Here is a 57,671-nt window from a genome sequence, read left to right as displayed (position 1 = left end):
GCCGTTTCCCGGCTTTTTCGTCGCGGGTGACGACGTTCGCAAAGGACGAAAGCATGTGGAACGGCTTGGCGTAGGGGATCCACGCGATGAAGAAAAACGCAACCAGCGAGTGGGTCCACCACGCGAGCCAGTGGAGGTTCTCGACGTTGAGTCCGGCTCTGTTGAACCCGGCCTGGGCGGGGCCGAGCGTCGCCAGCCCGAGCGCGTCGAAGCCAAGCGCCATCCCGTAGGCGACGAAGCTGACGACCTCGTGGTCGGGAATCCCGGCGCTGTAGACGCGCAGTCCCTCGAGCAGGAAGCCACCGATGCCGAGAGCGAACAGCGTCCAGATGAACAGATCGTCCTCGGCGGAGGTGTGACGATCCCAGAGGCGGTGGTTGCGGACCCAGTAGCGCCGGTAGAGGGCCATGCCGATGCCGACGACGAACAGCAGCCCCATCGCGTCGACCATGAACTGGTAGGCGAGATAGAAGTCTCCATTCCAGAAGGAGATATGGAGCAGCTTCTTCGCGGCGTACTCTTCGACCATCAGGATGGAGGTTGCGATAAACAGCGTCAGGAACCCCCAGAGAATAAACGAGTGCATCAACCCGCCGTAGAGGTCCCTGTTGAACTGCTTCTCGTTCGAGAGGACGATCTTGGCCGCGCTTACGATGCGACGCTGGAGATTATCGACTCGAGGGAACGACTCGTCGTCTCCCTGGGCGTAGCGGACGAATCGATGGAAGACACCGTAAGTGAAGACAGCAACCGTGACGAACGCAAGGAAGTAAAACACCGCATACTCGACGCTGGTGATTCCCCAGTACGTTTCCCTTGCGACATCGGTCTGTGCTATGAGGTTCATGTGACGAATACAGAAATGATTATTTCTTACAGCTAGTCTTACTCCGTTGGACGAAAGACGATCGTTCGTTCGTCTGCCGTCTCGTTTGATTCGACGGTCGCGGTGACGCAGTCTCCGATTTCGACGTCGTTCTGATTGATGTCCCGCATGATCCCCGTGAGCCGCACGCCGCCGAAGTCGGCGACGGCGGTAACGTAGGGTGCGTCGTCCTCGAACTGCGGCGTCGGCACGAACACGGTCGTGTGCGTGACGATCTCACCAGATTCTGGCAGGTCTCGCACCGCTAAGTCGCGGTCGCCACAGTGGGGGCAGGCACGCCGTGGGGGCAGCAGTCCGTGCTCGTTCTCGCAGGTGAGGTAGTAGCCCTCGCCGTCCGCGAGCGCGTTGAGGAACGCGTCGTACTTGCCGTTGGTCACGTCAGTCATTACTCCATCACCTCCAGGACGTGAACGGTCGCACTGGCGACCGTGCCACCGGCGTTCTGGGCGACACCGACCGTTGCGTTGTTGGGAACAGCGTCAGCGCGCGGGTGAGTACCATCGAGCAGCGTCGCGATGGCCGCCACCTGGGCGGCTCCGGTCGCACCCACTGGATGCCCCTTCGCTTTCAGGCCGCCGGAGAGGTTCACCGGCAACTCACCGTCGCGGCGCGTCTCGCCGCGGCGGGCCGCCCCAATTGCCTCGCCGTAGCTGTAGAGTCCGAGCGCCTCGAGGGCAAGAACCTCGGCGATCGTAAAGCAGTCGTGGACCTCCACGAGAGAGATGTCGCTGGGCCCGATATCGGCGTCGTCATAAGCTTCTTCTGCGGCCTCGCGAGTCGCGGGCGTCTTCGAGAGCGACTGGCGATCGTGCAGCGCCATCGTATCGCCGCCGTGGCCGGCCCCCGTGATTGCCACATTGGTGTTAAGGCCGTGTTCGTCGGCGTAATCCGGCGAGGTCAAGACGAGCGCGGACGCACCGTCGCTGATTGGACAAGAGTCATAGAGGGTAAAGGGAGACGCTATTTCGGGCGCGCCGAGTGCGTCCTCGACCGTGATCTCTTGCTGAAGGTGTGCGTGGTCGTTGACGAGCGCGTTGTCGTGGTTTTTGACTGCGATGTGAGCCAGATCCTCGTGAGTCCCACCGTACTCGTCGAAGTAGGCCCGCGCCATCAGCGCGTACGCACCGGGGAAGGTGACGCCCGACCGGACTTCATAGAGATCGTCGGCCGCGCCGGCCAGTCCCTTCGTCGCGCCAGCCGTGCCCATGTTCGTCATCCGCTCCATGCCACCGGCGACGACGACGTCTGCCTCGCCGCTTCTGATCGCACGGACGGCGTCATGGACCGCAAGCCCGCTCGAGGCACACGCGCTTTCGATCCGCCGCGAGGGAGCGGTCGTCCCGAGCGTTTCTGCCATGAGCGGTCCCTGATGGCCTTGCCCTTCCGAAAGGGTGCCGACGAAATTGCCGTAAAAGAGTTCGTCAACGTCCGCAGCAGGGACACCCGCGTCCTCGAGGGCGGCGAGGCCGGCCTCTGCGAACATGTCCCTTCCCGTCCGGTCGGGATGCGATCCAAACGACGTCATACCTGTTCCCGTAAGAGCTACATCCGACATTAGCTACCACTGTTAAGACTTTGACCGCTACATATAACAGTGTCGGATAATGGGTCGGTAATCAAAGACGCTGGACACACTAGGGTGGAGGAGTATTGTTACTCTGCTGAATTTCGATTCCAAACCGGGCGGCGTTCACCGTGTAACATCATCGATTTCGGTGGCTGAGAAAGCAATGAATAACGGTGTTACTCCCAAAACGGGAGTTTCGTTAGCGTCGGGACTCTTACTCCGGGGTGACGAAGTAATAGACCATGCGAACGAGTTTCAATATTCCAAATGAACTTCTCGAAGAGTTCGATCAGGTCTGGCAGGATGAAGGGATCGACAATCGGTCACGGGCAGTCCGAGAAGCGATGCAGGAGTACATCGAGTCGCATTCGCGGCTTGAAGAGTTGACCGGCGACGTTATTGCACTCGTCGCTTTCGATTACCGGCATCATGAAGTCATAGAGGTCCTTCACAGTGTTCAACACGAGTATCAAGACGTGATTCTCAATACGAGCCATACCCATCAGGGGGAGTGGTGTCTCGAGTCACTGTTCTGTCGGGGCACTGTTGTGCGGATTCGAGAGTTGAGTTACGAGCTTCGAGACTTCGATGGAGTGCATCGGGTGAAACTCATGGTTCTTCGGGACAGCCACTAGGTAAATCGCCTCGGGGTCAAGTGGTTCGAGAGACCTTCGGTCTCTCGTCATCACGAGACGGCTTTGCCGTCTTGGGCGACCCCGAGGCTTTCGCGTGGACTCCCGTTCTATGCCTCGGTAGAGCCAGGGGGTGCGTGCTTCCCGCTCACGTTCAGGTCCCGCGATTCAAGCGCACATTTTGTGTCATCGGTTGTCGGCTTCCTCCCCGACCTCAAGGGTCGGGGCATCCGCCTTGTATCGCCTGTGAATTCTCCCTCGAGTTCGAGCCAGATACCGGAGACACCTGCCATCGGCCACATCACATCACGTCGGATTCCGTTGTGCTGTGGTCACTTCGAATCGTGCGCCTCCCTCCTCGCTTTCGGTCACATCGACCGTCCAGCCATGGGCTTCGACGATACCTTTGACGATTGCAAGGCCAAAGCCTGTCCCGTCACTCGTCGTCGAGTAGCCCTGATCGAATATTGCCTCGCGTATCGCACGTGGGATCCCGGGTCCGTCATCGGCGACGTAAAATCCGTCACCGCTCTCGAGCCGACCGATACGGATCGTCACGTCGTCGCCGCCATGGACTAGCGCGTTCGAGAGGAGATTTTCGACTAACTGCCGCAGTCGACCCTCGTCGGCATCGACACAATAGTCCGCAAGCGCGATGTCGATGGTCGCACGGTCGCTCGGAATCGTCTCACAGACCGACTCGAGCAGCGTCCGCAAGACGACCGGCTGCGTCTCGTCGACCTGCTGGCCGTTCCGTGCAAGCGTCAGCAGATCGTCGATGAGCGCGTTCATCCGTTTGTGAGCAGCCTCGGCGCGATCGAAGTCTTCCGCTGCGCCGCTCTCACGAGCGAGTTCGAGAGCAACCTGTGCGACTGTCAGCGGGTTCCGAAGGTCGTGACTGACGACGGAAGCGAACTCCTCGAGGCGAGCGTTAGTCCGCTGGAGTTCACGCTCACGCTCTTTTCGCTCGGTAATGTCCTGAAACGCGCCGCGCGCACCGATGAGGGTGCCATCGTCGTCGTACCACGGTGCTCCGAGCGTTCGAACCCAGCGCTGCTCATCGGTGGCCGTGATGATCCGCAACTCCAGATCGTAGCCCTCCCCTGTCGTCTGCAGTCGTTCGAACGCGTCCACAATCGTCGCTCTATCACCTGGGTGGTAGAAGTCGATACCGTCTTCGATCGCCGGCTCGTACTCGGCTGGCAGTCCGTGGATACGGTGGACTTCATCGGTCCAACGCATCGTCTCCGTTCGGAAATCGACTTCCCAGCCGCCGATATCCGCGACAGTCTGGATCTGTCTGAGAAACTCCCGTTTTTGCTCGAGTTCCCGGGCACGCCGTTTGTGTTCCGTGATGTTTCGCCCCTCCGTGACGAGCAGGACGACCTCGTCCCGTTCGTCCGTGATCGGCCGAATCGAGAAGTCGATGATGGCAGTTTCATCGGCTCCTCGTACTTCGACGTCGTATCGGACGAACTCGCCAGTTGCAGCCGATCTGACGGCGTCTTTCAGCTGCGTCTGAGTGTGCTCGTCGAGCTGCCACCAGTACGTGTCCCATATCGGCTGGCCGATGACCGCCTCACGCTCGAGACCGCCGAACTCGAGTGCGGATTCGTTGGCCTCGAGCAGTGTCCCGTCGGTGTCGATCAACCCGATATACTGGTACGTCTGGTTGAAGATAGCATCGTACCGACGCTCCCGATCCTTTTGGGCGGTGATATTGCGCGTCGCGCCGACGAGTTTCTCGACGGTTCCATCGACGATAACGGGGGCGATCCGCGTCTCCCAGTAAGGACCTTCGTTAGGGACGGAGACGAGTTCTTCGTATTCGATCGGTTCACGCCGGGCAACACACTCTCGATACTTCTCGAGGATGGAATTACCCTCTTCGAGACCGAAGACGTCTCGTAACCCCCGTCCACGGAGTTCGTCGCTGGTAAGGCCCGTGTGGCGTTCGTAGGCAGGATTGACGCGTTCTAACCGGAACTCGTCTTCGTCCTCGTCGAGATCGATGAGAAAGAGCGCATCCTGTGTGTTCTCGAACAACGTTTCGGCGAGTCCGACTCGTTCCTGATGTACCTTGCGCTCGGTGATTTCACGGGCAAGTATCGTGAGCCCGTCCCCGGTGGCGTACAGAGTCACTTCGATCCACACGTCGACCGGCTCGCGGAGTCGCGTTTCGAACGAGTATGTTCCTTGTGTTTCGATGGCGTCCCGGCAGTGTGACTCGAATGCTGACCCGCGAAACGCCGGGATAGCGTCCCACACGACCGCACCGTCGATGTCAGCGGCCGAGATTCCAGTCCACGCAGCCATCCGGTCGTTCCAGTACGTGACGCGTCCCTCGGTATCCACTGCACAGCATGCATCCGAGACCCGCTCGATCAGTTGCTCGTCTGTTGATCGGTCATTAGTCATCTACATAATGTCGTACAGCGGCGGTTTCGGGGCATCGTGGTAGGACTGCGTTCCGGTCGGTTCCGGGCAAGCGGTAGAAAACAGTCGTGCCCCGTGTGGCAACTCCAGCGGTCTGCTCGTCGCTTTTCGTTCGCACAAACGCTTCGAAACGGACATCATCGATCGCACAGCGGTCAGACACTGCGCGTTTGCGAGAGGGCACTGACACACTCCTTCGAGACACGTTTTCGGCGTACATTCGTGACAGAAATATAGCTTTATTGATGTATTGGGGGCCGCCCGCGATCTAGTCGACGCGCTCGTCTCGAGCATAGACGGCGTTAGTCGGCAGCGACTGCCTTGCGGATCCGTGCTGCCAGCTCGTCGTACCGCTCGGTATCCGGTCCTTTCTGGACGTAGTCAGTAACGCCAGTTTCGATCGCCTGGCTCGCAACTGTTTCACTTCCTTTCGCGGTGAAAACAATGAACGGAATGGTCGCGTCCTCTTCGCGAACGGCTTTTAAAAAGTCGAGACCGCTAATCGCCGGCATCTGATAATCACTCACAATACAGTGGAACGACACTTCCTCGAGTCTCGTCACCGCTTCGAGGGGGCTCGTCGCAGTAGTGATGGTCATATCGTCGTTCTCGCGCTCGATGTAGGCACCGATCGTTTCGGGGAGTCCTGGTTCGTCGTCGACGAGCAACACCCGAACCTCCTCGCGCTCGTCGGGCTGACTGTGCGTTTCGCGCACGCTCTCGATTCGGATCTGATGGCGAACTGCAAGGTCAAGCCACTCGCCGATTTCGCCGTGAAGATTCGTGGACTCGGCTATCTGTTGCTCCGGATCGTACGTCACAAGCCCGGCGTCAACGAGCTTGGGGAATTGACTGTGATGTAACGACGTGCGTAGGTGTTCGTGCTCGATCTCCTGGGGTTCGTCCCCACTGATCTCTGCGATCACGTCAGTGAGTTCGTCGACCGTCGCAACTCTGTGCTGGCGAAGGTGAAACAGCACGGTTCGCCGACTCGCGTCGGAGAGTACGTGAAACAATTCATCGCCCGAGAGATCAGCGTGATCACGGCTGCCCGGAGTATCATCGTCTCCCATATCTGGTAGAGATGACCACACAATCATAAGCATTATTTACAATTTGAAGATATTACAAAAATGGCCGATAGTCCAGCTATGCGGACATCTCTTCGCGACATCGGATTCTTGTGGCTAGTGAATACGCGACCCGATCAGTCTTACCGAATTTCCAGCTTGGATTCAATCCGTTGCTATCGTAGAATATTTTCGGTTCGGTTCTGGGGTGCCGAAATAGCCCAAAGCGCACCATCCTTCAGGAAGACTCGTTTCTATCGAGTGACTGCCCTCGATATAGCTCGGCGATGTCCTGATCAAACTCGTCGATCGAGACGACATCGCCGTCGGCGAGATCGTCGTACTGCTCGACGTACGCCGTCGCCGTCACGACCCTTATCGATCTCTCAGGACTGCGTCGTCCTCTCCCTACTGAACGTGATCGCACACGTTACTGCTCCAGTCACCGCTGTTCTGGGACGTGTCTCAAGCGGGAGGATACGCTTTAGGGAGCTGACGTGAACGTGCATCCATGTGCACTACTCGTCTTCGAAAACGCGTCACCGGAAGCTGCATCGCGCTCCTCGTCATCGTTCTCGCCACCGTCGGCTGGCGTCGGCGTAAGACGGCCCAGGATGTGGCCGAACTTCGACAGGTAGCGACCACGAGACGCGAAGGGACGTTCTCGGAAGAGGACCTCGAAGGGCTCCCGACTCCAGTCTACGCGTATCTTGACACCGTTCTTCAGGAGGGACAACCATACATCGACTCGGTCTATCTCGAACAGACCGGCAAGCTACGTCCCGGTGACGCAGCATCACCGTGGAAACCGTTTGCAGCGACACAGTACGTCACAGTCGATCCGCCAGGGTTCGTCTGGGACGCGTCAGTCTCCCTCGCACCGTTCGTCTCGGTCCGCGTCCGTGACCAGTTTCACGACTGGGCGGGAACTGCGAACGTTTCGCTGTTCGGTGTCGTCCCACTCGAGGGCGATGACTCGAGTTCGGAGTTAGACGAAGCGGCACTGATGCGGTACCTCGCCGAGGCGGTCTGGTATCCGACCGCGCTCCTTCCCACAGCGGGCGTCGAGTGGGAGTCGATCGACAAGCGGACGGCGAAAGCGACCATCGAAAACGGGGACGTATCCGCTTCAGTCACGTTTTCGTTTACCGAAAACAACGAGGTGGCGCACGTCTCCGCCGATCGGTATCGACACGTTGACGGGGGGTACGAGGTGACGCCCTGGTCCGGCTACTGGCGAAACTACGAGACTCGAAACGGTGTTCGCGTTCCGACGGCGGGCGATGTCGTCTGGCACCTTCGGGACGGAGACATGCATGCGTGGACGGGGCACGTTACGAAACTTCGGTACAACGAGCTGTGACCGCCCTGACTTCCCTCACCGCCCGCCGTTCTATAGTAACAACTGAAACGATTTGCACACCGACGGCAGGGGCCGCAGTTCTCGCTCACCCCATCGCTCCGACCCGCGCTCCCATCGTGCGATCGGGTGTGCAGTGACTGCCAGTGGCTACTATGGCTCACTCACTGCGACGGTTCGATAGATTCAACAACAACCACGATATATGATAGCATGGCTGCCAGGGCAGCCAGCGATGACAGTCGTTTGCCGCACTTCGAGGGCGATGATAGCGTCCGCTTGACGCTACTCGCCCTCTCCTGTGACTTACGCCGCATTCAAGCCCCAGCTCTATGCTGGATATCGGTCACGAACAGCCGATGCGTTGCTGCGACGTGTCCGAGAGTATTCACGGCCCGACGACCACGCGCACCCATCTGACAGATCGAGTCCATCACGAATTATTATACTCAATTTGTTTCGAAATTCGGGGAATTGAGTTAGTTTTAAACCACCACCAGCACTCGATCGAATATGGATCGACCACTGCTCGTACCGCAGTTTTTAGACCGCGCCCGAACGTATTTTGGCGAGGAAGAGGCTATCATCGCTGCGAACGGCGATCGATTCACCTACGACGAGTTCGGCGAGCGGGCCGACCGACTCTCGGCAGCACTGCAGGACCGCGGCGTCGAAAAAGGTGACCGCGTCGCCGTGCTCGCGCCTAACACCCACTACCACCTCGAGTCCGTCTACGGGATCACACAGATCGGTGCCGTCCACACGCCGCTGAACTACCGGCTCGTCCCGTCGGATTTCGAGTACATGCTCAACGACTGTGATGTGACCGCGATCATCGCAGACCACGAGTACGCCGATCAGGTCGAGGCCGTCCGTGACGAGGTTCCGGTCGAGACGTTCATCGCGTCCAACGCCGACGCGGTCGACGGTGACTGGGAGGACTTCGACGAGGTTCTGGCGGGCACCGAGCCGACGTACGACCGGCCCGAAATGGACGAAGAGGACATCATCACGATCAATTACACCTCAGGGACGACGGGCGACCCGAAAGGCGTGATGCGAAACCACCGCGGCGAGACCATCCACGCCTACTGTTCGTCGGTTCACCGCGAGATCAGCGACGACGACGTCTATCTGTGGACGCTGCCGATGTTCCACGTCAACGGCTGGGGCCACGTCTTCTCGATTACCGGCATCGGTGGCACGCACGTCTGTACGCGCGGCGTCGACGCAGGCGACGTGTTCGAGGCGATTCAAGAGGAAGACGTCTCGTACTTCTGTGCCGCTCCGACCGTGCTCAACATGCTGCTCGACTACTACGACGAAAACGATCCGGTGACGACAGGCGACAACGACGTTCGCGTCGCCACCGCCGGCAGCGCCCCGCCGGAAGCGACGATCCGAACCGTCGAAGACGAGTTCGGCTGGGAGTTGGCACACGTCTACGGCGCGACCGAGACCGGCCCCCTCATCGCCACCTCCGAAGTCAACCGCCTCCTCGAGGACGATCAGGCCCGCTACGACATCAAGAAGCGACAGGGAATCCCGATGCTCGGCACGGAGATCCGCGTCGTCGACGACGACGGCGACGAGGTCCCGTGGGACGACGCGACGATCGGCGAGATCGTCGTCCGTGGCAACCAGATCATGGAAGGCTACTGGGAGAACCCCGAGGAGACCGAGCGGGCGTTCAACGACCGCCTCGAGGGCTGGTTCCACATGGGCGATCTCGCCACCGTCGACGAGAACGGCATGATCGCGATTCAGGACCGCAAGAAGGACATCATCATCTCCGGGGGCGAGAACATCTCGAGTATCGAACTCGAGGACGCGCTCTACGAACACCCCGAGGTCGCCGAAGTCGCCGTGATTCCGTCGCCGAGCGATCAGTGGGGCGAGACGCCGAAGGCGTTCATCGTGCCGGCCAACGGTGACCCGACGGATCCCGGTGTGACCGCCGAGGAGATTATCGACTTTACCCGCGAGAACCTCGCGAGCTACAAGGTCGTCCGCCGGGTCGAATTCGTCAAGCAACTGCCGACGACGGCGACCGGAAAGGTCGAAAAGTACGAACTGCGCGAGCAGGAGTGGGACGAAGAGGACTCGCTGGTCGGCCAGGGATAACAGGAGCCGACAGTACGTGCTCACACGGGACGTCCCCGTCTCGACCGTTGTCACCGAATCGAGGTCGCTGGCATCAGTCTCGTGGACGTATCGCCTATTCTGATCGTCACCAGTAGGTGAATTTCACAACCATTTTGGTTGAAATAGCAAATACGACAAAGATATAATTGCGCCCTCGTGATGAAGCGTATGGTTCAGTACGCGGCCTCGCGGTGTTCTACCTGCGGTGGCAAACAAAAACGACGGGCGGACGACTCTGCTTGGTGTCCGAACTGCGCCCAGTTCGATCCCGCTGCGTCGAAGTCGTAAGCCGTCGGGTCGAACAGTCCTCGAGGCGAGTGACCGCGACATCTGTTCGTCTCCGTCGAGACGAGCGGTTTCGATCCGATACTGACAGCAGGAGCTCCTGTCTCCGACAGCCCTGACAGGGAACCGTTTCAGCCGACTACTTTTTCGGGAATTTTGCGACGAATTCGTTCTCACCTCGATGGTCGACAGTGTAGCCATCAGCGTCGAATGCGTCGACTTCGGCCTGTAGTTCGTAAAACAGTGGTTTCGGCTCGTGGTCGTTGATGAGCGTCAGGGTATCGCCACTCTCGAGGGCAGTAAACGTCTCGTGGATCTTCGAATGGCGCTTCGCCGGTGGAACCTCACGAACGTCGAGGGTTGTCTCTGCCATACAACTTCTGCTCGGGGCTCTCACGATGAGGGACTTGTTCCGAATATGTTCAGGTGCCGGTGGCCGGCTCCATGTACTGGGTGGAGACCCGTTCTGCCGATACTGTTCGCAGCTAGTTGCCGTGTCAGATTTCATCGGCGAGATACTCGAACTGTGCCGTGAGTTCCCGCCGTCGCTGTCGCTTGATAACGGTCGCATCCAGGATCAATCCCACGAGCGCAACGTCGACTTCGAAGTCCGTCGTCGCGGTGAGTTCCGTGTGGTCACCGCGGCCAGTCAATTCGTATCGCGTCGTCATCTCCTTGAAAACGCCATCGCGGTGCTCGTAGGCGAGCGCTGCATCCGGGTCGTCAACGAGTTCGACCTCGAGTTCGATCGTCGCGAGTCCGACGCTGTTCTCGAGTGTCAGCGTCGTACCCGCTCTGTCGACGGTATCGAAGTCGGCACCATACATGAACGGTTCGACATCCGTTATGAGTGCGCGGAGTGTCTCCGGATCGGTGTCGAACCGCCGCGATAGCGAGACCGTTTCCATGGCTGGACAGCGACGACGTGGCGACTTACTGCTGCCGGTCCTGCGCGGAATCGTTCGCTGTTCCCCCTCTCCGCTCGACTGGCCGTCCGACTCGAACATGTTCGAACACACTGATACACGGCGGGACTCTATATCGGCATCCATGCCCACTGCTGAGATCACGATAACGATTCCGGACCGGATCTGGATCGGCGAACTCTCGCGGGACTATCCGGACGCAGTTTTCGAGATACTCACCGCGTTCCCCAAAGCGATGGGCGGTGTCGCACTCACCGAGATCTCGCATTCGGATGTCGGTGCTGTCGTTCGAGCGATGGACAGCTACGACGATGTCACGAATATCGATGTGCTCCAACGAACGGACGACAGTGTCCTCATCCAGTTCGAGACATCGTCACCGATCCTGTTGTTCCCGGTTCGAGAAGCCGGTACACCGCTCGAGTTACCGTTTACCGTCAGTGACAGCACAGTCGACTGGGAGATTACTGCGGCCAGAGAACGACTCTCCCTGCTCGCAGAGCAGTTGCGCGAGTTCGACATCTCGTTTACCGTAAAGTCCGTCACCCATCGCATCGAAACGACACAGTTGTTGAGCAAAAAGCAGACTGAACTCGTGCAACGAGCGATCGAACTGGGGTACTACGACACACCACGCGAGGTCACGCTGACAGAACTCGCTGCTGATGTCGACATCGCGAAATCGACCTGTAGCGAGACGCTCCACCGAGCTGAAGAGAAGATTATCAAGCAGTTTGCGACGAGTGCTACCGACATCGAGATCGATCCGTCAGCATCGTAACGCCGGGTACGAGCAGGGCCTCTCGAACGATCACAGCGCCGAGAAACGATTCACTGAGTGAAACCCGATCCGCGCTCGAATTGGGACTTCGTGATACGATCCCGTGTTCGCTCGTAGACCCACGTTCGGGACGCCGCCGACTCGTGCTCGCCCATATCGGATATTTTATCCGGTATCTAGGTTTGGCCGAAGCTGTCCGAACCCGATGCCGTCGTGCCGTTTTCCGCGAGAACGGCGTCGCCACGTCGGTAAGGTTTGCACGGGACGATAGACGAAGGGAGACAGTGAGCCAACTCCACGTATGTCGATCGCCCTGCGAACGCTCGACGACGGCGCATGGATCAGCGTCAACGACAGTCGCCAAGTGAGCGTCAGCGATGTCTGGACCCTTACGACTGGCACGTTCTGTGACTGTACCCCGGCGTACGTCCTACTCGAGGCGTTCGTCGACGTCGACGTCGACGGCTCGACCGTCGTCGCCCACGCAGTCGGACAGTGTCTCGAGTGTGGCACGCGCGATTCGATCGAGGCGCTTCCCGTCGGCCGCATCGTAAACGACGACTTCCGCCCGTACGATCCCGAGGGCGTCCAATGGCTCGTCGAACCCGACGGCGAGCGCACGTAAGCCAATAGTGGCAAAGACGACCGGAACCACTGAGACGCGGGGAGAACTGACGACAGACGACGTGTCTTATGTGTACCCTCCATATGCGGTCGTAATGGCTACTGACGTCGAACAATGGAAGGACGAACTCTACGGCACGGAGATTCGTGCCGAGATCGAGCGGTTCGCCGAGGAGGGCTGGGAGTCGATTCCCGAGGACGAACGAGACGCCTGGTTCGAGCGGTTCAAGTGGTACGGTCTGTACCACCAGCGGGCCGGACAGGAATCCTATTTCATGCTGCGGATCGGCCCAGCCGGTGGCGTCCTCGAGCCGGGCCAGTTCCGGCGTATCGTCGAGCTCGCCGACGAGTTCTCCCGCGGCCCCGCCGAAAACCCCGAGTTCGGTAACGGCTGGCTCGACGTGACCACCCGACAGGCGATCCAACTGCACTGGATCCGACTCGAGGACATCCCCGAAATCTTCGAGCGGCTCGAAGAGATCGGCCTCTCTACAGTCCAGGCGTGTGGTGACTCCTGGCGGAACATCGTCGGCTGTCCGGTCGCCGGCAAGGACAAACACGAGCACGTCGATGCGAGTGCCCTTGCCACCGAACTCAACAAGACCTTCAAGCAGAACGAAGCACACTCGAACCTCCCGCGGAAGTGGAAGGTCTCGGTGACGGGCTGTGACGAAGGCTGTGGCCAGGGCGATATCAACGACCTCGCCTTCGAACCCGCCGAGAAGGAGATCGACGGGGAGACAGTCACCGGCTACAACGTCCGCGTCGGTGGTGGCCTCTCGCGCAACGAGCCGCGATTCGCTCGTGACATCGATGTCTTCGCCACCCCAGCGCAGGCCGTCGACGTGGCGGGTGGGCTCTCCGCGCTCTTCCGCGACCACGGCGACCGCGAAGACCGCTACAACGCTCGCATGAAGTTCCTCGTCGACGAGTGGGGCCCGGAGAAGGTCCGTGAGACGCTGCAGGAAGACTACGTCGACTTCGAACTCGAGACGGCTGGCGACGACCTCCGCGAGGCGTACTCGTACAACGCGGGCGACGCCGACGGCAAACACGACCACGTCGGCGTCCACGAGCAGGTCGACGGGAAGTACTACGTTGGATTGAACGTCCTCGTCGGCAGGATCGGCGTCGACGACGCCTACGAGATCGCCGACGCGGCCGAGACGTACGCCTCCGGCGAAGTGCGGCTGACGCAGCGCCAAAACATCATCCTCACCGACGTTCCTGACGAGAATCTCGACGCGCTGCTCGCAGAACCCGTGTTCGAGGAATATAGCCCCGACCCGCATCCGTTCCAGCGCGGCTCGATCGCCTGTACGGGGACCGAGTTCTGCTCGCTCTCGATCGTCGAGACGAAAAACCGGCAGGTTCGCTACGCCCGCTGGCTCAAGGAAAACGTCGATCTGCCAGACGGCGTCGAGGACTTTCACATCCACCTGTCGGGCTGTACGGCCTCGTGTGCCCAGCCCCAGATCGCCGACGTCTCCCTGCGAGGGATGAAGACGCGCAAGGACGGCGAGCCAGTCGAAGCCCTCGACCTCGGGCTCGGCGGCGGACTCGGCGAGAACCCACAGTTCGCGTCCTGGGTCGCCGAACGCATCCCCGCGGACGAAGTCCCCGGCGCGATCGCGAACTTACTCGAGAACTTCGCGGCTGCCCGCGACGGCTCCGAGAGCTTCCGGGAGTTCGTCCTCGAGCGAGACGACGACGAACTCGCCGACCTCGTCGAGCCAGCGGAGACGGACTACGACGATCCGTACATGCACAACACGAAGCGCACCTGGTACCCCTACGCCGAAGACGATGACCTCGAGGCGAGCCCAGCGCCCGCACGCGCCGACGGCACACCGATTCCATCCGACGACTAACATGGCTGATCGATTGATGAAAGTCAACGCGTACACGACCCTCGATCTCGTCGACGCCGTCGTGACAGGCCACGACTTCGAGACGGAATCGCTGGCCGTCGTGAACGCAACGGCTGAGAGGGACGATCCCGACTGCGTTCGGTTGCAGTTCGAACTGGACAACATGACCGAGGACCATCTGCCCGCGCATATGGAGGAACTCGAGTTGACGCCCGCGCAGGCTCGGACGATCGCAGCGGACCTCGAGAACCATGCAGCACGCGTCGAGGAGGCACACGACACGCAGTCGGCTGCAGACCGTTCCGACACCGATCGTAGTCACTGACAATCGCTGCACATCCGATCGCACGACGGGAGCGCGGTTCAGAGAGCACCGTGAGCGAGAACCGTGGACGATGCGATCGGTGTGGAACTCATTTCAATTGTTACGATAACCGTCACTCAAGCGACACTCGCTCGTGGACGGACGGGCACTCGATCACGATGGGCGAAACGTATAACTGTGTGACATCTGATTTTATAAATAAATGGGGACCAACAGTGACCATGAGGGAGACCGGACGCGGGGCCCGACGCTGTATCTCGAGTCAGGTACGCTCGAGTCCGACGAGGCGTTTTGTACCGAGGTGTTCGACGACGCGGTCGAAGGCGAGTACCGCGTCGTCCAGTTGACGTCCTCACAGTCGTTCGAATCGCTTCGCGATGCGCTCGACGTTCAGTTAGAGCGAATCAACGATCCCTCGGAGGCGGCCGTCATCATCACGACACCGCAGTCCGATGGGGGTTCGACGAGGACAGTCGTCGGTGAACAGACGCCGCTGTACGGATTTCAGGTGGATCCGCAGGATTTGACCGGGATCTCGATCGTGTTCTCCCGTCTCATCGAACGGTGGGACGAAATCGAGGGGTCAGTGAAGATCTGCCTCCGCGACATCGAGTCGCTCTTACCGTATCACGATACGGACCTGATCTACCGCTTTCTGAATACTATCCTCGCGACCCTGCAGGGCGCGGGGGCCGACGTCCACGTCCACTTCCATCCAGCGGCAGCCGACGAACAGACACGCCGTCTGTTCGAATCGTTGTTCGATCGCGTCGTCGAACCACAGGATTCACCGCTCGAGTCCGTCGCGGACGCCGAGTCACCGACGGAGACCGGGCAGACGGCAGCGACGACCGCCAACGAGCTCGAAGAAGGAGGCGACGAGTCCGACGGGAGCGCAGAGACGGTCACTCCCACGACGATGTCGGACGACGAGATCGATACCTTCCTCGGATCGGAGGGCTACGGCGTGCTCGCCTTCGATGGGGAGTCACCGTACGCGATTCCGATGTCGTACGGATACGACGCCGACGAACGGGTATTATACATGCATCTGGCAGCGTTCGATGGCAGCGAAAAACAGGCCCGACTGGAACGCTCGGCCGCGGCTTCGTTCGTCGTCTCGCGGTATGCGCGGCCGGACCAGTGGCGCAGCGTCATCGTCGATGGCTCGCTGTCCCCACTCTCCCGCGACGAGGTTCGACAGCGAGATGTGCTCGAGGTGTTCGCCGAAAGCGACCTCGCATCGGTCGACGTCTTCAGTCGAGACACCGCGTCGATTTCGTTCGACTGGTACGTCCTCGAGCCGGCGACGATCAGCGGTCGTCAAAGCGCGCGGTCGTTGTGAACGCCAGCCGTGATCGAGAGCAATCGCTCACGAGGTCGCATGCAGCGTGAGCTCGATTGTGTTTCCGCGCGGGCTGTTTGACCTGGCCTGAATGTCGCCGTTGGAGTGTTCGATAATCCAGTAGACCAGCCACAAACCCAGTCCGCTCCCGTGAGAGAGCGGGTCGAGCTGTTCTTCACCAGTCAGGATACGGGCATCTTCCGCGGGGATGCGTGGTCCGGTATCCGAGATGCAGACCGAGACGGTTCCATCGTCGTTACGTGTGACTTCGATACTGATCTTGGACGGTGACCGATCGTTGTGAACGAGCGCGTTCTCTAGCAGTTCCTCGATCGCTCGCTCGATGTTCATCGTTGCCTCGACGAAAACGGGGGCCGATGCACGAACCTCGATCCGTCCGTTCGAATACTGGGATCGGAGTCGGTCGGCACACTCTCTGATCGTTTCGACGAGTTCAATCTCGGTGCGGTGAGGCCGGCTCGAAACAATCTGAACGATTTCCCGTTCCTTTGAGACCGTCTCGAGCAGGCGATCACAGCTCGCGACGATTTCGCGAGCGTACGTGGCTTCGTCTCCGGGAGTGGCGTCCGTGATCGTCTCAGCATAGCCACGAATGACTGCCATTTCGTTGTGGAGGTTGTGTCTGAGCACGCGATCAAGGACCCGAAGCTGTCGAATTCGGTGCTTGCGGTGCGTGATATCGCGAACGAAGGCGACGAACCGGTCGCGTGGGTCATCGGTCGCGATTCGACTGACCCAGACTTCGACCGGGTAGGTCGAGCCGTCCGCCCGCCGGTGTCGGCCGTCGACCTCGACTTTATCCACTGCTCCGGGATCCATCGATCTCCATTTGTTTCGCAGTGTCGCTTCATCGATACCGCATTCGATCTCGGCGATGTTCATGGAGAGCAACTCGTCTCTGGTGTAGCCGAGCATCTCGACGAGCGCCTCGTTGACGTCGAGTACGGCACCATCCACGTCGTGGACGACGATGCCGTCCGGTGCTTGATCGAAGAGCACACGAAGCCGTGATTGACTCCGCTCAAGATCGTGTTCGCGCTGTTTCCGCTCGGTGATATCACGCTGGATAGCGACGAACCCCTCGATCTCGCCCGTCCCGTCGGCGATGGGTGCGATCGTCTGTTCGGCATGATAGCGCTCGCCGGCTTTCGTCTCGTTGACGATCGATTCGTCCCACGTCTTCCCGTCGAGGACCGTCGCCCACAGCCGCTCGTAATAGTCGTCGTCGGTGTCATCGGACCGGAGAATGTTCGGCTTCCGACCGATGGCTTCCGCAGACATATACCCGGTGATCGTCTCGAATGCGGGATTGACGTACTCGATGGTTCCGTCGACGTCAGTAACGAAGATGGCGTCGGCAGCCTGTTCGATGGCGCGTTGGCGGCGGCGCAACTCTTCGCGCATTTGCACGTCGTCGAGGGCGTATGCGATCGTCTCTCCGAGTTCGGCGAGCAGTTCCCGCTCGTTCGGTTTGAACGCACCCACCCGGTCCGCGTAGACGTTCAAGACGCCATAGAGCGCGCCGTCGTAGACGAGCGGAACCGAGACACTCGAGCGGTAGCCGCGGTCGAGCGCCTGCTCGCGCCAGGGTTCGTAGGCCGGATCGTCAGGCACGTTTTGCATGACCTGTATTTCACGGGTACGGACAGCTTTGCCGGTTGGACCCTGTGCGGTCGGTTCCTCATCCGTCGTGATACTGATCTGCTCGAGGTAGCCCGCTTCGACACCGGCTGCGGCCCGTCCCGTCACTGTGTTCGATTCGGGATCGTGCTCACCGATCCAGGCGAACAGGTAGGACTCGGACTGGCTGATGATCTCGCAGACGCGCCGATCGATCTCGGACTGCGTCGATGCGTGAACGAGTGCCTGATTGAGATCACGGATGACGGTGTTGATCTGCTCGAGTTTCGCTGCCCGCTCCGTCGCCAGCTCCTGGGAGACTGCATCGAGAATCTGTGTCGCCAAGAGCGGATACGCGTCTTGGTCGGGTTCGCACGGCAAGTACTCCGTCACGCCGGCGTCGACTGCCTTGCGGACGCACTCGCTCGAGTGGTCGGAGGGACACAAAAAGATCGGAACCGACGGATCGGAGTTGCGAACCGTTTTAATCACGTCAATCCCTGAACCATCCGAAAGTCGGCGTTCCGTCACGATGCAGTCGAACGCACCAGCGGCGAACCGTTCAAGACCGTCGCACATCCGCGAAACTGTCTCGACGGTAAAGACCGCAGTCTCGTGGCCGTCGGCTGGTGCAGCCACCGCCTCGAGAGAAAGGTGATCACCGACGTGCAAGACAGACACCGACGTAGTCATACCCGTTCTTTTTAGCTGATGACCAAAATGATTGTGTAGCGACGCAAGCACAATCACGGCACGGAACGGTCAGACAGCCCAGCCGAGTGTTCACAGTATAGGCACTCTTATTGATGAAACAGGCCGTGAATGTGTATGGCCGATCAGAATCGACCGGACCGTCGTGTGGCTGGATCTGACGAGAGCGACCGCGCGTTGTCGGCGAGCCAATCGCAGCCAGCCTCGGTAACCGAAGCTATTTTCACCGCCGTCGAAGACGCGATTGCCGTTTTCACGGTCGAGCGCGACGGTTTGGAACCGACCTTCCGGTTCCAGCGAAACAACCACTCCCACGAAGAACAGACCGGAATCACAGCGACCGCGTGCCGTGGCCGATCACTCCGTGACCTTCTCGGCGAATCGGACGGCACTGTGGCAGCCAGCCGGTTTCACGAGTGCGTTTCTCGACGTGACCCCATCGAATACGAGGAAACGCTCGAGTTCCCTGCCGGAACTGTCGAGTGGCAGACGACACTCACGCCGATCGTCGAGGACGGCACACTCACCACGATCGTCAGCGTGTCGCAGGCAGTCTCCGAGGAAACGAGTCGCGACCGCACACTCCAGTCACTTCAGCGTGCGTACGAAACACTCTTCGAGCACGTTCAGGACGCCCTGTTCTTACTCGATGTCGGCGAAGACGGAACGATCCGGTTTCAGCGGTTCAACGAGCGCGAAACCGAGTTTACAGGCAAGTCAACTGCCGATGTCCGTGGGAAGACACCGGTCGAAGCCTTCGGAGACGACCTCGGGGCCGAACTCGAGGCGAAGTATCGCGAGTGTCTCGAGTGCCAAGAGCCAATCGTCTACGAGGAGGAACTCCAGTTGAACGGCGAGACGACGGTCTGGCAGACCAAACTGACGCCGATCGTTGTCGACGGACGTGTCGAGCAGATCGTCGGTTCAGGACAAGAGATGACGGCGCTCAAAGACCGCGAGCAGGCGCTCGAGGAGAGCAGGAATCGCTTGCGAGCGTTGTTCGACAAGTCGCCGGACGCGATCGCCGTCCACGATGCGGCTGGAGAGATCATCGACACGAACGAGCAAAACACCGAGAACCTCGGCTACTCACACGCAGAACTCACTTCGATGAACGTCACAGATTACGAGGTCGGACTCGACTCGGAGGACGCACGCGAGCTCTGGGCGGCAATGGACGTCGACGAGACGGTAAAGGTCGAGGGAAAACACGAGCGAAAGGACGGGTCGACATATCCGGCTGAAGTCTGGATTACCAAACTCGAGATCGGTGACGAGCCGCAGTATCTCGCAGTCGGTCGCGACATCACCGAACGTACCGAGCGTGAACGAGAACTCGCGGCCGAACGTGATTTCCTCGACACGGTTATCGAGAGCCTCCCATATCCGTTCTACGTGCTCAACGCCGAGGAATACACGATCGAATACGCGAACTCGCATGCAGCCGTCGAAACGGGCGATACCTGTTACGAACTCACCCACGGCCGGGACCAGCCCTGTGATGAGGGCGAGGATCCGGTCCCGTGTCCGATAGCCGAAATCGAGAGAACGGACGAACCGGTAACGGTCGAGCACGTCCATCTCGACGAAGAGGGAACCGAACGGACCTTTCAGGTGCACGCGAACCCGATCTATGACGACGACGGGACCCTCGTTCGGCTTGCAGAGAGCAACATCGACATCACGACCCGCGTCAAGTACGAGCGACAGCTCGAGACCCAGCGGGACAACCTCGAGGTGCTCAATCAGGTCGTGCGCCACGACATCCGTAACGACCTCCAGCTCGTCCTCGCATACGCGGATACGCTCGCGGAGTACGTCGATGCGGATGGCAAAGCGTACGTCGAACAGGTGCTCACGGCGGCTCGCGACGCCGTCGAGATCACGGAGACAGCGAGAGACGTGACGCAAGTGATGCTCCAGTCGGATGCCGACCGCTATCCCGTCAACCTCCAGCAGATCCTCGAAGCGGAAGTCGACAACGTGCGCTCGAGCCACGAACGAGCGGTCGTCTACATCGAAGGCACGATCCCGGACGTCGACGTGCTCGCCGACGAGATGCTGGAGTCGCTGTTCCGAAACCTGTTGAAAAACGCGATCAGACACAACGACAAGGAGATTCCGAGTGTCACGGTCACAACAATGCGAGCTGACACGCACGTCAGGATTCGGATCACAGATAACGGTCCCGGAATCCGAGATGCACACAAAGAACAGATTTTCGAAGAAGGTGAGAAGGGACTCGACAGCGACGGAACCGGACTCGGGCTGCATCTCGTGAAGACGCTCGTCACTCGCTACGATGGGCGCGTCTGGGTCGAAGACAACGATCCGGACGGGAGCATCTTCGTGGTGGAGCTTCCGGTTGACGCCGAGAAAGACCCCTGATACGGACTCCTGTCATACGGACTACTGTAAGTCAGTGCCGGTGCAACCGCGGGCGGTCGCAATTGCACCGGTACGTCGTTACAGCAAACCGTATTCAGTCATGTCTGGTTGGCCCGCGGCCGTTCTGGGGCCCATCGGAGAGCGAGACAGTAGACCGTATCGAGCGATCCGAAAGCAGAACGGGAAATCGATATAAAGCCGAGTTCCGACAGCGTGCGGTCGCTCGAAAGCTACGCAGCAGCCTCCCACTCCTCAATGAGCGCCGCAGCCGTCGTGAGGTCGGCGTTGTAGACTCGCTCGAGATAGTCGAGACCGTTCTCGTGTTCGTCTTCGGTGAACGCGTCGACACAATCTTTGGGGACGATGATCTCGTAGCCATTGAAAAAGCCGGTTGCCGACGAGTGGCGGACACACATGTTCGTATGCAGGCCGGTCATTACGAGCCGGTCAACGCCGAGGCTGCGGAGGTGTTGGTCGAGTCCGGTCCCGTAGAACGCATCATAGAACCGCTTTTCGAAGATGTGGTCATCAGCCTCGGGCTCGAGTTCGGGAATGACGGCTGCACCCGCCGTCCCACGCATCGCATGCTCTCCCCAGACCTCCAGTTCGAAGTCCTCCGGCCGATGTGCATCGTTGGCATAAATCACTGGAACGTCGTGTGCACGAGCCGCCGGCAGCAACTCATCACGGAGGGTTGGAATGATGTTTTGAGCCCGCTCTGCTTCGATTTTACCAGTCACGAAGTCGTTCAACATATCGATGACAATGACAGCATCACTCATACGTAGTTGTTAGTTGGATCAGCGGAAAGCATTTCGGCAACGTATCCTGATTGTCCAGTAAAAAAGCTATTTGCGTGATAATCGAACATCAGTCTCGATATCCTCACCGGGCTTTACAGTAAGCCGCTCTCCTTACACATCATGACGCTTCCATCGTACGTTTCACTCGAGTGAGGGGTCGAGGCGTCATAACTGTGGCACACCTGGTGAATCCGCGGAGATACATTCGAGCCCCTTTTCGATCACCGGCGATCCATCGTACTGGACCGTGCCGTGACGCCAGTCGTATGTGATGAGTCCTGCCTGTTCGAGCCGTGGCAACTGATGGTGATGGAGGTCGATGTCGATCGCGTCTCTGTCCGGCTGGGTCGTCTGATTCGGATCCTGCACTTCGGACTCGAACACCACCTCAACTAACTGTGATCGATCAGTCTCGAGGGACTCCATATTGACGAGATGGGTGAGAATACACACCCGTCGCCACTCGGCGAGGACGGCAAAATCAGGATCGGTGGTGGTACTGACCGAAGCTGCGTCCGCGTCCGCTCGCTCATCGGAGTGTGGGTGTCGCCAGAACGTCCAGGCCATATTCAGAGCAGCGGGCGACTCGATGAAGTATCTTCCTAGGAGGGATATTGAGCCGTCTGTATCACTCCCCTATCAGTAGTTGGTAATACGGTTTCTTTATTTAGAGTGTGGCGTGAAACTCGCGATGAGTACAGGCGAAGTGGTTCCCGGAGGTGCAATCGGTCTCACCGATAGCTATCACGAACAGCGTACTGCTCCCATGGACGGAGACGTTACCGGCTTTTTACAGCCCGAGGTTTCTCTTCGTCATCACCTTCTTGGTGATCGTCCGATTCTCTGTTATCACTCACTATCTCTTCAGCTACGTCGTCGGTCAGCTGTGTGGGTGGCACCTTCTGCGTCACGCGGAAGGTTTTGGTCGGACGGAGAATCGCCCACAACGCCCCTGCTGCGTGGAGTACTGCAACGACTGGGAGCGAGACGAATAATCCAACTAATACGCGGAATCGTTCTGCGTAGTACCAATAGCCGATAAATCCCCACGCAAACATCCCCACGATCTGAACGCCAATGGCGACTTCATAGAGGGACGGTAGGAAGACGATTGACACGGGCGTCACTAGTGGAATCAAGAGCAACGGGGACAGCGCCACAAGTCCCCAGGCTGCGTTCCGGAGCAACGACAGCAGTTGGTACTGTCTGGGTAACAGATGCGAGTCGAGGGATGCACCCGAAATCCACCGACGTCGTTGTCTGATCAGTTCCCCGACTGACGGCGGTGCCTGATTGAGAAGTTTCACTGGGAGGACTGCCATCTCCCGGTCTGGGTCAGCGAATGCACGCCAGATAAAATTCGTATCCTCGGTGACTGTCGGAACGTCCCACGTAACCTCCTGCTCAACGACTGTTTTGACGGCGAACCCACCACCCCAGGCATATAATGGATAGCGAAATCGCGGAAACACGCGCTGTTCAATCTGAAAGCCCATGCGGAAGATTTCCGCAAAATAACACAACCACGACCCGGTCCGAACCGGCCGTTCCATCAACTGGACGATATCGGCATCGGGAAACCGAGGGAGTGATGGAACAATAGTATCTTCGTCAAGATAGAGGACAAACGTTTGATCTGTGGGCACGTGGCGACGAGCCCACTCGGCAGCTCGTGCTTTTCGCGTTGCTTCACAGGTAAACGACTCAGGCACGACGTGAACCGTTGCGCCATCGATGTCGATGTCATGTTCGGCGATCACCCGCACGTCGCTCAGTTTTGCAGGAAGCGAATTGACGGTCTGCTGGACAACCTCTTGGGCATCAATAGTCATCACCCGAACCTGAATGTCGGAGAGGTCGTGCTCGGCAGGTCGCTTTCGTGCTTGCCCAACAACGAGGACTTCTACAACCCAGAACGCCGTTGTCACAAAGAAAATTATGAGAAACGTCCAGGCTACTACTGAATAAACAGTATTAATCACAGTAGAAACATCTGATGTGCTGCATCGTATTGACTGTTCATTTTGTGGTAAAATGACTCTTGCTTATAGATACTTCTTTGAGTTGGGTTGTGTTGGATCGTGTAGGGACGGCCAGTTCGCATACCTACTTACCGGCTAACATGCGGGTGCGCCGACACTGACAGGAGTCCGTATGAGGGAAAACGGTGAGCGTCAGCGGTGAAATCCACGTTGAGAAGGGGAAGCGGGTTTTCCGTCGAACTGACGAGACACCAGCTTTGACGACAGATTCTGCGGAAAGAGCTGATCGATCCGCGTTCGTCACTCACGGACGTCCTCGATGACGAGAACGCGGCCGAGGGCGTATGCACCACCACCGAGCGAAGCGACGATCATACCGTACGGCAGCCACGGGTGAACATCGTAGAGTCCGCCGATCATGGATCGTGGCAACACGCGTAGATATCGTCGCTCGTAGATCGACCGCTCGAAGTGGCCCGTTTCTTCAGGTGCCTCGAGCGTCGCCTCAACGGCTGCGCTGTCTTTCCCCGACACTACCACTGTCTCTCGCTCGAGGTCGACTCCCTCGCTCGACTCGAGGTAGACGACGATCGGTGTGAATCCGGTATTCGAGATCTGATATGTCGTCTCGGTAGTCTCGCCGGGCTCGACGATCAGGTCGCCGTCGGGCGCTGGCTGTGAACTGACGAGTGTCATCGACTGCGCTCCTGCTGGGACGAGCATCGCGGCCGACGCGCCGACCACCATGAAGAGTGAGAAGGCGATAACCAGCCGCCGTGGGGTGACACCAATGTCGTCAGTTCGCTCTCGTGTATCGAGCGTCGACCGACGCCTGTCACGGACGGTCTCGAGGGCGTACCCGACGAGCGAGACCACCAGGACCGCAGTGGCGACGCCGTTGATCCCGCCGAGTTGGGAGCCGGTCTTGTCCAACACCCATTGCTGTGTGGTGACTACGACCGCATCCAGTTTGGCCGCTGCCATTCCTGCCCCCGGAATTGTGAGAACCGTCCCGCCGAGTTGCAGAGCCCTCGCGACGATTCGGTCCTCGGTGACGGGTAGATCACCCTGATCTTGATCGGTCACTGGATTCGCATCGCCACGCGTTATGTAGCCGTCTGCAGTCTCGTTGACGACGCGGTGGGTTACCAGTTCGCCATCAGTCGCCTCGTAGACGACGACATCGCCTGGAGTTGGGTCGCCTGTGACGGCGGCCGGAACAGCGACAAAGCCGTCGTTGGCGTCGATCGTTGGCTCCATACTGTCGCTGGTGACGTAGCCGAGCAGGATCGGCTGGCCGAGTAACTGGCCGACAAGGAGCGCCGCAACTACGATAATCAAGATGATCTTGAGCAGCCGTGTGGTAGTTTGGAGTATCATGGTGTGTCGGTCTACGAGAGCGGCCAGCCGCCGACGAGCGGCAGTCGGCGCGGCTCGTGGTGCTGGAGCAGGTATGCTTAGTTGAATCCAGGCCGATATTTTTCAGCGATGCCGGCGTCGAAGTTGTCGAACGTGATTATAGCTTCCTCACCGAGGTCATCGTCGGTGTTGACGTAGCCGACGGCGTCGTCGTTGGTAGTAAACGCACGTGGATTTGCGCCCATCATCCCGTATGAGGTGTCATAGTCGAGGACGAAGTACGCCTCGTGTGCGTTGATGAGATCAGTCCCGTCGCCGGCGCGCTCGCCACTGCTGTCAAGGTCGGTGAAGTCGACGACCCAAGCGCCTTCGATGGGTTCATCCGGGACATCAACCTTGTCGCCGTCGTACTTCATGGGGTCGACGGCGTAGGTAACCAGACACCCAGTGGAACAAAACTCCATCCGGTCGCCGTTCGCGTGGGTTAGTTGCGCGTGGGCAGTATCAAACATTTCCCCTTTCGTGTCCATTCCGCAGACGGCACACTTTGCGTCGCCGAACGTGATTGGCGCATCCTCGACTTCCAGAGTCCCGCTGGCCTCCGCCGTCGACTCGCCGTATTCGGCCCCAACCGACCAGTCGGTTCCGTCGAAGCGCAGTGGACCGTGCCGGCCGGTCTCGGTGTTCTCCGCAGCCAAATCGTTATAGACGGTCGGGACATCGAATGTCGCTTCCGCTGGTTCGTCTTTGGGTACCGTAACAGTCTGTTCGTCGACGAGTGTGTCTTCCACATCGAGGGTCACGGTCGCCTCGCCGCTGTAGTCGCCGTCGGAGACAGTCGCCGTGACAGTGAAGTGATTGTCCGAGCCGACGGTGAGTTGTCCGGGCGCGCTGACAGAGAGATTCTCGCCACTTTTGGTAACCTCCTCTTCATCGCTCTCGTCTCCAGTTCCTCCGTTAGCGTCATTGGGCGAGGCAACGAACATTACAGTTCGATCCCCATCGTCGGCTTCAGCGTCAGGCAAGGCCTGTTGAAGGTCGTCGTGATCGGTCGTGTCGGCGCGAACAGTGATCGGCATGCTGTTGTCGCCCGAGACACCTTCGAGTGGGACACTGTTTTCCTTGCCAACGATCGAGCTGCCGTCGTACCGATAATCGAGAACAGCGTCCGTATCGTCGCCGAGCCAGTCCTGGTCCTTGACGTGGACGTTGATAGCCTGCGTTTCCGTGTTCGTCACCTGAAGCAGGTCGTCGAACCGAATCCAACCGTGCTTGTGAAGATCGTCGAGAATCAACCTGATTGGATTGGTGTCCTCGACGTACTCGCTTGCATCTCCCGCATAGTCGTCGTTTACTTCGACGTGAAAGTGGCCGTTTCCGGTCCCGATCGAAACGGCGTGGCCGACACCGGACGCGCTGAATGCACTCGTGCCGAACAGCAGTCCGGCACCAGCAGTTGCCGACCCAAACAGGAACAGGCGTCGTTTCACGCTAGATCATCTCCGTTCGATCGGCCGCAGTGTTTCGTCGGTCGAACCCGGATCGCCTGGTGACTATCGTTTTCCGACATACTACGATTGGATGGTCCAAACCATATTTATTAACAACTTCTGGTGTATTTATCGAATAAGGGTGGTTCACTTCTAGAATATGCCGGACTAGTCAAATGATCGTTCGGAAATTGTACCACAACCCTCATAGCCGACCGGACGGCTCACTTGAGACGATGAACCTAACACGACGTCGTCTGTTCGCTGCGCTTGCGGGCGGGTCATCGCTTCCACTTCTCGTCGGGACTGACGGTGTCTCCCGTGTCGGCGCCGGTCACACAGCCAGTATTGACACGTCCGATGACAACTCGTACCTCTCTCTGGATGGCGCCGCCTTGCGGGAGCCAATCGCTGAATCGGAGGCAACGATAACGATAGATTCCCAACTCGAAGAGGTGACGGTGACGACACTCAATGCCAGCGCGTTCGAATTCGATCCGACTCCGCCGATTTCGCTCGAGGAGCCGGTTTCCGTGGAGGTAACGCTCACCGACGGACAAACCGGTGTCGTCACGGACACTGTCACGATCGAACTTGAAGGACCGAACGTTCGCGCCGTCGTCGAGCGGCCCCTTCATGTAGAGGAGGATACAGTAGTCGATTCGTGACTGGACTCACTCACGATAGCCGAGGCCGAAGCACCCTCTGCCAGGATGAAGGTTCACCGGAAACCGCCTCGCGGCCCATGAGTATGCGCCTCGGTCCCAGTCGGTCACGTCGGGTTAGGGTGAGTGTCTGCGCGGAGAAGGTATTCAACAAACACAAGCAGACAGCGACTGGCCGACACCAAACCTTACCGTCCCGCCGTTTCGAAGTCTCTCCAGACATCACAACCGTCGATTCGGTAGCGTGTGGAGGTGAAGTGTTGTGGTTCTTTCAATTTTACAGTCTAATAAGCGAACCAGACATTGATTTAGGCAAGCCTAAATCGAAAGCGACTAATTGTTTTAGGCGAACCTAAATCTTGCATGTCACAATCAGTGCGATACGGGTTGTCACAGTTACGTGTAGTATTTGTTGTAGGACTACTCTGTTGTTCGCTGATCGCTGGGGCAGGGCTCACTACCGCGTCGTCGTCGAATGTCTACGTCACCGTCTCCGACGTGACGGTCTCGAACGACGAACCGACGACCGATGAGGCTGTCACAGTCACGCCGACGGTCAGCCTCTCGAGCCAGAAAGACGGCGGATTCGAAATTACGCAAGTCATTCTGACGGCTCCTGACCAGGGGCGGGTCGACGAAGCGGACGATCTCGGCGTCATCGGATCCGGAGAAAGTATCGACGTCCCGCTTCAGACGACGTTCGACACCGCAGGCGAAAAGCGATTAGTGGTGACAGTTCGCGGAGTCAGAACAGACGCAAACGGGAGTACGCAGAAGATCGGTGTTATCGAGCGGCCCGTGTACGTTAGCGTCTCCGAGCCCTCGTCCAATCCGGTGACGGAACCACAGCTGCAGATCACTACTGACCGTGCAGTCGCTGGGTCCGACGTCCCAGTCACAGTGACGGTGTCGAACGGCGACGACAACGCGTTGACCGACCTCGCTCTCCGACTCGAGAGCGATGGAACCGTCGAAGACCCAACACGGGTTTGGCCGACGCTCGGTGCTCGAAATATGACGACCGTCGAATTCAACGTCCAGCCCGAGAACGTCGGTTCCAACAGCCTCGAGACGACGTTGGAGTACAATAGTGGGAGCCACGTAACGGCCACCCAGTCGATGCAAGTCGAACCGTTACGCGAAGACGTCGACCTGTACGCATTCGCTCTTGAACGAAACGGATCGACGGTGCTTCAGTACCGCGTCACCAACCGCGGGAACGCCCCAATTGACGATGTGTCGATTTCGGGACAAACGAACGACACTCAGTTGCCCAGTGCAACGATCGAGACTGTCGACGCAACGTCTGCTCAGACAGTGACGATTCCAGTCAACGATGCACTGGTCGGGACTGCCCAGATCGAGGCGATGTACACGGTCGGCGACCGCACAGCGCAGACAGGACAGTCTATCAACATTACGGAACCGACTGCAACGAAGTCCGAAACCGGAACCAACGGTGAACAGTCGATAACCACAGCGGGTGGGTTAGGCGGCCTGCCGTTCGCCGGCGTCGGTATCGCTCTTATAGGTCTCGTTAGTGTCGGGCTCGTTGGCTATCGCCAGTGGGATCGGTGACCAAGTTAGGTTGCTGATAGTCGGTAGCGATCGAGACGTACCACGCGCCTGGAGGGCCGCGAGGCGAAAGCCCGCGGCAGTAGCTGCATTGAGGCGCGAAGCCCACTTCCACAGACTGTCGGACAACACGGATCACACATCGATCGAACGCGAGATGCTGCCGCTAGTGGTTCGTCACGCCTGACTTTGCGGGTCGAACCGATCGCGGGTATCTGGTTCGACTCGCCCGTCGACGCGTGACGGAGTACTAACGGTGACAGGCGTCAAGACACGGCCGAGTGTTCATTGCTTGTTGTCCGACAGTATCTGCAAGCGCCGACCGAAGGGGTGTCACGAGTAGAAAGCGGTCAACCGCCAGACGGCATCCTTTTGTGCGGTTTCAAAAATAGGAGCGAGCCGCTCCGAATCACGGAGCGATTTGCGAAAATAACGCAGTGATTTTCGAGCGCTCGTGGAGACTGCGCTCGAGGCACGTCTACACCCTGTGTGGCTCAGGCTGGCTGGGTATCAAGGATGGTCACCCAGTGAGTCGGGTTATCAGCCTCGTGGTTGCTAGCGGCCCAGTTCGCATCAGCCCACTCCGTAAACGTCTGATCGATCTCGCACTTGTCACACCGCAATGTATATGTCATATGTGCACGTTCGACACGATCTGTCTTAACAGTACTCCAGTACCACCGCAGACCAGTTCGATTTTTCTCTCGAGTCCAGGTAGCGTTTGAGCATCCCATCCCCGTTCTCGAGGGGTCCACAGATCGTACGGTCGTCACTGTCGCGCTCGGAATAGAACGATGGTGACCAGAGGACGTCTTATCCGGTGTCCGTCGTTTCTGCGATGCGATGAGGTTGGGCATCCGTACCAAAAGAGCAGTATTCGCTTCGAGATTCAGGTCGTACTCTCGATCCGAGATGTGGCTCTGAGTTCGCTAAGGGTGCCACGGCGAACGGGATACGGGCTGCTCGATGAACACGTGCAAACACGGACAGCGCTCTGATCGCGAGGCCGGTTCCGATCGGTGCACACTCAGTCGATACCACGTTTATTTCTCTGGGCAGCGAAGCTCTGTGTGGTGCCGGTGTACGCTCACCGTCATCGTGGAGAGGTGATCCCCTGTGCCAGAAGTCAAGACAATCGTCCGCGAAGCAGTCGTGAGCGCGTCACCAACGACCACCCTCACCGAACTGGCAGAGTTGATGGACGACGAGAACGTCGGTAGTATCGTAATCGTTGAAGACGGCCAACCACGCGGGATCGTGACGGACCGTGATATCACGGTCCAAGCAGTCGCCCGCGGGGCAGATCCCACGACAGCGACCGCTGCCGATGTGATGAGCGACGACCCCGTCACAGTGGAGATGGACAGTGGTATCTTTGACGTGATCCGTGTGATGACGGACTCGAACGTCCGCCGGATCCCAGCCACCGACGAAGATGGACAGCTCGCCGGAATCGTCACGTTCGACGACTTCGTCGTGCTTCTCGGCCGAGAATTCAAATTGCTTGGCGAGCTCGTCGAAGCTGAAATCCCACCATACGAACATACGTGAGTGAATCTGTGACTCGGAACGATCGCGGGCAGTGACATCAGCCACCGGGCCGATCGACCCGGCAACCGCGTTTTTCGCGGTGGTTCTGGACGCCATCCAGGGGTGTTTCCATTAGATATCAACTGTCTATCGATCGAGCGTTATTCCTCATCGTCCGATCACTGGGCTTCCTCGATGCCGCGTACTGTTCAGGAAGATATCGTCGCCGCTTATGCGGGAGCCAATCCGACCAGCCGACGGCGTGATCCAACCCGCGGGAACGAACGTGCAGTGACAGCCTTCACGCCCGTCGAACCAGATGCTGCCGAATCGCTCGTTGGCACGTTTCACACACAGCGTCGAGACGGACGACCGTCGTCAAGAGCGGATACTCAACCGGAATGTCCTCATAGAGGTACTGAACGAGATCCCGATGTTGGATCCCGGCCTCGACGTTCTTGTTCGTCGTCTTCTGCAGGAACGCCTGTCGCTGCTGGGCGAGCGTTTCACACCGGTCGCGGTGGTCGGTGAGTGTCTCGTGACGCTGCTTGAGGGGGTCGAAACCGAGATCTGTCAGCGGGGTTTCGTCTGCGTCAGTGATCCACCTCACGATGTCATCGATACTCTCAGCGGCCGCTTCGAGATGCGTTTCCTCTCGAGCGAGTGCCCGGCGAAAGACCGCTATTTCCGTCTGCCGGGCGTTTGCCTCCGTGATGACCATCCGTTTGAGGTCCGCTGAGAACGGCGTCTCCGTTGTCGGCGCGAGTGCGACCGCGATCGAATCCGTGAATTCGCTCTGAATGGTCGCCAGCAGGGACTCGGAGCTGTCCATGTCGGCAACACTGTGAGGACGGATCGTCTCGTTGAACGCAGTCCGTACTGTGTGACACTGATCGTCGGTGGATGCGTTCGTCTGGAACTGGGCTCCCGCGGTTGCTGTGATCCCGGGCGACAACGATGGTGTCGGCTCAGTCGGGACGTCTGCGACCCGGTCGACGAACGTTTCGAACGCCTCGAGTTTCGCGTCGACTGCCTCCTGTTCTACCTGTATTCGCGTTCGCGCTAATTCTATGTGCTGTGTCATGAATGCGCACACACCAGAACCGTGCCATTTGAGGCAGGAAATGCCTCAGACGCCGTCTCTTCGACGCCACTAAACATGGATCGACAAATGCAGATTTTCAGTAGCGATACCATCATGGCTCGCAACAGTCCACAGAATGCGTCGCTGTCGAGTCGATCGAATTCGATTTCCGATCGAACGAGACCGGCTGTTAGACGCATGGGCTCCACTGGGTGCGGAGACACACAGTAGGCTGCGACAGCGGGCCGTAGACTGCGTCATAGTCTTATTCGACGATCACTTTCCCAACCATCCCAGCGGCTTCGTGGGGGATACAATAATATTCGTGTGTCCCAGTCGCCGCGAAGGTGTGAACGTACGACTGACCGGGTTGGACGGCACCGTTCCCGTTCTCCCAGCCGGTCTCTGCTGCGGACTGCGAGTCGAAGCCACCCGACGCCCAGTATCCGGCACTGTCGGGAATTTTGTCCTCATACGCGGTCACGGAGTGTGCTTCGCCACTCGCGTAGGTCCAGGCCACCTTGTCACCTTTCGAGACCGTGATCTCTGCCGGCTCGTATGCGACGGCAGCCATGTCGATGACGTGATCAGCGTCCTCGGGGACTCCGTCGACGACGTTCGGACCGCCGTGGAGGTCAGCGTCACTGCCACTGCCGTCGCCCGAGTTGGAGTGCGTGCCACCCGATGCTCCGGCCAGGTCGAGATCGAGCGGGAGTTTTTCGACGCTGTCGACAAGTGCGAATTGTGCGTACTGAGAGGCGTTCGCGAACGACTCGACCGCCCCACCGATATCACCCCCCTCCTGGAGCGCAGTGAGGTAAGCGTCGAGTTGTGCCTCGAAGGTTTCGTAGGCGTTGTGATCGGCCTCCTCGATCAGTTCGTGGACGCGAGCCTCCTCGAAGTGGGCGAATACGTCCTGCATTACGGCCGCAGCAGCCTCGGTGTGTGAGCCACCACTACTGCTGACGATGGCGTAAACCGACGCCAGCGCCTCCGCGTTGAACTGCTTTACGACGGGATACACGTCGTCGCCGTTGCTGGCAGCCGTGGAGATGCCGCCGAGTCGTTCTTCGAACGTCTCGTAAGTCGATTCGTCCGCCTCTTCGAGCGCCTCGTGGTAGCCGCCCGCACCGGACTCGAAGTGTTCGAACGCGTCCTGAGCGATCGCCTGTGCCCGACTATCGTTTCCGAGCGTATCGAGGACGGCTGCGTCGAAGCCGCGAGCGGCCATGTAGCCACCCTCGGCACCGCTCACCGTCGCAGTGGTGCCGGCCATCGTTTCGAACTCCAGTAGCGTCGACTGGACTCCCTCGTAATGGGTTTCGACACCGGAGTCGTTCGCGTTCTTGAACGCGTCGATCAGGCCGCTGAGATGCTCTTCTTCGAACTGGGTGTAGAGATTCTCGCTGGTCGACTCGACCGTCTCGTGGACCTCGAGTTCGTTCTGTTCGAACCGCTCGAAGAGGTCCTCTGCGATCGAGGCAGCGACAGTGTTCTGGCCCAAGCGGTACAGTTCACGGGCATCATCGAACCGCGCTCGGAAGAACGCCGCCTCGAGAAGCGGTGCGTTCGCGCCGGCGAGTGCCTCGATCCCGGCCACGAGGTTCGAATCAACTGTCGCAACAGCATCGTCGATACCGGACGCGTTTCCGTTCTTGATCGCGGACTGGAGATCCGAGAGTCCGGCTTCGAAGCCCTCGTAGGCGTCGCCGTCGGCCTCCTCGAGCGCTTCGTGTGCTCGTGCGCCTTCGAAGTGCGCGAAAACGTCGCTCGCCATCGTCGCAGCCCGGTCGGTCTCGCCACGAGCGGCGAGCCACTGGCAGTCGTACGCGCGGGCACGGTAGATGGTCAACGCGGCAGCGTGTGCGAACGACGAGGATGGGCCGCCCATCGATGCGAGTGCCGCCGCATCCCAGCCCCGGGCCTGGAGCGCTGCCATGTGACCCGCACCCGCGGCGGACTCGACGTCAGCAAGCGCATAACTGCCGTCGATAGCCGCTTCGAACGCTTCGGTGGCGCTGTTCTGGACGCGCTCGCTATTCTCGTTCCCAGCAGCCGATTCGACCGCCGCGACCGCGCTCTCGAACGCGGCGTAGGCCTCGCTGTCGGCCGCTGCGAGCGTGTCGTGGACCGCCGCCTCTTCGAAGCGACTCAGGACGTCTGCTGCGGTGGTTCGTGCCGCCTCGAAGTTCCCCGCGGCCGCGAGGAATGCGGCGTTCTGAACGGTAACCCCGAACAACTGAAGATCGAGTAGCTGCGCGGTCGTCTCGCCAGCGAGTGCCTGCTGGCTCTCGGCGAGTTGCGTGCTCGCGATCGATGTCTCCTCGCGAGCACGGCCGATGTTTTCGGCCTGGAGTCCGGCCGTTCGGAGTTCGGCCAGCGCTTCCTCGAACTCCTCGTAGTTCGATTCGCTCGTCGCCTCGAGCATCTCGTGAGCACCGTATTCCCCAGAGGCGTGCTCGAACCGGGCGAACGTCTGCTGAGCGACCGATGCGCCAGCGGCCGGTTCATCGGCGACGCCCAGCGAGAGGGCATCCCAGAGACGGGCACGCATCGCGTTCCACTCCGCGCTGACGGCCGCATTGACTGACGCGGTCGTCTCTGCCTCGTCGGTTCCCTGTGAGGCTGCTTGGGTCGCGGTGTCGTCGTCACCCTCCCCCGAAGCGCTGCAGCCGGCGAGGCCGGCTGCGATTGCGGCTGTACTCGCTGCCAATAGATCGCGTCTGCTTGGTCGCATATTTTTTAGGCTCGCCTAAAAGTTCATAACCGCTTCGATTTAGGCTGACCAAAACAGCGGCGTGGATACTGATTCCGACGAGGGAGTTATAAAACAATCGAACAGTGGCTGCCGTTGTCGGTCGTCACTGGCCGCCGATGCGTCAATTCCGTTCTCGACCGGCTCTACGTCGTTGGAGGTAGTTCCGCCGGGACGGCGCGAGGCCCTACACTCGACGATGCTAATAGTTGCCGTTGACGATGTCACTGACTGCCTTCCGGTCGTAGAGGGGCACTTCAACGTCGTAGATCTGTCTGGCCGCTCGCTCGGTCACAACGAGGTTCGTAATCGGCCCTTGGTAGAGTGGCCCACCACGGAAGACATCGCCGTTCTGGACGGCCGTTAGCTCGCTGGCGACGTTGTCGGTTTTCAGTTGGGAAACGATCGTACTCCGGAACTCCTCGGCAGTCTTCGCTTCCTGCCCGCGGAACAAGATAACATCGGGGTCGATCTCGAGGAGTGTCTCGTAGTCGACCGCTCCACGCGAGTTGTGGAAGTCCCGTACGTCCGTGTTGGCGAACGCGTCCCTGACCTCGAGCTCGCGCCACTGCTTGAAACTCGTTCCCTCGCCGATCAGATACGGTGAGAACGATCCCATACTGTCTTCGGTCGCCCACATGATGGCGACGCTCGGCCGCTGGCCCTCCGGTGGGACGATATCGGCGACGTTCGACTGGAAGTCCGCGTGGAGACGCTCGAACGCCTCGTATCGGTCCGTCTCCTGAAAGACCTGCGCCAACTTCTCGAAGGCCTCGTACAGCGTGAGATACTCGTAGTCGTGCCACCCGTAACCGGTCGAAAAGATGCTGTTACCGAAGAACGGCGTCCCGGTCGCCCCGATTCGGTCGATATCCTCCTGGGTCCAGCTGTCGGTTCGACCGAGGATGAAGTTCGGATCATTGACGAAGAGGTCGACGCTCTCGCTCAACTCGAGGAACTCCTCCGGGTTCAGTTCACCTTCCCAGAGCGATGTCATACCGCTTTTGTCGACGCTCACGCCCGGAATGTCGTCGTAGTACTGCGTGTGATAGCGACTGGCGAGGTAGACGGCTTCGGGCGGTTTCTGGCCCAGTGCGATCCCCATGTCGGCCCAGCTCCCATTGTTAGCTGCCCACGTCTTCGGGACGCTATCGAATTCGACCTCACCGACCGGTGGCATCGATACCGTGTATGGTTCACCATCCGATGCACCGCGGCCACTTCCGCTGTTTCCGGCGCCAATACAGCCAGCAAGCGAACTGACACCGGCGACCGCGCCTCCAATTGCAAGTACGTTTCGTCTCGTCCACGTTCGTTGACCACTCATCATAGTTTAGGCCAGCCTAAAAATTTAAAAGCGTTACGAAGTCGGCTGATCTATCCATGGGGCTCGCAGTCTCTCCGGTTCCTCTTAGAGTCGTGACGTGTCCATCGTTGACCACTTTCGGTGTCCAGTTATCGGTTCGGTAATGCTCGTTTGGGGAGCACCTGTAGCTCGGGTTCGTACCTAACGGTCGCCTCGACGCCGAAGACATCGGCAAGCAACTGTTCGGTCACGACTTCTGTGGGTGGCCCCCAGTCGTAGAGTTCGCCGTCGCACACCGCGACCACGTAATCCGCAAAGCGGGCCGCCTGCGAGATATCGTGGAGGACGACTGCCACGGTGACCCCCTTCTGCTCGTTTAGCTGACGGATCGTCTCGAGGACGCGAAACTGGTGGTGGACGTCCAGAAACGTCGTTGGTTCGTCGAGCAACAGGACATCCGTGTCCTGTGCCAACACCATCGCGATCCAGGCCAGTTGCTTTTGACCACCGCTCAGTTGCCCGAGTTCGGCGTTTCGGAGGTGTTCGATTCCCGCCAACTCGAGCGCGCGCTCGACTGCCTCCCGATCCGTCTCACTGACGCTGTCGAAAAATCCACGGTAGGGGTACCGGCCGTGATAGACGAGATCCTCGACGGAAATCGAGCCCAGCGAATCGTTCTCCTGGGAGAGAACACCGAGTTCGCGCGCCAGTGCTTTCTGACTGAACGAGTCGAGGTCCTCGCCGTGGATTCGAACCGTTCCCGTCTCCGGCTCGAGGTGGTTCGAGAGCGCCTTCAACAGTGTACTCTTCCCGCTACCGTTCGGGCCGACGAGTGCGGTCACCGCCTCCTCGGGGATATCGAGGCGTGCACAGTCGACGATCGGTTCCTCACTCGTCGGATAGCTCAGTTCGAGGTCCTCACCGACGAGTGCGCTGTCGATAGCGACGCCGTCATCGTCAGTGATCCGGCCCTGTTCGCGTTCGTGGTCCTGTGTGCGTGCCATTATAACTCACCCATCGATTGTTGCTTGCGCATCAGATAGAGGAAGTACGGACCGCCGACCAGTCCGGTGACGACGCCGACCGGCAGCTGGGTGCCAGACAGCGCGAGACGTGCGCCGACGTCGGCGACGACCATCAGTGCAGGGCCAGCGAAGAGACAGCCGAGTATCAGCCGTCGGTAGTCACCGCCGACGGTATTCCGAACGATATGCGGGACGACGAGCCCGAAGAAGCTGACGATCCCGGCGACGGCGATCGCAGCACTTGCAGCCAGAATTGCGACGACCGAGAGGAGAAAGCGAGTCCGTTCGACGCGCATCCCGAGCGATCGGGCGGTTCGTTCGCCCAGCAGCAACACGTTCAGCTGTCGTGCCCCACCGATCGCGATTGCACACGAGAGGATCGCTGGGAGGATCGCGATTCTGACTTCGTCCCAGCCAGTGCCCGTCAGTGATCCCGTAAGCCAAGCGACTGCCGTCTGGACGACACCGAGGTCGTCGGCGAAAAAGAACAGCCCCTGTTGGAGCGACTGAAAGACCATGTTGACGATGACGCCGGCGAGAACGAGACGGACGGGACTCGTACCGCCCTTCCAGGCGATCGTGTAGACGAGTATAAACGCAACTGCGCCTCCCAGGGTCGCGATGAGTGGCAACACCGACGCGAGCCCGCCGAAGACGATCAGCGTCGCCAGGACGGCGAACCCAGCGCCGGAGCTGACTCCCAACACGAAGGGACTCGCCAGCTCGTTGCGCGTTACGGCCTGGAAGATCGCGCCGGAGACCGCAAGCGCTGCCCCAGTGATGATCCCCACGAACACGCGCGGGAGTCGGAGTTCCCATACGACGATGCTCGCGGTACTCATCTCTGGAAGCTCCGTCCCGAACAGAAACGCCGACCAGGCGTTGACATTGAAGATCACATCGGGATTGAACACTGCCCGCCAGGCCTCGAGGAACGTCATCGAGTACTCCCCGAAGCTCACCTGGATGAGTCCAGCGATGACGGTGACAACCGTACTCGCCAGACAAAAGAGAACGAGCGTCCCTGTAACCCATCCTGCTCGTTGGTGGGAAGGTGTTTGGCCACTAACTGACTGTGTTTCTGCCATCTGTATTTAGGTGAGCCTAAAAAACGCTTAGTAGTTGTGGTTCTAGGTGGCCACATTGACGACAGGGTCAGTCACTAGAAACGTGCTGTCTTCGGAGAAGGTTCCCGGACTACTGGTGTGTCTACGGTGTGCCATCTTTACACGCGCAGTGTTTTAGGTCTTCCTAAATCCCGTGTCACGTCGGGGCTAGTCCGTCGACACCTCGCGTTCCACCTCGTCCAGTATTTTCGACTCGCTGTCCGAATCGCATCAACTATCGTAGCCACAGATGTGGATTACCGTCAGGCATTGCCGGTGCATCCGCGCACCCGCCTGCGGATGCGCCAGGACGTCGTGACAGCAGACCGTACGAACGTCTCTCGCGGAAAGTGCTGGAGGGTGCCCGATTCGAATTTCGAGGCAGTGTCAGTCCTCGATCGCGATGAGCTCACGCGCAAGCAGCGCCGAGAAAGCGTCGAAACAGGTTCGGGGTGACAGTGATGGGCACGGTTGAAAGCGAGGTTACCCTCACTACTGATCGAAAGTACGTTTCGAAAAACGCCGGCTAGAAGCCAGCGTCAGAGCCCCCCCCATCCGAGAGATGGTGTGTCAATCGGGTGGGTCTGAGATCGATCGGTGATGTGGCCATTGACGGTGGAACGATCCCAGGAGTGTGACGAGGGTCCGTGTGTCTCGAAGCCGGACAGGTTTCATCTGGCAACGACGGAATCCCCCCGTCGTCTGTGACTTTGAATCGTTTTGCAATAACCTTATTGGCCGTGTGCCAGCCACCGTGGCTATCTATAAACTATGCTGTCATTACGAGAACGAGTACGGTGAAGCCTCGGGGCTTGTCCCCGAGGTACTTCACCGTTTTGTCCGAGCGCCCAGAAACGGGCGGACGGACGCAGGCGAATTTAATTCCCCTCGACCTTCCCCGTTAAGATCGGTTGGAATTAACACCCGAACACATCGCTGGTGTCCGTGAGGGTCGGTCGCTCCACCACGACCCGACAACTCCAGTCTCACCTGCCGTAGCAGGGTGTTGAGAGGAGTCGCATTTCCAAACTTCCGAACGACCGCTTCGGATTAAGGTCTTTAACCCACGTCACGGTCGTTAAACTACGATACGGGAGGTGGTAAGTTAATCCCTTTGACGGGCTTCTCCCTCGGGGTCAAGCCCCGAGGCACTCGCCCTACTCAGCCTGTAGAGTACAGTACGCGAAAGCCGCTTCGCGTGGGATCGCTTTGAACGGCCCTGCGTAACGACCAAGACAGTCCCGATATGCTCACTATTGTGTGATCGACAGCGTACCGTGTAATTGACACGCTAGAAGACGGAGACATCCAATAGTAGCCACTGGCAGTCACTGCACACCCGATCGCACGACGGGAGCGCGGGCCGGAGCGACGACGTGACCGAGAACCGCGGCCCCTGCGATCGGTGTGGGAATTGTTTCAATCGTTACCATAGACGATTCTTGAGCGGGTACCCCAACCGTACCGAGTCTTCAGGTCATATCGGGTTTGACGAGGATTTTGACGTGGTTGCTCTCAGGGTCGATGAGTCGATCGAATCCATTGGCGACGATCTCATCGAGACCGATTCGGTCGGTGATGAACGGGTCCGGGTCGAGACGGCCGTCAGCGAGCATCTCGATTACCATTCCGTACTCTTCATCAGACCGCGGGCCGCCGAGATAGGCGAGTGTTCCGGTTACGGTCCGTTCACCGAGGACGAGGGTATTCGGATGCGTGCTCACTTCTTCCTCCCAGATGCTCACGATGGTCGTATGACCGCCCGGCGCCGTGCTTTCGACGGCCGCATTGAACGAGGGTTCGACGCCCGCAACCTCGAACGTGATGTCGGCGCCACCATCCGTGTGCGACTGGATGTATTCGACGGGGTCGGTCGTCGACGGGTCGATGAGTTCCGTTGCGCCGCAGTCGGCTGCGCGTTCGCGCCTGGCATCGCGCGGTTCGGAGACGAAAACCGTTCCCGCACCGGCCACGCGAGCACACTGGATTACCGCCAAGCCGATGGGTCCACTCCCGAAGACTGCAACGGCGTCTCCGGCCTGGAGTCCGGAGCGGCGTACCGCGTGCAGTCCGACACTCAGCGGTTCGACCAGCGCGCCGTATTCCACTGGGACATCGTCCCCAAGCGGGACGGCGTGCTCTGCGTCTACGACTGCGCTCTCGGCGAATCCACCGCTCCCACCGGAGAGCCCGATGAACCCGATCGAATCACAGATATGGTAGTTCCCCTCCCTGCACTGTCGACACTCCCCGCAGTAGAGGATGGGGTTGACTGCGACGGCGTCACCGACAGCCAGGTCCGTCACGGACTCGCCGACCTCCGCGATGGTGCCACTGTACTCGTGCCCCATCCGAATCGGTGCTGCTTCCCCAGATACGGGGTGGGGGTCGTCTTCCGGGACGAAAATCGGACCGGCGGTGTATTCGTGGAGATCCGACCCACAGATGCCGCAGGAATCGATGTCGATTCGGACCTCGTCCGCTCCGACTCCACCTTCCTCTACCTCCTCGACACGGATGTCCTTCTGGCCATGGTATGTTGCTGCCTGCATAGCACTCTATACTCGTCTTCAATTATATTCAAAGCCTACTCTCCCCAATTGATAGTTCGTCTTTCCAAACGGTCTAGCGTCGACAAGCTCCGTTCCACAAGTCCGCGAAACTGTATCGTACAACAACGCGACGAGAGATTCCTCTAGACACGGTGGAGTCCCTCCACAACTCGCAGACGTGTTGGTGCTGCAGTGAACGTGGGTTTCGGTAGAGTCGTAGTTTCATACGGACTCCTGTCAGTCAATGCCGGCGCACCCGCAGGCCGGGTCGCGGGTGCGCCGGTAAGCAGTTACCGAATTACCGGACTCACAAAACTCAACCACTGGTTCGGTTGGTGCGCCTGGCCGGGTCGAAGCGCGTACCCCGCTCTCCCCCTTTCCCGGTCGCTTGCCGGCCAGGAAACGCTACAGGTGGCCGAGAGGACCAACAAAAGCCTCGAGCCATCGCACCCGAGGTCGGTTACAGAGTGATTTATACTACTGGACAGCAGTCACGACGAAGCCGATCGCCTGCGTGCGGCCGTCACCTGTGGGGACGGCCGCGATGTCGCGACCCGCTGCACGTCGTTCTGTCCGGCAGTATTACGGAAAATTCGAGGCAAAAGCCTCGCACTTCAGCGCGGGGAGGATGTCAAGTAAGCTGTGCAATGGTCTCTCGAGGATCGATCACCCCCGTTAGGATCACTAACGCGCCCCAGACCAGCACGCCGACCGTAATTACCCCGAGCAGCGCTGGAATGTTCGAGGCGTACCGAACGAGGATCACTACTGCGCCACCCATCGCAGCGGAGATCGCGGTTGCAAACCCGAATGCACGGCCAAGCCTTCGGAAATTGAGTGAGAGTTCACGGTGCATGACGTGCACGTTCACAAGCGTGTACGCTCCAAAGGTCACGACAGTCGCAAGGGCTGCGCCAGTAGCGCCATACAGTGGAATGAGGACGATATTGAGGAGGACGTTTCCGACCGAAGTCACGCCCTTCGCGACTGCACGTGCGTTTGCTCGGCCTAAGTAATCGAGTCCGTTGGTCGTTACATCGGTGATCGACTGGAAAATAACGTAAATACCAAGCACCTGTAATACTGGCGCTGCACCCGCGTAGCCCTCGCCGAACGTGAGCGTTATGGCGGGTCCTGCGACGAGTATTATCCCAACCGCGGCCGGAATATAGATCAGGAACACGTACTGGAGAGACGTCTCGTAAATACGGGCTGCCTGCTCGAGTGAGTCGTTCGCCTTTTGTTCGCCGAACGTCGGAGAGACAGAGAAGCCAAGCGCACCCGAAAACACGGTCACGAATTCAGAGATCTGTTTTGCAAGGACGTAGTAACCAACCGCGACAGGGTTGATGAAGTACCCAACCAAAACAGTGTCAACGCGCCGATCGAGAATATTTGCGCTGTGGGACGCTGTCAAGGGGACACTATATCTGAGTATCTTGGTCCGTAACGAGCGGTCCCCACCCCTGTCGTCGTACGCAGTGTAGAAACGGCGGTAAAGAATGATAGTCCCAATGATCGTTGCAAAGACGAAGCCGAGTACGTACCCCAAGAGCGCGCCGACGACACCGAACCCGAGTAGTGATAATAGAACGACAAACAAAACACGTGTGAGGTTGTTTACGACTTCGACAATAGCGCTCAGATCGACCTTATTGAATCCTTGAAAGATGGTCTGGTAGTACGAATACATGGAGAGAAAGACGAGATAGATCGCTCCGAGAAGCAGTAGCGTCGATAGCTCTGGCGTATCGAGCACACGTGCAAGGAGATTTCTCGTTAGGACGAGCAACCCAACGACGATCCCGATCAGGATCAGCCGATACCGCAGCGAAACCCGGATAATAAACGGGATTGACGATGGATCCGTTTCCTTCCGGTCCGAGATATACCGTGCAGCGGATCGGGCAAGCCCGAGATCTGACCCAAGCTGTGTCACAGAGACGATCGCGATTACGAGAAACAGCAACCCATACTCATCGGGCGTCAACAGAACTCGCGCCAATAACAGCATCAGTAGCGCGTTAGAGATGTTGTTGATAAGCCGTGCGCCGAGTGTCGCTTTGAACCCCTTGACGATTTTATTTGTAACAGACATGGTGATTACGAGAGACGGTTCTGGAGTCTGATCGCAGCGCGCGACCGACAATTTTCGGCTATCGGTCCACCAGGACTCACCGGAATGGGTCTGCGACTCGGGCGGCCCCTCAATATGAGCCACTGAATCCAGCGTGAGTTATTTGAGACCACTGGACTGTTGCTGATGGTGAAGAACTATTGTAATTCTCCGGATATACGCTCTTCCACGGTGCATAGTGTCTCACGCAGTGCGTTTCAGTCAGCTGTATCCGTCGGATATCACGTCAATCGGTTCCTGATTGGCTGTGGTGAGTTACGACGGTACCGCTGTCTGCTTTTCGACGTGGTCCCGTTCGACTTCTTTTTCTGGTAACACATCGGTACAGAATGCCTCCAACCTCTTTGCCTGTTGACGCCACTGGAAATCATATGCCCGCTCCCGTGCTCGTAATGCCAGTGATTCTCGGTAAGTTGGATCGCGTATAAGCTCGCGAATCGTTTCGGCGAGTTCATCCTGGTCACCCGGCGTGACAACTACCCCGTTTTCGCCAGCTGACAGATAGGTTTCAATTCCGTCGAGATCGGTGGTTACCACTGCGGTGCCACAGGCCATCGCCTCGAGGTTGACTGTGGCAAAGCTATCAACGTGAGTTGGGAGACAAAAGATGTCTGCAGCAGTGTAATAGCTAGGCAAGTCAGTGTGAGCGACCTCTCCGTCAAGCATCACCTGATCAGCGATGTTGAGTTTTCGAGCGTGGTGACGAACGCTTTCCTCGTTCCCTGCCCCGACGATACGCAGGTGAACCTCTTCGTCGAGGCAGGCGACCGCTTTGAGGAGGTCAAAAATGCCTTTCGACTCGACAACACGACCGACAAAGAGGATGGTGATCTCGTCACGATCAAACGCCGGTTCGACTTTCGGATCGAATAGTTCGGTGTCCACACCCGTAGGAATCACTGCATCGACTTCGTAGCCGAACTTCGAAGCAACTTGATCGGCGAGGTACGGCGTGTTAGCGAAATGAAGGTCGGTTTGGGTGTATCGTTCGCGGATCGCCGATCCGATCCCAGCACTTCGATCACTAAGAAAGCCACGGACCGTTGGGATGTCAACGAGATTCGATAGCAGGAGGTCGTCAAGCGTCTGGAACGTAAGAAGAACGTCTACATGCTCTTCCATATGGTCGATAACGCCGTTGTAAGACGACCAGATCGTCATCGCTAGTTTGGAGAGTTCTTGACGGCCCACTGGAAATGGATTTCCAACGAGGGATGTAAGTCGACTATCGAGTGTCGAGCTATCGAATGTCGGTGTCTCGATAATGTGTGCCTCGGATTCTACCAGTGGTGGGACGATGTCGTCCCCCTGTGTGTAGACGTATACTTCGTTTGATCTTGCGAGTTCGATGGCCATCTGCCGGGCGTAGATGGCGATTCCACCGGCATGTTTTGTTCCGACACTATCGTGGTACATCCCGATTTTCATGCTAAACACGGGGTTAGAAAGCCATATTGTTATATATAATCTTCCAACATAAAATATAACGAACAGCTATAGTATCTTTCTCGTGAATGATTCTTCCGTCCCATACAGTGGGCTTTCGTTGATCATACTTGCTCGATTGAGACCGACCACTGTCAGTCAGTGCCGGCTCACCTGCGACCCGCCCTGCAGGTGTCGGGAACTCGGTACAGCAGACCGTATGATACTGCCGGACAGAACGACGTGACCATCGGTCGCTCTGCTGCGGCCGTCACCGATGGAGACGGCCGCGAATCCGCGATCGACTTCGTATTGATTTATACCCGACAGTATGACCTCAAGGCGGTTCACCGCTGTTGAGACACGAAAAACTGTGTCGACGCTATTGAAATGCTCCGTGGGCAGGTAATGCTCTCCGCAGTAAGGGCAAAAGCGATTTTCGACTGGTTATTAGAACGTGAGAACTTCGTACCCGTCGTCGACGAGCGATCGAATACTGGGATGGCCATCGTGATCGTCCAGACGGACCACACCGGCGTCGTTCACTGCATCGTCGACGCCGAACGCTCCAGAACAGAAATCACAGACTGCTACATCGTCCCGAACGGCCCGGTAGAGGTCGTAATAATCACTCTCTTCGGCTTCGAGTTCGGGAATCCACTGGGTCCCGGCGCCGTCGAAGATGAGTTCGACTTCGTCGTCGTTCTCGGCGAACTCTTTGGCCGTTTCGAGTCCGTTTACGAGACGACCGAGGTTGGCGTGCCCGTCAGTACCCGCGAGGATGATGACTGCTGCTTTCGACATTACAGTTTCTGATAGCAGCCGGCCGCATATAGCCCATCTGCGGGTGTGTAGACTGCATGCGCGTTCGGTGAACAGTTATCCGTCTCGAGGGTCGTCTCGCCATCGAACCGCATGCAGGTAACCAGCGACGTGTCGCACTCAGTGGGAATGGTTTCCGTCACCGCCACGAGAGAACTGTCCGGCGAACGCCCGTTGGACGACTTCGGAAAGGGCGGGATGGATGTGAACCGATTCGCGGATGTCCTGTACCGTCCCCGACCCCGCTTTCATCGTGACGACGACCTCTTGAACGAGATCGGAGGCCGCTGGCCCGATGATGTGGCAGCCGAGGATCGTGCCATCCAGATCGATAGTGAACTACCCTACTCTACCCTACCCTAGAGGGTGTCATAGAACGATTCGCATAGCATTCATTCCGCTCTATTTTGACTGGACTATCCGTTCACTACAGGTGCTTACTGACCGGTGAGCGATGAATTACAGTGCTTACATTGATCCTGATCTAGTTTGTTCGGTGCACCACATTGCGAACAATTAATCCGAGCCGGTGGTTCATCGGTGTCGTCCCACGATAGAATCATCATAATGAGGAGAACGAGGTATACGAACAAAAACAGCCCTAATGGGCCGAATGGGAAGAGAACGAAGAAAACAGGGAAACCAACGAACGCGTATATCAGGAGGGTTGAGAGGCGATCCATGGATTCCATTTTATAATATAGGAACAAAAATATTAGCACTCTGAATGAAGAAACAGTACTACCAACTACTGCTAACATAGTAATCGCTACGCCATACTGATCGCTAACTCTTCGTGCTGTACTTATCGAATTGGGTTGCCTACATAGTAGGTATGAGAACTGTTCTATGACACCCTATGTGTTAATGAACTTCGCGAGGTCTGTGGTTGGTTTCTCGGAACAGGATGTGTACGTGGTCGTCTTCGCTGTCGAGGTTCGTCAGTTCGACACCGTAGTTGTCCGTGAACCCGCTGATGACCTCGTGAATGAATTGGGTTCGCTCTTCGGTTAGCACTCCGCGCCGAGACTTCGTGGTTGGGAGCGAGGAACTCGTCTGAGTCGTGTCCGCTCGAGCACGTTGCCGACCCTCGCCGTGTATCTGTGGGACACAGCCGTTATAACACTATATGTGCTGCCCGCATAGCCCCGCGTATGTCTCCCGATGAGGTCGATCTCACCGAACCGACGCTTACGACCGACGACCTGCTCGTTCTCGAGGATCCACACTTCAGCCCCGAAACCACGGCCGTCGTGACGGGGGCCGCATCGGGCATCGGACAGGCGACTGCGGTCGCCCTCGCAGCGAACGGCCTCTCGGTCGTCGGTGCCGATATCGACGAAGAGGGACTCCAGGAGACGAGCGAGATCGCCGAGAGTCTCGACGTGCCGGGCAAGATTCACTCGGTTCCGACCGATCTCACCGACGATGCCGACGTCAAGGCGATGATCGACGCCGCGGCCGAAGAGGGTGAGCTTCGATACGTCGCGAACATCGCGGGGATGCAACACATCGCGTCGATCTCGGGGTTTCCGATGGAGAAGTACGACCTGCTGCTGGACGTCATGCTGCGGGCGCCGTTCCTCACAGCGAAACACGCAATGGCTCACGTTCGTGCCACCGACGATGGTGTCGGCGCCATCGGCAACATGTCCTCGGTCCACGGGCACTATGCGACCCAAGACAAGCCCGCCTACATCACTGCGAAGCACGGTCTTCGAGGATTGACTCGAGCCATCGCCGCCGAAGGCGAGGGGACGCTTCGGGGGTTCTCGGTCAGCGTTGGATACGTCCTCACGCCGCTCATGGTAAATCAGATCGAGGACACGGCTGCGGAACGCGGCATCTCCGAGCAGGAAGTCGTCGAAGACGTGATGCTCGGGCAGGCCCGGACGAAAGAGATGATGACGCCGGCCGAGGTGGCGAACCTCTTCGTGTTCGGGTTTTCCCGGCACGGCAAACACCTCAATGGCGGCGACCTGCTCTGGGACGGTGGCTACACGACGACGTATGAGTGAGGGCGACCCGACGCGTGTCGCCATCGCCTGCCAGGGCGGTGGCAGCCATACAGCGTTCACCGCGGGTGTCCTTCGGACGCTGCTCGAGGAGTGGGACGACGAGTACGAACTAGTCGGCATCAGCGGCACGTCCGGTGGCGCGTTCAACGCCCTCGGGACGTGGTACGGGCTCGTCACTGGCGATACTCAGCGGGCACGTACGATCCTCGACGGGCTGTGGACGGATCTGGCGGCCGACGGGGGACAGGACCGCTGGACGAATTCCCTGGTGACCGCGCTTTCGCGCATGGAGAGTGCCGGTTTTCCCCTTCCCTCGATCAGTCCGTACCAGGTGCTTGGGCCGGAGGTCGGGAAACAGCGTATCAGAGAGGTTCTCGAAAGACACATCGACTTCGACGCGATCCCGGACCTCTGTCAGAAGCACGTACCAGAGCTCGTAATTGGGACGGTCGACATCAATGCCGGTGTCTTCGAGACGTTCGTCAACGAGGACGTCACCGTCGACGCCGTGCTCGCCTCGGCAGCGGTTCCGAACCTGTTCGAGGCCGTCGAAATCCACGGGCACCTCCACTGGGACGGGCTGTTCTCGCAGAACCCACCAGTTAATGACTTGATGCGGCTTCCACCGGCACGTAAACCAGAGGAGTTGTGGATCGTACAGATCAACTCCCAAGAGTTCGAGGGCGAGCCCGACACGCTGGACGTCATCGCCGACCGGCGCAACGAACTGTCGGGAAACATCTCCCTCAACCAGGAGCTCGGATTCATCGAGCGCGTCAACGAGTGGGTTGCAGACGGGAAACTCCCCGCCGACGAGTTTCAGCAGACGGACATCCACCGCATTCAGATGGGCAAGCGGTTTCCCTGCGCGACGAAGGTCGACCGCGACCCCGCGTTCCTCAACGAACTCCGGTCCCTAGGCACCCAGCGAGCCCGCAAGTTTCTCGACTCGCGATCGGGCTTGTGACGAGGCTGGTCTCGATTACTCCACCTCGAGCGTTCCGAACGTGACGCCGGTGTGCGGTTCGCAGTCGTGGTGGCGCGGTCCCGGCTCGTCGGTGGCCACTCGAAATCGTCCCTCGCGGCCGAGACGGTCGCCCGGAACGTCCCGTTCGGCGAGAACGCTGCTGTGTGTCCGTCACACACGACTGACGCTCGGTTATGAGTGCTGCGCTCCAACCGACGGATATGCCAGATAGACACGAGAGTGTGGGCGTCTCCCGGCGATGTTTCTTCGGTGCGGTCGGCGGCGTTGGCCTCGCTGCGCTCGCTGGCTGTCTGGACGGTTCCTTCGCGCCCATCTCGGGCGACGACGGGAGAGCGATCACCAGCGCTCCGCCCACGGTTGACCGGTCGCTCCCCGAGGAGTACGCGACCGGCGAACTCGACGAGGCGAGTCTCTCCGGCGGCCCGGGCAAGGACGGCATCCCCTCGATCGACGAGCCCGAGTTCGCCGCAGCCGACGATCCGCCCGCGGGGCTGTCGGCCGGCGATCCCGTCTTCGGCGTCGAACTGAACGGCGACGCGAAGGCGTACCCCCAGTACGTCCTCGTATGGCACGAGATCGTCAACGACGTCGTGGGTGACGAAGCTGTCGCAGTGACGTACTGTCCGCTGACCGGGACGACACAGGGGTTCTACCGTGGAGCGAGCGAGTTCGGCGTTTCCGGTCGCCTCGTCAACAGCAATCTCATCATGTACGACCGCGGGAGCGATACATGGTGGTCGCAGGTGCTCGCGCGGGGGATCCGCGGCCCACACGAAGGGGCGTACCTGTCGGAGTTTCAGGTGACGTGGACGACGTGGGGACAGTGGCGCGAGCGACATCCGGAGACGGCCGTGTTAACTGAGAATACCGGCCACGTCCGGGATTACGGCGGCGATCCCTACGGGCAGTACAACCCCCGGACCGGCTACTACGACGACGAGAGCTTGCTGTTCGACCCGCTGGCGAGCGATGACCGGTTCCCCCCGAAGAAAATCGTCGTCGGGGCCCGGAGTGCCGACGGGGCGCTGGCCGTTCCCAAGTCGACGCTCCGGAAGCGCGGTGTCGTCGTCGGCTCAGTGGGTGACGTTCCCTACGCGACCGCTTACGACGAGGAACTCGATACGGGCTACGTCTACCGCAACCCCGACGACCGGTCGGTCGCGTTCGACGGCAGTGCACTCACCGTTGACAGCGACGAGTACGAACCGGACGGGCTCCCGCTCGAACGCATGATCGGAGTTGACGCGATGTGGTTCGCCTGGTACGGCTTCTACCCCTCGACGGAGGTCCACGGATGAGCACCTGGACCAAGTTCGACCCGGCGCCGAGGCGGCGGATCGACGAGACGATCGCCGCGACGACGCTCGTCGTCAGACGACGCGATTCGCTGGCGGTCGCCATCTTCGTCGGGATCGGCTACCTCGCGGCCTTCCTCTGGGCCATCGGCGACCTCGCGATGCGACCCAGCGCGGCCCCGAGCCTGATCGTCGTCGACGATCCACTAGTTCGGATGTTTCAACGGACCGGCCCCGCGTCGTTCGAGGCCGTCGCACTGCTCGATACTGGCGTCGTCCGACTTCTGGTGTCGCCGATCGATGTCACGATCGGGCTCGCGATAGCCGGCCTCGTCGGCCTCAACCTCGGACTGACCTACCTCGCAGTCGTCCAACCGGCGGCCTGCGGGATCGGAGCTGGCTCGGGGCTGCTCGCGTCGATGCCGGCCCTGCTGTCCGGGACAGTCTGCTGTGGGCCCGTCGCCCTGATCGTACTCGGGATACAGGCGAGCGGCCTCCTGTTGACACTGTTCGCCTGGCTGTTGCCGCTCGGAATGGTGCTGCTGCTTGCCAGTCTGGTGTACGTCGCCGGGAGGGTTGACATCGCGAACGCATCGACCTGAGAGCGACGGCGGATTACAGCGACGCTCGAGCCCATGAATCCGACTCGTACCCGCCTCATACGGACTCCTGTCAGTCAGTCCCAGCGGGCTCGCGACCTGCCATGTGAGTGTGCCGGAAACCAGTGACAGGGAACCGGCTCAGTCGTAGGTGTGGAAGTCGACCGCCTGCTCGAGCAGCTCGTCCGGTATCCCCGGGACTTCCTCCGAGCGAACCGGCCCCTGTTCGTCGAGGATGTCGGGGTCCCGCGGGAAATCGCGCAGCCGAAAGTGCACGTCGATTCCTGCTTTCGCGCCTTGTCCTATCCCGACCGGAAGCTGGTTGTGGCCCGGCGTACAGTCGCCGACGGCGTAAACACCCTCGACAGAGGTCTGCCCGTGATCACCGACTTCGATGGTCCCGTCGTTGTTGATCTCACAGCCGAGTTCGCGGGCCAGTCCGTTGTTGTACTCGGCACCGTACATGGCGAACCCGCCCTTGTACTCCCGGACAGTTCCGTCCTCGAATTCGAGCTCTTTCAACCAGCCATCGTCGCCGTTCTGCACGCCTGTGACATCTTCGTGGACGACATCGATGGGGTGGCGCTCGAGCATAGCTGCCGTCTCGTCGCTCCACTCGGGATCGTCGCCGCGGGTGAGCAGGTCGACCTCGTCGGTGAAGTTCAGCATGATCCCCGCGACGTGGGCCGCACTCTCCGAGTGGCCCATCACGTAGACCGATTTGTCGACGAACATGTGTGCGTCACAGTGCAGACAGTAGTGGAGCCCGCGACCGGTCCGCGGCAGTGGCGGTTCCGGGCGGACGTCGTTGAACCCCGTCGCGAGGATCACGATCTCTGCGTCGTAGTCGTCATTGCTGCCCGATAGTCGGATCAGTCCCCCTTCTCCCTCTTCGCGGGAGCACGAGGAGACCATGTCCTGGTAGAAATCACAGCCGTACTCCTCGAGTTGCTCCTTCCCGATACCGAGGAATTCGGCGCCGCTGGTTTCCTCGCGAATGCCCAGCAGGTTATGGACTTCCTGCATCATCGCCGCCCGACCGCCGCCACGACTGACGACCGCCGTCCGATGCCCCAATCGCGTGCTGTACAGCGCTGCCGTCATGCCCGCAGGCCCACCCCCGACGACGATCACCTCGTACTCGGTGGCCGTCTGTGACTCGCTCATTGTCGTGTCACCTCTCGAAACGCGGCCTCGAGGATTTTGCTCAGCGTCGGATGTGAGTGGATCGTCCCAGCGATGTCGTCGATGGACAGTCCATGTCGCATCGCGAGGACTGCGTCGGTATTTCCGGTTCCTCTGCCGACGACAATGACGTCGAAATCAGCCATAGGTACAGTGCTGAACGATAGCTATGGTAAAGAATCCCGTGCGACGGTTCAGTTCGGTTGCACGGCCGTGAGGCGGGTTGGGAACCAAAGCGCACACTCGAGCCGCATTTATACGATTTCGCGCAAAGTTCGATCCGTGAGCACGTTCGTTGTCGTTGGCGGTGACGCCGCAGGGATGTCAGCAGCAAGCAAGGCAAAGCGCGACGATCCGGACCTCGACGTCGTCGTATTTGAGCGAGGGCAGTGGGTTTCGTATGGGGCGTGTGGCCTCCCGTACTACATCAAAGGCGAGATACAGTCGCTCGACGACCTCGTCTCGGTCACGCCCGAGCAGTTCCGCGAGCAGCGGGATATCGACCTCAGAACCGGCCACGATGTCATCGATATCGATCCGACGACTCGAACCGTGACGGCCCGCGCCGACGGCAACGAGATCGTCCAGGAGTACGACCACTTGCTCGTGGCGACCGGCGCGACTGCAGTCACGCCGCAGATCGATGGGATCGATCGTCCGGGCGTCTACACGCTTGGCTCGATGTCGGATGGAAAGGAACTCCGCGAGTACGTTAGCCGTGCTCGGAGCGACGGGGATCTCCAACAGCCCGACCGTGGCCCAGCGTGCCAGTTCCTCGAAACATGCAATGGTCCCGTCGGCATCGTCGGTGGTGGATACATCGGCGTCGAGATGGCCGAAGCGTTGGCTGCGAACGAGTTCGAGGTTCATCTCTTCCAGCGTGGCGATCGGGTTCTAAAACAGTTTAGCGAGGCCACGAGCGAGACCGTTCTCGCACATCTCGAGGAGCAAGACGTCGCAGTCTATCTCGACACGGAAGTCAAAGAACTTGCCGGCAACAAGGCGGTCGAGGCGGTCGTGACGACCGACGAGCGAGTCCCTGTCGAGATGGTGCTTGTCGGAACCGGTGTTCGTCCACGGACGACACTAGCCGAGGCTGCTGGAATCGAACTCGGCGAGACGGGCGCAATCGCGACCGACCAATATCGGGAGACGAACCTGCCGGACGTCTACGCAGCGGGCGACTGCGCAGAAGCTGAGCATGTTGTTACAGGTGAGCCGGTGTACACCCCTCTTGCGTTAACTGCCAACCGACACGGTCGAGCGATCGGCCAGACGATCACTGGCGACCCGACCGAAGGTGGTGGTATCGCGGGGACGGCTGCGGTCAAAGCGTTTCACGTCGAGGCGGCTCGAACCGGGCTCCTCGACTACGAGGCTCGTGAGGCTGGCTTCGACCCGATAACGGAGACGATCGACGCGAAATCGCGTGCTGGCTACTATCCCGAGGGTGGAACAGTACGCGTGACGCTCACTGCCGACCGTCCATCCGGACGCGTGTTGGGAGGCAGTCTCGTCTCCGAGTACGGCGAAGGTGCTGTCCACCGAAGCCACGCGCTCGTTGGGGCAGTTACCGAAAGAATCACCGTCGACGAACTCTCCGACTACGATCTCGCGTATGCGCCACCGTTCAACACGACCTGGGATCCCGTGTTGACCGCGGCGAAGGTACTCGAGGGAAAACGATAGTTTCTGGTTCGTCGCGCGTAGTCTCTGTCAACCGTCACGTTCTGGAAACGAGTCCCAGAACACGTCTGGAAGCTCTTGATCGGGGTTCTCTTCGAGATAGTCCTGTTTGGTCAGGTTCGCATCTTCGATGAGGGCAGCCGCTTCACCAGCCCAGACGTAGAATCCAATCAGCGTCTCGCGACGCATACGCTCGAGATCGACCGAGTGATAGACGTTGACGACGCCACCCGCTTCCCGGTTTAGTTCCGACCGCCGGAGGAGCCCGAGTTCGACCAATTTGTTCAGATATCGGGTGACTGTACTTCGGTCGTATCCGAGCGTCTCGGCCACTTCGTTCGCCGACAGCGGGCCCTCTCCGATGACACACAGACAGATGTCCAGCCCGGCTTTCGGGAGCCCGAAGGCCTGAAGCAGGACCTGCTTGACGTCCGGCGGCTTGACGCTCATTTCCAGGTCCGTCACGTGTTCCATTGGTTCGTCGTGACAAGACATCGGCGGATCGTCGCGACCGAGGACGAGGACGACGTTATCACAGTCGGGACACTCGAAGAGATCGTACCGGCTGGATGATGGATCATACTGGAGCTCTTGGGGTCCTTCGGGGTCAGTCGTCTCGTCATTCGACATTCGCTTCCAATGCCTCCATATAGTACACAGTTAGGCAGGCCCTTGTTAAATACTAACTCTTCTCATTCACTTGGATTCGTTGTCTCTGGATCAACGATCAGTACCTCGTCGAGTTCGAGCAGTTCTTCACCAGTAACTGTCACTCGGACGCTCCCGTCCGATCGGATCCGAGCCAGTTCGCAGTCCGCCAACCTGTGGAGGTGGGATTCAATCGTGCGTTCGTCGGCCTCGAGTGCCGCTGCGAGTGCTTCGACTGTCGTCGTTTCTCGCGGATCGCTATCGCTGGCTGTCGCGAGTTGCTCGAGCACCGCTCGTCTCGTTACTGCCATGGCACTCGGAGCGCGGTCCACACTAGCCGTAGCGGTATGTTGGGCTGTACAGACGTTCTCATAGGTCCTCTCACGATGAAGTCCAAGAGAAGAATCTCTTACGTCGGTTCCTTCGCTTAGATTGGCTCTTGCACATGATAGCTCTGTTTTAAGTCTAATTGTCCGTGCAGATGAGCCCTCACGGAACGAGCTGCTCTCGTTCCCTCGAATCGCAATAAATCGTGAGACGCGCTCGTCATGGGAGCACACTCCCATCTACATTAGCGATAACGTTTCTTAGAGGCTCGTCGAGAGTGCAATCCAGTCACAATATCGCTCTCAATTACGAGGTCATGGGCTGTAACCCTACTATCCCAACGGCGATCGGGATTCCACGTCGGTCACGTCGTGGAAAACATCAAGCGATCGAGCTTTCCTTGTCCCTTGCAGCCGTCAGGTGTTCCTGTCCCCACTTGGCCATCTCCTGAATCACTGGCTCCAGCGATTTCCCGTGTTCGGTCAACGAATACTCGACCCGGACCGGTTTTTCGCTGATGATCGACCGCTCGATTAGCTGTTTGGCCTCGAGGTCCTCGAGTGAGTCCGAGAGCACTTTGCTCGAGATCCCGCCGACTTCTTTTTTCAGTGCGTTGAAACCAAGTGGTCCGTTGGCAAGCAATCGATGGAGAATGACGGTGTGCCACTTCTTGCCGATCAACGTCGCTGTGGAGGTAACAGGACACCAGTCTTCGCCTGCACACCACACTTCCAGTTGCTCAGTCGACTCGCTCATATCTGTACACTAGTGCTGAAACGGTATATAGTTACGTGTTGTAACCAAGTTACTAGTCAGTACTATTCTTTGTCGGTCGATACATCCTGCTCACGGAACGTTCCCCGAGTGAGTGTGATACGACACGAACACACTCATACGCTACTCGCCCGAGTCGGTAGTGTCGTCTCGAGCAACGAGCGCATACGCCACCGCAACAGAAACGGCGTAGACGACGTGACCGACGAGGCTCACGATCGTGCCGGGAATCGCGACGTTCGGGAACGGCGGTGCACCGGGGAAGCCGAGCGTCGAAAGCCAGAGAGGCATCACGAGGACCGCGAGAGCGGCAGTTGTCAGCACTCCGTAACCGATTCCGAGTCCGATCGCAGGGCCGATGCGCTTCGCGGGTTCGGCAAGCGGCCCGAACTGAACGAGTGCGACGTAGGCCAAGCCGAGGACGACGCCGTGAAACTGGTGGATCGCCCATCCCGCGAGCAAGGCCGGCCCCTCAATGCCGTACATTGCGGGGATCGCCATCTCGAGCATCGGTGCCGGGATGACGTACTGCATGATGAGGCCGAAGAGGACGCTGCCAACGAAGCCGCCGATCGCTCCTACTGCCCAACTGACAGGCGTAACAGTACGAATCGAAGTTGTCGTTTGTGCTTCAGTAGCCATGTTTGTAGTTACCTTCAGTAACTTCGTTTGCGGCCGCCCCACATAATTGTAAGCTAAGCTAGAGGTAATGCCATTACCAAGCAGTAACGTCGATTCGTATCGAAGGAGCAAATCCTATCCGAAGGCTGCCACCTCTCAAGTTTCCTCGGTTGAAATTCTGGGAACTGAACCGCCGGAACCTATCCAATCGAGATATCGGCGAGTGCCAGGCGGAGATTCCACCATGTCGAAAGCAACGACACGAGCAACGGAGGATCATGGCTCATGTTCCGGACCAACTCTACGACCTTCCACCGAGTGGCAAACTCGTGTTGAAAGTTCTCGACGTCAATGGTGAGATGACACAGAGCCAAATCGCAACCGAAACTCAGCTGAGCAAACGGACCGTTCGGTACGCACTCGATACGCTTCGGGATGCCGGCGTCCTTCGTGAACGAATGTATTTTCCTGATGCGAGACAATCGCTCTACTCGATTTCCGACTCGGTGCTGACAAACGAGCCGACGTCCATGGACAACTGACTCTTAGGTAACCCCCTAACGAGGGGGTTCGCGAGTGCTTATACGTTACCAAGTGTTACCTAGTAGTGTAAGGTAAGCAATCGAGGAGAGATCCCATGTCCACAGATACAACACACCCCGACCAGCAGCCAACGATCGGCGTCGACGCCGCCCCGCTCGAGCACTACTCGGCTGTCCAGACGGAAACCAACCAGTTGATCGTCTACGACGAACAGAACGAAGATGCCTGGATTCAGTCAGACGACTGGATCGACGCACTCACAATGGCGTGATCACCTGGATTCCGGACACCAAGTGGAGAATCGACCGGCAGTTCAGTGGGGATTCCGATGGCCACCAATACCGCGGCTGGCGGTCTGGAGCTCATATCCGCGATCAGTGTGCAGAGCCTTCGATCTCTTTGTAGTACGTGTCCTCCGACCAGTCGCCGTCGAGATACGCGTTGGCCCACTCGGGTTCGAGAAAGACCATGAAATAAATATCTCCATCCTCGTTTAGAGCGGTCGGCATCGCTCGGCGATCGAATCCCTGATTGACGATATCGGCATATGCATTTCCGAGAATCGCGGCGTCAGCTTCCACTCCACGGCTGTCTGTATACTCTGGAATGAACATTCCGGGTAGCTCCCACCCCGCGACTGAGAGGTCATCATCGATGGCTTCAGCCATCTCTGCAGCGAGTTCTCTGTCCTCCTCACTGATGTCATTCCCAACATCCTCTTCCTCGTTTTCGTTTGTACCGCCTAGACAGCCTGCGATGGTTCCGACGCTGATGGCAGTTGCAGTCGTCAGAACGGAGCGTCTCGAGACACCATGGGAAATCTTGGAGAGATTCCGTTTCATCATATATTTTATCCTCATTACGGCTCCAGTTCGGTCCAGTAAAATTGATTCCCGGTCGTGCATCACCGATGAACAGTCAAAAGGAGAATAGTTCCGACGGTTCGTTCTAACAAGAGATAGCAAGCCACTTGGGAATACGTATAGTGAGCTGACAAGACACCGCGTGGTTCTCTGGCTACGTTCGAAGAACTGTACGCCTCACGTCGGATCTTTTAGCGGGTCTGTGAGGGTTCCGAGCCCCCGCCCTCGAGGAGCGACTGGTGGAGCGAGTAGGGCGGGGTAGTTCACTCCGGTGATTCGTGAGTGTGATATCCTGACTGAGACAACAGTGAATGGGCAGCACTGCTTTACATCCGTATGAATGTTATTCGCTTGTGTATCAGTAGCGAATGACCGTCGAGACCTCGATGAATCTGTCGGCTATCCCTAATCGATAGAGCATGTTCAGCCGTATGTTCGTTCGAGGTACGCCACGATATCGGCGCTTTCCGCCATTCCCGTCACGCCGTTTTCGGAATCGACAAGCACGGGAACTCCGGATTGACCGCTTACTTCCTTTACTTCTGAACGACGAAATCGAAACAATGAGACGCTGTGGCGTTCATATTCCAGATTGAGGGCATCGAGCTTCCGCTCGACTTTTGCGCAGTACGGACATCCAGTAAGACTGTAAAGTTTCAACATTGGTTCCTCTACTATCCGGTTCGAACGTGGGGCAGAAAAAACACGGCCAGAGCTATCGGTAACGTAGTTACGACTTGGTTATCGACCAAGCGTCGGAAGTGAGTATAGTTGGATCTGGACACTACTAGACCGGTGTTTCCTCGTCTATGTGTGTGAGTGAGATCGGATAACCGGCCTCCTCAGAGCGGTAGACGGCGTCGACGATCTTCTGGACGGTCAGCGCCTGGTCGAACGTATTACACGCTGGTGGTTCATCGGTAGCGACGGCCTCGAGAAACATCTCGAGTTGTGTTTCATGCGGCGTCCGGTATGGCGTGGCCGTGATCTCGGATGTCCGATAGTGAGGCGTCCCACGGGTGCTCGTGTGGTGGATCGTAAGCGAATCACCGCCGAGTTCGAACGCCCCACCACCGTCTGTTCCTCGGACGATAACGTCGTTGCGCGACGTTTGCGAGGCTGCCCACGCTACCTCGACGCTGACCGTGCGGTCGTCCGCGGTTCGGATAAACGCACTGGCGGAGTCGTCCACTGCGAAGGACGTCTCATCGACGTCCCAGTCGCTGGATTCAGGTCGGTCGGGATCGACGTACTGCGGCCGCCAGCCGAATTCGGAGCGGCTGATCCCGGTCGCCTCAACGACTCGAGGGAATCCAAGTACGTAGAGGGCAAGGTCGATCGCGTGAACACCGATATCGATCAGTGCACCGCCACCGGCGAGCTCCGGGTCCGTAAACCAGGAATCTCGCCCCGGAATACCACGACGTCGAACATAATTGACCTGCACGTGCGTTACGTCGCCGAACGCATCGTTTGCCTGGTACTCTTTGAACACGGTCGTCGCCGGTGCAAATC

At 58.9% G+C, this 57,671-nt stretch carries 52 protein-coding genes and 2 pseudogenes (2 of these 54 only partly in view); 19 read left to right on the top strand and 35 right to left on the bottom strand.

The genetic code is table 11. From position 1 onward, the window contains the following. The 3 genes in view from E2L06_RS16720 to E2L06_RS16710 are tightly spaced (at most 38 nt apart) and all read right to left on the bottom strand, a layout consistent with a single transcriptional unit that may run on beyond the window. Positions 1 to 847: the beginning of a (Fe-S)-binding protein gene (locus E2L06_RS16720; RefSeq protein ID WP_138782792.1), read on the bottom strand. It extends 1,340 nt beyond the left edge of the window; the window shows 847 of its 2,187 coding nt (coding positions 1-847); it begins with the start codon at positions 845 to 847; its stop codon lies beyond the left edge, outside the window. A 38-nt stretch (positions 848 to 885) separates the two neighbouring features. Beyond that, positions 886 to 1,272: a Zn-ribbon domain-containing OB-fold protein gene (locus tag E2L06_RS16715; protein ID WP_138782791.1), complete on the bottom strand. Its 387-nt coding sequence runs from the start codon at positions 1,270 to 1,272 to the stop codon at positions 886 to 888. Continuing rightward, positions 1,272 to 2,441: a beta-ketoacyl synthase N-terminal-like domain-containing protein gene (locus E2L06_RS16710; protein WP_138782790.1), complete on the bottom strand. Its 1,170-nt coding sequence runs from the start codon at positions 2,439 to 2,441 to the stop codon at positions 1,272 to 1,274. Before E2L06_RS16710 ends, E2L06_RS16715 begins: the two co-directional genes overlap by 1 nt. Before the next feature lie 254 nt (positions 2,442 to 2,695). Here E2L06_RS16710 and E2L06_RS16705 point away from each other — a divergent pair, with 254 nt between their 5' ends. Further along, on the top strand, positions 2,696 to 3,088 hold the full coding sequence (locus E2L06_RS16705) for a CopG family ribbon-helix-helix protein (RefSeq protein ID WP_138782789.1): 393 nt from the start codon (positions 2,696 to 2,698) through the stop codon (positions 3,086 to 3,088). Between the two features lie 303 nt (positions 3,089 to 3,391). Here E2L06_RS16705 and E2L06_RS16700 read toward each other — a convergent pair whose 3' ends face one another. From E2L06_RS16700 to E2L06_RS22810, 3 genes are all read right to left on the bottom strand, one after another. After that, positions 3,392 to 5,503: a PAS domain-containing sensor histidine kinase gene (locus E2L06_RS16700; RefSeq protein WP_138782788.1), complete on the bottom strand. Its 2,112-nt coding sequence runs from the start codon at positions 5,501 to 5,503 to the stop codon at positions 3,392 to 3,394. 320 nt (positions 5,504 to 5,823) lie between these two features. Beyond that, complete coding sequence (locus tag E2L06_RS16695; protein ID WP_138782787.1) at positions 5,824 to 6,594, bottom strand: response regulator; 771 nt, start codon at positions 6,592 to 6,594, stop codon at positions 5,824 to 5,826. Positions 6,595 to 6,829: 235 nt separating this feature from the next. Further along, the gene (locus E2L06_RS22810) at positions 6,830 to 6,961 is read right to left on the bottom strand and encodes a hypothetical protein (RefSeq protein ID WP_283241365.1); all 132 of its coding nucleotides are present in this window, start codon (positions 6,959 to 6,961) and stop codon (positions 6,830 to 6,832) included. 141 nt (positions 6,962 to 7,102) lie between these two features. Between E2L06_RS22810 and E2L06_RS16690 the strand changes: the two genes are divergently transcribed. Then, positions 7,103 to 7,954: a DUF6544 family protein gene (locus tag E2L06_RS16690; RefSeq protein ID WP_138782786.1), complete on the top strand. Its 852-nt coding sequence runs from the start codon at positions 7,103 to 7,105 to the stop codon at positions 7,952 to 7,954. A 510-nt stretch (positions 7,955 to 8,464) separates the two neighbouring features. Further along, positions 8,465 to 10,075: a long-chain-fatty-acid--CoA ligase gene (locus E2L06_RS16685; protein ID WP_138782785.1), complete on the top strand. Its 1,611-nt coding sequence runs from the start codon at positions 8,465 to 8,467 to the stop codon at positions 10,073 to 10,075. Between the two features lie 445 nt (positions 10,076 to 10,520). Here the strand turns inward: E2L06_RS16685 and E2L06_RS16680 are convergent, their stop codons facing one another. Further along, complete coding sequence (locus E2L06_RS16680) at positions 10,521 to 10,754, bottom strand: DUF2249 domain-containing protein (protein ID WP_138782784.1); 234 nt, start codon at positions 10,752 to 10,754, stop codon at positions 10,521 to 10,523. Positions 10,755 to 10,878: 124 nt separating this feature from the next. Continuing rightward, the gene (locus E2L06_RS16675; protein WP_138782783.1) at positions 10,879 to 11,289 is read right to left on the bottom strand and encodes an SRPBCC family protein; all 411 of its coding nucleotides are present in this window, start codon (positions 11,287 to 11,289) and stop codon (positions 10,879 to 10,881) included. Positions 11,290 to 11,431: 142 nt separating this feature from the next. On the opposite strand from E2L06_RS16675, the gene E2L06_RS16670 reads away from it, so the two are divergent. The 5 genes from E2L06_RS16670 to E2L06_RS16645 all read left to right on the top strand — a co-directional run bounded on the left by E2L06_RS16670 (position 11,432) and on the right by E2L06_RS16645 (position 16,253). Further along, complete coding sequence (locus E2L06_RS16670; RefSeq protein ID WP_138782782.1) at positions 11,432 to 12,088, top strand: helix-turn-helix domain-containing protein; 657 nt, start codon at positions 11,432 to 11,434, stop codon at positions 12,086 to 12,088. Between the two features lie 301 nt (positions 12,089 to 12,389). Then, a complete protein-coding gene (locus E2L06_RS16665; RefSeq protein WP_138782781.1) occupies positions 12,390 to 12,713 on the top strand; it encodes a hypothetical protein in 324 nt (107 codons plus the stop codon). A 94-nt stretch (positions 12,714 to 12,807) separates the two neighbouring features. After that, on the top strand, positions 12,808 to 14,583 hold the full coding sequence (locus E2L06_RS16660) for a nitrite/sulfite reductase (RefSeq protein ID WP_138782780.1): 1,776 nt from the start codon (positions 12,808 to 12,810) through the stop codon (positions 14,581 to 14,583). A 1-nt stretch (position 14,584) separates the two neighbouring features. Then, positions 14,585 to 14,908 carry a DUF6360 family protein gene (locus E2L06_RS16655; RefSeq protein ID WP_171052414.1) on the top strand — a complete coding sequence of 108 codons (324 nt, stop codon included), beginning with the start codon at positions 14,585 to 14,587 and terminating at the stop codon, positions 14,906 to 14,908. A 202-nt stretch (positions 14,909 to 15,110) separates the two neighbouring features. Then, positions 15,111 to 16,253 (top strand): pyridoxamine 5'-phosphate oxidase family protein, encoded by a 1,143-nt coding sequence (locus tag E2L06_RS16645; protein WP_138782779.1) that lies wholly within the window; start codon positions 15,111 to 15,113, stop codon positions 16,251 to 16,253. 27 nt (positions 16,254 to 16,280) lie between these two features. Here the strand turns inward: E2L06_RS16645 and E2L06_RS16640 are convergent, their stop codons facing one another. Beyond that, a complete protein-coding gene (locus E2L06_RS16640) occupies positions 16,281 to 18,587 on the bottom strand; it encodes a PAS domain S-box protein (protein WP_138782778.1) in 2,307 nt (768 codons plus the stop codon). A gap of 165 nt (positions 18,588 to 18,752) precedes the next feature. On the opposite strand from E2L06_RS16640, the gene E2L06_RS16635 reads away from it, so the two are divergent. Continuing rightward, positions 18,753 to 20,993 carry a PAS domain-containing sensor histidine kinase gene (locus tag E2L06_RS16635; protein ID WP_171052413.1) on the top strand — a complete coding sequence of 747 codons (2,241 nt, stop codon included), beginning with the start codon at positions 18,753 to 18,755 and terminating at the stop codon, positions 20,991 to 20,993. A 230-nt stretch (positions 20,994 to 21,223) separates the two neighbouring features. Here E2L06_RS16635 and E2L06_RS16630 read toward each other — a convergent pair whose 3' ends face one another. From E2L06_RS16630 to E2L06_RS16610, 5 genes are all read right to left on the bottom strand, one after another. Beyond that, entirely contained in the window at positions 21,224 to 21,775 is a 552-nt protein-coding gene (locus E2L06_RS16630; protein WP_138782776.1) for a cysteine hydrolase family protein, read from the bottom strand. Between the two features lie 186 nt (positions 21,776 to 21,961). Next, the gene (locus E2L06_RS16625) at positions 21,962 to 22,363 is read right to left on the bottom strand and encodes a hypothetical protein (protein WP_138782775.1); all 402 of its coding nucleotides are present in this window, start codon (positions 22,361 to 22,363) and stop codon (positions 21,962 to 21,964) included. A 212-nt stretch (positions 22,364 to 22,575) separates the two neighbouring features. After that, complete coding sequence (locus E2L06_RS16620) at positions 22,576 to 23,778, bottom strand: glycosyltransferase family 2 protein (RefSeq protein WP_138782774.1); 1,203 nt, start codon at positions 23,776 to 23,778, stop codon at positions 22,576 to 22,578. Positions 23,779 to 24,078: 300 nt separating this feature from the next. Then, positions 24,079 to 25,158 (bottom strand): signal peptidase I, encoded by a 1,080-nt coding sequence (locus E2L06_RS16615; RefSeq protein ID WP_138782773.1) that lies wholly within the window; start codon positions 25,156 to 25,158, stop codon positions 24,079 to 24,081. A 77-nt stretch (positions 25,159 to 25,235) separates the two neighbouring features. Then, positions 25,236 to 26,627 carry a nitrous oxide reductase accessory protein NosL gene (locus tag E2L06_RS16610; RefSeq protein ID WP_138782772.1) on the bottom strand — a complete coding sequence of 464 codons (1,392 nt, stop codon included), beginning with the start codon at positions 26,625 to 26,627 and terminating at the stop codon, positions 25,236 to 25,238. 236 nt (positions 26,628 to 26,863) lie between these two features. On the opposite strand from E2L06_RS16610, the gene E2L06_RS16605 reads away from it, so the two are divergent. Together E2L06_RS16605 and E2L06_RS16600 are read left to right on the top strand one after the other, a co-directional pair. After that, on the top strand, positions 26,864 to 27,295 hold the full coding sequence (locus E2L06_RS16605; RefSeq protein ID WP_138782771.1) for a hypothetical protein: 432 nt from the start codon (positions 26,864 to 26,866) through the stop codon (positions 27,293 to 27,295). A 495-nt stretch (positions 27,296 to 27,790) separates the two neighbouring features. Then, on the top strand, positions 27,791 to 28,870 hold the full coding sequence (locus tag E2L06_RS16600; protein WP_249361481.1) for a transglutaminase: 1,080 nt from the start codon (positions 27,791 to 27,793) through the stop codon (positions 28,868 to 28,870). A 491-nt stretch (positions 28,871 to 29,361) separates the two neighbouring features. On the opposite strand, the gene E2L06_RS22055 is transcribed toward E2L06_RS16600, so the two are convergent. Further along, the gene (locus E2L06_RS22055) at positions 29,362 to 29,502 is read right to left on the bottom strand and encodes a hypothetical protein (protein ID WP_171052412.1); all 141 of its coding nucleotides are present in this window, start codon (positions 29,500 to 29,502) and stop codon (positions 29,362 to 29,364) included. Between the two features lie 481 nt (positions 29,503 to 29,983). Here E2L06_RS22055 and E2L06_RS16595 point away from each other — a divergent pair, with 481 nt between their 5' ends. Further along, positions 29,984 to 30,418 carry a CBS domain-containing protein gene (locus tag E2L06_RS16595; protein WP_138782769.1) on the top strand — a complete coding sequence of 145 codons (435 nt, stop codon included), beginning with the start codon at positions 29,984 to 29,986 and terminating at the stop codon, positions 30,416 to 30,418. Between the two features lie 280 nt (positions 30,419 to 30,698). On the opposite strand, the gene E2L06_RS16590 is transcribed toward E2L06_RS16595, so the two are convergent. From E2L06_RS16590 to E2L06_RS16540, 11 genes and pseudogenes are all read right to left on the bottom strand, one after another. After that, positions 30,699 to 31,481, bottom strand: a complete 783-nt coding sequence (locus E2L06_RS16590) for a hypothetical protein (protein ID WP_138782768.1) — start codon at positions 31,479 to 31,481, stop codon at positions 30,699 to 30,701. Between the two features lie 265 nt (positions 31,482 to 31,746). Continuing rightward, positions 31,747 to 34,218 carry a DUF5059 domain-containing protein gene (locus E2L06_RS16585; RefSeq protein WP_138782767.1) on the bottom strand — a complete coding sequence of 824 codons (2,472 nt, stop codon included), beginning with the start codon at positions 34,216 to 34,218 and terminating at the stop codon, positions 31,747 to 31,749. A 220-nt stretch (positions 34,219 to 34,438) separates the two neighbouring features. Then, positions 34,439 to 35,563 carry an ABC transporter substrate-binding protein gene (locus tag E2L06_RS16580; RefSeq protein WP_138782766.1) on the bottom strand — a complete coding sequence of 375 codons (1,125 nt, stop codon included), beginning with the start codon at positions 35,561 to 35,563 and terminating at the stop codon, positions 34,439 to 34,441. A 128-nt stretch (positions 35,564 to 35,691) separates the two neighbouring features. Then, the gene (locus tag E2L06_RS16575; protein ID WP_138782765.1) at positions 35,692 to 36,546 is read right to left on the bottom strand and encodes an ABC transporter ATP-binding protein; all 855 of its coding nucleotides are present in this window, start codon (positions 36,544 to 36,546) and stop codon (positions 35,692 to 35,694) included. After that, positions 36,546 to 37,655, bottom strand: coding sequence for an iron ABC transporter permease (locus E2L06_RS16570; RefSeq protein WP_138782764.1), 1,110 nt, complete (start codon positions 37,653 to 37,655; stop codon positions 36,546 to 36,548). The genes E2L06_RS16575 and E2L06_RS16570 overlap by 1 nt, the downstream gene beginning before the upstream one ends. Before the next feature lie 1,490 nt (positions 37,656 to 39,145). Continuing rightward, positions 39,146 to 40,225 (bottom strand): 2,3-butanediol dehydrogenase, encoded by a 1,080-nt coding sequence (locus E2L06_RS16565; RefSeq protein WP_138782763.1) that lies wholly within the window; start codon positions 40,223 to 40,225, stop codon positions 39,146 to 39,148. Between the two features lie 631 nt (positions 40,226 to 40,856). Continuing rightward, positions 40,857 to 42,323, bottom strand: coding sequence for a flippase (locus E2L06_RS16560; RefSeq protein ID WP_138782762.1), 1,467 nt, complete (start codon positions 42,321 to 42,323; stop codon positions 40,857 to 40,859). A 294-nt stretch (positions 42,324 to 42,617) separates the two neighbouring features. Beyond that, complete coding sequence (locus E2L06_RS16555; protein ID WP_249361480.1) at positions 42,618 to 43,778, bottom strand: glycosyltransferase family 4 protein; 1,161 nt, start codon at positions 43,776 to 43,778, stop codon at positions 42,618 to 42,620. A 459-nt stretch (positions 43,779 to 44,237) separates the two neighbouring features. Beyond that, positions 44,238 to 44,591 carry a DsrE family protein gene (locus E2L06_RS16550; RefSeq protein ID WP_138782761.1) on the bottom strand — a complete coding sequence of 118 codons (354 nt, stop codon included), beginning with the start codon at positions 44,589 to 44,591 and terminating at the stop codon, positions 44,238 to 44,240. A 138-nt stretch (positions 44,592 to 44,729) separates the two neighbouring features. Then, positions 44,730 to 44,942: pseudogene (locus E2L06_RS16545) on the bottom strand (dihydrolipoamide dehydrogenase); the annotation flags it as partial. Positions 44,943 to 45,469: 527 nt separating this feature from the next. Further along, positions 45,470 to 45,647, bottom strand: a pseudogene (locus tag E2L06_RS16540) (transposase); the annotation flags it as partial. A gap of 116 nt (positions 45,648 to 45,763) precedes the next feature. Here E2L06_RS16540 and E2L06_RS16535 point away from each other — a divergent pair. From E2L06_RS16535 to E2L06_RS16520, 4 genes are all read left to right on the top strand, one after another. After that, positions 45,764 to 46,627: an SDR family oxidoreductase gene (locus E2L06_RS16535; protein WP_138782759.1), complete on the top strand. Its 864-nt coding sequence runs from the start codon at positions 45,764 to 45,766 to the stop codon at positions 46,625 to 46,627. Continuing rightward, positions 46,620 to 47,594, top strand: a complete 975-nt coding sequence (locus tag E2L06_RS16530; RefSeq protein WP_138782758.1) for a patatin-like phospholipase family protein — start codon at positions 46,620 to 46,622, stop codon at positions 47,592 to 47,594. The genes E2L06_RS16535 and E2L06_RS16530 overlap by 8 nt, the downstream gene beginning before the upstream one ends. 221 nt (positions 47,595 to 47,815) lie before the next feature. Then, positions 47,816 to 48,913 (top strand): DUF3179 domain-containing protein, encoded by a 1,098-nt coding sequence (locus E2L06_RS16525; protein WP_138782757.1) that lies wholly within the window; start codon positions 47,816 to 47,818, stop codon positions 48,911 to 48,913. After that, positions 48,910 to 49,512 carry a hypothetical protein gene (locus tag E2L06_RS16520; protein ID WP_138782756.1) on the top strand — a complete coding sequence of 201 codons (603 nt, stop codon included), beginning with the start codon at positions 48,910 to 48,912 and terminating at the stop codon, positions 49,510 to 49,512. Before E2L06_RS16525 ends, E2L06_RS16520 begins: the two co-directional genes overlap by 4 nt. A gap of 138 nt (positions 49,513 to 49,650) precedes the next feature. On the opposite strand, the gene E2L06_RS16515 is transcribed toward E2L06_RS16520, so the two are convergent. After that, positions 49,651 to 50,676, bottom strand: coding sequence for an NAD(P)/FAD-dependent oxidoreductase (locus E2L06_RS16515; RefSeq protein WP_138782755.1), 1,026 nt, complete (start codon positions 50,674 to 50,676; stop codon positions 49,651 to 49,653). Then, positions 50,673 to 50,840: a hypothetical protein gene (locus tag E2L06_RS22050; RefSeq protein ID WP_171052401.1), complete on the bottom strand. Its 168-nt coding sequence runs from the start codon at positions 50,838 to 50,840 to the stop codon at positions 50,673 to 50,675. The genes E2L06_RS16515 and E2L06_RS22050 overlap by 4 nt, the downstream gene beginning before the upstream one ends. 136 nt (positions 50,841 to 50,976) lie before the next feature. Between E2L06_RS22050 and E2L06_RS16510 the strand changes: the two genes are divergently transcribed. Beyond that, complete coding sequence (locus tag E2L06_RS16510) at positions 50,977 to 52,383, top strand: FAD-dependent oxidoreductase (protein ID WP_283241364.1); 1,407 nt, start codon at positions 50,977 to 50,979, stop codon at positions 52,381 to 52,383. A gap of 27 nt (positions 52,384 to 52,410) precedes the next feature. Here the strand turns inward: E2L06_RS16510 and E2L06_RS16505 are convergent, their stop codons facing one another. From E2L06_RS16505 to E2L06_RS16490, 4 genes are all read right to left on the bottom strand, one after another. Beyond that, on the bottom strand, positions 52,411 to 53,010 hold the full coding sequence (locus tag E2L06_RS16505) for a helix-turn-helix domain-containing protein (RefSeq protein WP_138782753.1): 600 nt from the start codon (positions 53,008 to 53,010) through the stop codon (positions 52,411 to 52,413). A gap of 62 nt (positions 53,011 to 53,072) precedes the next feature. Beyond that, positions 53,073 to 53,339 carry a hypothetical protein gene (locus E2L06_RS16500; RefSeq protein WP_138782752.1) on the bottom strand — a complete coding sequence of 89 codons (267 nt, stop codon included), beginning with the start codon at positions 53,337 to 53,339 and terminating at the stop codon, positions 53,073 to 53,075. A 397-nt stretch (positions 53,340 to 53,736) separates the two neighbouring features. Further along, a complete protein-coding gene (locus E2L06_RS16495; protein WP_138782751.1) occupies positions 53,737 to 54,111 on the bottom strand; it encodes a helix-turn-helix domain-containing protein in 375 nt (124 codons plus the stop codon). A gap of 141 nt (positions 54,112 to 54,252) precedes the next feature. Continuing rightward, on the bottom strand, positions 54,253 to 54,771 hold the full coding sequence (locus E2L06_RS16490; RefSeq protein WP_249361479.1) for a hypothetical protein: 519 nt from the start codon (positions 54,769 to 54,771) through the stop codon (positions 54,253 to 54,255). Between the two features lie 257 nt (positions 54,772 to 55,028). On the opposite strand from E2L06_RS16490, the gene E2L06_RS16485 reads away from it, so the two are divergent. Together E2L06_RS16485 and E2L06_RS22045 are read left to right on the top strand one after the other, a co-directional pair. Then, entirely contained in the window at positions 55,029 to 55,292 is a 264-nt protein-coding gene (locus tag E2L06_RS16485; RefSeq protein WP_138782750.1) for a winged helix-turn-helix domain-containing protein, read from the top strand. A gap of 95 nt (positions 55,293 to 55,387) precedes the next feature. Further along, positions 55,388 to 55,564: a hypothetical protein gene (locus tag E2L06_RS22045; protein ID WP_171052411.1), complete on the top strand. Its 177-nt coding sequence runs from the start codon at positions 55,388 to 55,390 to the stop codon at positions 55,562 to 55,564. Positions 55,565 to 55,667: 103 nt separating this feature from the next. Here the strand turns inward: E2L06_RS22045 and E2L06_RS16480 are convergent, their stop codons facing one another. From E2L06_RS16480 to E2L06_RS16470, 3 genes are all read right to left on the bottom strand, one after another. Then, a complete protein-coding gene (locus E2L06_RS16480) occupies positions 55,668 to 56,198 on the bottom strand; it encodes a hypothetical protein (protein WP_249361478.1) in 531 nt (176 codons plus the stop codon). Between the two features lie 381 nt (positions 56,199 to 56,579). Beyond that, positions 56,580 to 56,819, bottom strand: a complete 240-nt coding sequence (locus tag E2L06_RS16475; protein ID WP_138782749.1) for a glutathione S-transferase N-terminal domain-containing protein — start codon at positions 56,817 to 56,819, stop codon at positions 56,580 to 56,582. Between the two features lie 124 nt (positions 56,820 to 56,943). Beyond that, a protein-coding gene (locus E2L06_RS16470; protein ID WP_138782748.1) for a Gfo/Idh/MocA family protein crosses the window boundary here: on the bottom strand, positions 56,944 to 57,671 show its 3' portion. It continues 391 nt past the right edge of the window; the window shows 728 of its 1,119 coding nt (coding positions 392-1,119); its start codon lies beyond the right edge, outside the window — the gene reads right to left on this strand; its stop codon occupies positions 56,944 to 56,946.

The organism is Haloterrigena sp. H1 (assembly GCF_005938085.1).
GTDB lineage: Archaea > Halobacteriota > Halobacteria > Halobacteriales > Natrialbaceae > Natrinema.
This window is presented reverse-complemented; position numbering and strand designations above follow the sequence as displayed.

Coding starts and splice junctions, on each gene's coding strand:
- E2L06_RS16660 (WP_138782780.1), top strand. CDS start 12,808: ATGGCTACTGACGTCGAACAATGGAAGGACGAACTCTACGGCACGGAG.
- E2L06_RS16580 (WP_138782766.1), bottom strand. CDS start 35,563: ATGAGTGGTCAACGAACGTGGACGAGACGAAACGTACTTGCAATTGGA.
- E2L06_RS16535 (WP_138782759.1), top strand. CDS start 45,764: ATGTCTCCCGATGAGGTCGATCTCACCGAACCGACGCTTACGACCGAC.
- E2L06_RS22055 (WP_171052412.1), bottom strand. CDS start 29,502: ATGACATATACATTGCGGTGTGACAAGTGCGAGATCGATCAGACGTTT.
- E2L06_RS16640 (WP_138782778.1), bottom strand. CDS start 18,587: ATGACTACGTCGGTGTCTGTCTTGCACGTCGGTGATCACCTTTCTCTC.
- E2L06_RS16475 (WP_138782749.1), bottom strand. CDS start 56,819: ATGTTGAAACTTTACAGTCTTACTGGATGTCCGTACTGCGCAAAAGTC.
- E2L06_RS16550 (WP_138782761.1), bottom strand. CDS start 44,591: ATGTCGAAAGCAGCAGTCATCATCCTCGCGGGTACTGACGGGCACGCC.
- E2L06_RS16605 (WP_138782771.1), top strand. CDS start 26,864: ATGAACCTAACACGACGTCGTCTGTTCGCTGCGCTTGCGGGCGGGTCA.
- E2L06_RS16585 (WP_138782767.1), bottom strand. CDS start 34,218: ATGCGACCAAGCAGACGCGATCTATTGGCAGCGAGTACAGCCGCAATC.
- E2L06_RS16490 (WP_249361479.1), bottom strand. CDS start 54,771: ATGGCTACTGAAGCACAAACGACAACTTCGATTCGTACTGTTACGCCT.
- E2L06_RS16670 (WP_138782782.1), top strand. CDS start 11,432: ATGCCCACTGCTGAGATCACGATAACGATTCCGGACCGGATCTGGATC.
- E2L06_RS16665 (WP_138782781.1), top strand. CDS start 12,390: ATGTCGATCGCCCTGCGAACGCTCGACGACGGCGCATGGATCAGCGTC.
- E2L06_RS16560 (WP_138782762.1), bottom strand. CDS start 42,323: ATGTCTGTTACAAATAAAATCGTCAAGGGGTTCAAAGCGACACTCGGC.
- E2L06_RS16555 (WP_249361480.1), bottom strand. CDS start 43,778: ATGTACCACGATAGTGTCGGAACAAAACATGCCGGTGGAATCGCCATC.
- E2L06_RS16625 (WP_138782775.1), bottom strand. CDS start 22,363: ATGGCCTGGACGTTCTGGCGACACCCACACTCCGATGAGCGAGCGGAC.
- E2L06_RS16565 (WP_138782763.1), bottom strand. CDS start 40,225: ATGCAGGCAGCAACATACCATGGCCAGAAGGACATCCGTGTCGAGGAG.
- E2L06_RS16615 (WP_138782773.1), bottom strand. CDS start 25,158: ATGATACTCCAAACTACCACACGGCTGCTCAAGATCATCTTGATTATC.
- E2L06_RS16485 (WP_138782750.1), top strand. CDS start 55,029: ATGGCTCATGTTCCGGACCAACTCTACGACCTTCCACCGAGTGGCAAA.
- E2L06_RS16495 (WP_138782751.1), bottom strand. CDS start 54,111: ATGAGCGAGTCGACTGAGCAACTGGAAGTGTGGTGTGCAGGCGAAGAC.
- E2L06_RS16630 (WP_138782776.1), bottom strand. CDS start 21,775: ATGAGTGATGCTGTCATTGTCATCGATATGTTGAACGACTTCGTGACT.
- E2L06_RS16480 (WP_249361478.1), bottom strand. CDS start 56,198: ATGCACGACCGGGAATCAATTTTACTGGACCGAACTGGAGCCGTAATG.
- E2L06_RS16705 (WP_138782789.1), top strand. CDS start 2,696: ATGCGAACGAGTTTCAATATTCCAAATGAACTTCTCGAAGAGTTCGAT.
- E2L06_RS22045 (WP_171052411.1), top strand. CDS start 55,388: ATGTCCACAGATACAACACACCCCGACCAGCAGCCAACGATCGGCGTC.
- E2L06_RS16700 (WP_138782788.1), bottom strand. CDS start 5,503: ATGACTAATGACCGATCAACAGACGAGCAACTGATCGAGCGGGTCTCG.
- E2L06_RS16655 (WP_171052414.1), top strand. CDS start 14,585: ATGGCTGATCGATTGATGAAAGTCAACGCGTACACGACCCTCGATCTC.
- E2L06_RS16530 (WP_138782758.1), top strand. CDS start 46,620: ATGAGTGAGGGCGACCCGACGCGTGTCGCCATCGCCTGCCAGGGCGGT.
- E2L06_RS16575 (WP_138782765.1), bottom strand. CDS start 36,546: ATGGCACGCACACAGGACCACGAACGCGAACAGGGCCGGATCACTGAC.
- E2L06_RS16690 (WP_138782786.1), top strand. CDS start 7,103: ATGTGCACTACTCGTCTTCGAAAACGCGTCACCGGAAGCTGCATCGCG.
- E2L06_RS16525 (WP_138782757.1), top strand. CDS start 47,816: ATGCCAGATAGACACGAGAGTGTGGGCGTCTCCCGGCGATGTTTCTTC.
- E2L06_RS16505 (WP_138782753.1), bottom strand. CDS start 53,010: ATGTCGAATGACGAGACGACTGACCCCGAAGGACCCCAAGAGCTCCAG.
- E2L06_RS16500 (WP_138782752.1), bottom strand. CDS start 53,339: ATGGCAGTAACGAGACGAGCGGTGCTCGAGCAACTCGCGACAGCCAGC.
- E2L06_RS16680 (WP_138782784.1), bottom strand. CDS start 10,754: ATGGCAGAGACAACCCTCGACGTTCGTGAGGTTCCACCGGCGAAGCGC.
- E2L06_RS16590 (WP_138782768.1), bottom strand. CDS start 31,481: ATGACACAGCACATAGAATTAGCGCGAACGCGAATACAGGTAGAACAG.
- E2L06_RS16570 (WP_138782764.1), bottom strand. CDS start 37,655: ATGGCAGAAACACAGTCAGTTAGTGGCCAAACACCTTCCCACCAACGA.
- E2L06_RS16520 (WP_138782756.1), top strand. CDS start 48,910: ATGAGCACCTGGACCAAGTTCGACCCGGCGCCGAGGCGGCGGATCGAC.
- E2L06_RS16675 (WP_138782783.1), bottom strand. CDS start 11,289: ATGGAAACGGTCTCGCTATCGCGGCGGTTCGACACCGATCCGGAGACA.
- E2L06_RS16695 (WP_138782787.1), bottom strand. CDS start 6,594: ATGGGAGACGATGATACTCCGGGCAGCCGTGATCACGCTGATCTCTCG.
- E2L06_RS22050 (WP_171052401.1), bottom strand. CDS start 50,840: ATGGCTGATTTCGACGTCATTGTCGTCGGCAGAGGAACCGGAAATACC.
- E2L06_RS16515 (WP_138782755.1), bottom strand. CDS start 50,676: ATGAGCGAGTCACAGACGGCCACCGAGTACGAGGTGATCGTCGTCGGG.
- E2L06_RS16685 (WP_138782785.1), top strand. CDS start 8,465: ATGGATCGACCACTGCTCGTACCGCAGTTTTTAGACCGCGCCCGAACG.
- E2L06_RS16715 (WP_138782791.1), bottom strand. CDS start 1,272: ATGACTGACGTGACCAACGGCAAGTACGACGCGTTCCTCAACGCGCTC.
- E2L06_RS16645 (WP_138782779.1), top strand. CDS start 15,111: ATGGGGACCAACAGTGACCATGAGGGAGACCGGACGCGGGGCCCGACG.
- E2L06_RS16710 (WP_138782790.1), bottom strand. CDS start 2,441: ATGTCGGATGTAGCTCTTACGGGAACAGGTATGACGTCGTTTGGATCG.